The sequence below is a fragment of the Psychroflexus maritimus genome (assembly GCF_011089875.1).
Lineage (GTDB): Bacteria > Bacteroidota > Bacteroidia > Flavobacteriales > Flavobacteriaceae > Psychroflexus > Psychroflexus maritimus.
This window is the reverse complement of record NZ_JAANAS010000116.1, coordinates 1-57,671: the sequence shown is the minus strand read 5'-3', so window position 1 is coordinate 57,671 and position 57,671 is coordinate 1. Positions and strand designations below refer to the sequence as shown.

General features: G+C 34.1%; 50 protein-coding genes and 1 pseudogene (1 of these 51 running past the window's edge). 19 read left to right on the top strand and 32 right to left on the bottom strand.

Going from position 1 to position 57,671, the window contains the following annotated elements:
* The 4 genes and pseudogenes from G7034_RS11600 to G7034_RS11585 form a co-directional block, all read left to right on the top strand.
* Positions 1-31 carry the final stretch of a DUF3291 domain-containing protein gene (locus G7034_RS11600; RefSeq protein ID WP_166401120.1) on the top strand. It extends 647 nt beyond the left edge of the window, so only the last 31 of its 678 coding nucleotides appear in the window; its start codon lies beyond the left edge, outside the window; its stop codon occupies positions 29-31.
* Between the two features lie 72 nt (positions 32-103).
* Positions 104-1,030 (top strand): T9SS type A sorting domain-containing protein, encoded by a 927-nt coding sequence (locus G7034_RS11595; RefSeq protein ID WP_166401119.1) that lies wholly within the window; start codon positions 104-106, stop codon positions 1,028-1,030.
* A gap of 124 nt (positions 1,031-1,154) precedes the next feature.
* Positions 1,155-1,886, top strand: a pseudogene (locus G7034_RS11590) (ABC transporter ATP-binding protein); the annotation flags it as partial.
* Between the two features lie 90 nt (positions 1,887-1,976).
* Positions 1,977-2,726, top strand: coding sequence for an SDR family NAD(P)-dependent oxidoreductase (locus tag G7034_RS11585; protein ID WP_187349898.1), 750 nt, complete (start codon positions 1,977-1,979; stop codon positions 2,724-2,726).
* 68 nt (positions 2,727-2,794) lie between these two features.
* Here the strand turns inward: G7034_RS11585 and G7034_RS11580 are convergent, their stop codons facing one another.
* Both G7034_RS11580 and G7034_RS11575 read right to left on the bottom strand, forming a co-directional pair.
* Entirely contained in the window at positions 2,795-3,622 is an 828-nt protein-coding gene (locus G7034_RS11580) for a lysophospholipid acyltransferase family protein (RefSeq protein ID WP_166401118.1), read from the bottom strand.
* A 112-nt stretch (positions 3,623-3,734) separates the two neighbouring features.
* A complete protein-coding gene (locus G7034_RS11575) occupies positions 3,735-4,376 on the bottom strand; it encodes an NUDIX hydrolase (RefSeq protein ID WP_166401117.1) in 642 nt (213 codons plus the stop codon).
* Between G7034_RS11575 and G7034_RS11570 the strand changes: the two genes are divergently transcribed.
* The 3 genes from G7034_RS11570 (at position 4,364) to G7034_RS11560 (ending at position 7,435) form a co-directional block, all read left to right on the top strand.
* Positions 4,364-5,113 carry a peptidylprolyl isomerase gene (locus G7034_RS11570; RefSeq protein ID WP_166401116.1) on the top strand — a complete coding sequence of 250 codons (750 nt, stop codon included), beginning with the start codon at positions 4,364-4,366 and terminating at the stop codon, positions 5,111-5,113. The two genes, G7034_RS11575 and G7034_RS11570, sit on opposite strands and share 13 nt — an antisense overlap.
* Before the next feature lie 128 nt (positions 5,114-5,241).
* Complete coding sequence (gcvT, locus tag G7034_RS11565; RefSeq protein WP_166401115.1) at positions 5,242-6,324, top strand: glycine cleavage system aminomethyltransferase GcvT; 1,083 nt, start codon at positions 5,242-5,244, stop codon at positions 6,322-6,324.
* A 280-nt stretch (positions 6,325-6,604) separates the two neighbouring features.
* Positions 6,605-7,435 (top strand): sugar nucleotide-binding protein, encoded by an 831-nt coding sequence (locus tag G7034_RS11560; protein ID WP_166401114.1) that lies wholly within the window; start codon positions 6,605-6,607, stop codon positions 7,433-7,435.
* Here the strand turns inward: G7034_RS11560 and G7034_RS11555 are convergent.
* Positions 7,428-8,165 carry a class I SAM-dependent methyltransferase gene (locus G7034_RS11555; RefSeq protein WP_166401113.1) on the bottom strand — a complete coding sequence of 246 codons (738 nt, stop codon included), beginning with the start codon at positions 8,163-8,165 and terminating at the stop codon, positions 7,428-7,430. The two genes, G7034_RS11560 and G7034_RS11555, sit on opposite strands and share 8 nt — an antisense overlap.
* Between G7034_RS11555 and G7034_RS11550 the strand changes: the two genes are divergently transcribed.
* Positions 8,164-8,655, top strand: a complete 492-nt coding sequence (locus tag G7034_RS11550; protein WP_166401112.1) for a YkgJ family cysteine cluster protein — start codon at positions 8,164-8,166, stop codon at positions 8,653-8,655. The genes G7034_RS11555 and G7034_RS11550 overlap by 2 nt on opposite strands.
* A gap of 147 nt (positions 8,656-8,802) precedes the next feature.
* Here G7034_RS11550 and G7034_RS11545 read toward each other — a convergent pair whose 3' ends face one another.
* The 6 genes from G7034_RS11545 to pxpA all read right to left on the bottom strand — a co-directional run bounded on the left by G7034_RS11545 (position 8,803) and on the right by pxpA (position 12,733).
* Positions 8,803-9,252, bottom strand: coding sequence for a DUF5606 family protein (locus G7034_RS11545; RefSeq protein ID WP_166401111.1), 450 nt, complete (start codon positions 9,250-9,252; stop codon positions 8,803-8,805).
* An 81-nt stretch (positions 9,253-9,333) separates the two neighbouring features.
* Positions 9,334-9,924: a peptide deformylase gene (gene def, locus G7034_RS11540; RefSeq protein ID WP_166401110.1), complete on the bottom strand. Its 591-nt coding sequence runs from the start codon at positions 9,922-9,924 to the stop codon at positions 9,334-9,336.
* A 12-nt stretch (positions 9,925-9,936) separates the two neighbouring features.
* Complete coding sequence (gene ruvX / locus G7034_RS11535; protein WP_166401109.1) at positions 9,937-10,344, bottom strand: Holliday junction resolvase RuvX; 408 nt, start codon at positions 10,342-10,344, stop codon at positions 9,937-9,939.
* Positions 10,345-10,435: 91 nt separating this feature from the next.
* Entirely contained in the window at positions 10,436-11,302 is an 867-nt protein-coding gene (locus G7034_RS11530) for a 5-oxoprolinase subunit C family protein (RefSeq protein ID WP_166401108.1), read from the bottom strand.
* The gene (gene pxpB, locus G7034_RS11525) at positions 11,299-12,003 is read right to left on the bottom strand and encodes a 5-oxoprolinase subunit PxpB (protein ID WP_166401107.1); all 705 of its coding nucleotides are present in this window, start codon (positions 12,001-12,003) and stop codon (positions 11,299-11,301) included. The genes G7034_RS11530 and pxpB overlap by 4 nt, the downstream gene beginning before the upstream one ends.
* Positions 11,996-12,733: a 5-oxoprolinase subunit PxpA gene (pxpA, locus tag G7034_RS11520; protein WP_166401106.1), complete on the bottom strand. Its 738-nt coding sequence runs from the start codon at positions 12,731-12,733 to the stop codon at positions 11,996-11,998. The genes pxpB and pxpA overlap by 8 nt, the downstream gene beginning before the upstream one ends.
* A 402-nt stretch (positions 12,734-13,135) precedes the next feature.
* On the opposite strand from pxpA, the gene G7034_RS11515 reads away from it, so the two are divergent.
* The 3 genes from G7034_RS11515 to G7034_RS11505 are packed head-to-tail and all read left to right on the top strand — an operon-like array spanning position 13,136 to position 15,259.
* Positions 13,136-13,681, top strand: coding sequence for a hypothetical protein (locus G7034_RS11515; RefSeq protein ID WP_166401105.1), 546 nt, complete (start codon positions 13,136-13,138; stop codon positions 13,679-13,681).
* 14 nt (positions 13,682-13,695) lie between these two features.
* Positions 13,696-14,532: an alpha/beta fold hydrolase gene (locus tag G7034_RS11510; RefSeq protein WP_166401104.1), complete on the top strand. Its 837-nt coding sequence runs from the start codon at positions 13,696-13,698 to the stop codon at positions 14,530-14,532.
* 4 nt (positions 14,533-14,536) lie between these two features.
* Positions 14,537-15,259: a pseudouridine synthase gene (locus G7034_RS11505; protein ID WP_166401103.1), complete on the top strand. Its 723-nt coding sequence runs from the start codon at positions 14,537-14,539 to the stop codon at positions 15,257-15,259.
* 236 nt (positions 15,260-15,495) lie between these two features.
* Here G7034_RS11505 and dnaK read toward each other — a convergent pair whose 3' ends face one another.
* Positions 15,496-17,406 (bottom strand): molecular chaperone DnaK, encoded by a 1,911-nt coding sequence (gene dnaK, locus G7034_RS11500; protein ID WP_166401102.1) that lies wholly within the window; start codon positions 17,404-17,406, stop codon positions 15,496-15,498.
* A gap of 366 nt (positions 17,407-17,772) precedes the next feature.
* On the opposite strand from dnaK, the gene G7034_RS11495 reads away from it, so the two are divergent.
* From G7034_RS11495 to G7034_RS11480, 4 genes are all read left to right on the top strand, one after another.
* Complete coding sequence (locus G7034_RS11495) at positions 17,773-19,224, top strand: L-serine ammonia-lyase (RefSeq protein ID WP_246166841.1); 1,452 nt, start codon at positions 17,773-17,775, stop codon at positions 19,222-19,224.
* A 105-nt stretch (positions 19,225-19,329) separates the two neighbouring features.
* A complete protein-coding gene (locus tag G7034_RS11490; RefSeq protein WP_166401101.1) occupies positions 19,330-19,662 on the top strand; it encodes a DUF6150 family protein in 333 nt (110 codons plus the stop codon).
* Positions 19,663-20,301 (top strand): PAQR family membrane homeostasis protein TrhA, encoded by a 639-nt coding sequence (trhA, locus tag G7034_RS11485; protein WP_166401100.1) that lies wholly within the window; start codon positions 19,663-19,665, stop codon positions 20,299-20,301.
* 202 nt (positions 20,302-20,503) lie between these two features.
* On the top strand, positions 20,504-20,653 hold the full coding sequence (locus G7034_RS11480; protein ID WP_166401099.1) for a hypothetical protein: 150 nt from the start codon (positions 20,504-20,506) through the stop codon (positions 20,651-20,653).
* A gap of 133 nt (positions 20,654-20,786) precedes the next feature.
* On the opposite strand, the gene G7034_RS11475 is transcribed toward G7034_RS11480, so the two are convergent.
* Together G7034_RS11475 and G7034_RS11470 are read right to left on the bottom strand one after the other, a co-directional pair.
* Entirely contained in the window at positions 20,787-21,968 is a 1,182-nt protein-coding gene (locus G7034_RS11475) for a hypothetical protein (protein WP_166401098.1), read from the bottom strand.
* Positions 21,969-22,163: 195 nt separating this feature from the next.
* Positions 22,164-23,045, bottom strand: a complete 882-nt coding sequence (locus G7034_RS11470) for a sterol desaturase family protein (RefSeq protein ID WP_166401097.1) — start codon at positions 23,043-23,045, stop codon at positions 22,164-22,166.
* A 127-nt stretch (positions 23,046-23,172) separates the two neighbouring features.
* On the opposite strand from G7034_RS11470, the gene lpxK reads away from it, so the two are divergent.
* Together lpxK and G7034_RS11460 are read left to right on the top strand one after the other, a co-directional pair.
* Complete coding sequence (gene lpxK / locus G7034_RS11465) at positions 23,173-24,186, top strand: tetraacyldisaccharide 4'-kinase (RefSeq protein ID WP_166401096.1); 1,014 nt, start codon at positions 23,173-23,175, stop codon at positions 24,184-24,186.
* Complete coding sequence (locus G7034_RS11460; protein ID WP_166401095.1) at positions 24,176-24,547, top strand: MmcQ/YjbR family DNA-binding protein; 372 nt, start codon at positions 24,176-24,178, stop codon at positions 24,545-24,547. The genes lpxK and G7034_RS11460 overlap by 11 nt, the downstream gene beginning before the upstream one ends.
* Here G7034_RS11460 and G7034_RS11455 read toward each other — a convergent pair.
* The 8 genes from G7034_RS11455 to G7034_RS11420 form a co-directional block, all read right to left on the bottom strand.
* The gene (locus G7034_RS11455) at positions 24,533-25,390 is read right to left on the bottom strand and encodes a hypothetical protein (RefSeq protein ID WP_223177627.1); all 858 of its coding nucleotides are present in this window, start codon (positions 25,388-25,390) and stop codon (positions 24,533-24,535) included. The genes G7034_RS11460 and G7034_RS11455 overlap by 15 nt on opposite strands.
* Positions 25,391-25,555: 165 nt before the next feature.
* Positions 25,556-27,352, bottom strand: a complete 1,797-nt coding sequence (gene typA, locus G7034_RS11450) for a translational GTPase TypA (protein WP_166401093.1) — start codon at positions 27,350-27,352, stop codon at positions 25,556-25,558.
* Positions 27,353-27,844: 492 nt separating this feature from the next.
* Positions 27,845-30,157, bottom strand: a complete 2,313-nt coding sequence (locus tag G7034_RS11445; protein ID WP_166401092.1) for a TonB-dependent receptor domain-containing protein — start codon at positions 30,155-30,157, stop codon at positions 27,845-27,847.
* 287 nt (positions 30,158-30,444) lie between these two features.
* Complete coding sequence (locus tag G7034_RS11440) at positions 30,445-30,828, bottom strand: hypothetical protein (RefSeq protein WP_166401091.1); 384 nt, start codon at positions 30,826-30,828, stop codon at positions 30,445-30,447.
* A 77-nt stretch (positions 30,829-30,905) separates the two neighbouring features.
* Positions 30,906-33,389, bottom strand: coding sequence for a TonB-dependent receptor domain-containing protein (locus tag G7034_RS11435; protein WP_166401090.1), 2,484 nt, complete (start codon positions 33,387-33,389; stop codon positions 30,906-30,908).
* The gene (locus G7034_RS11430) at positions 33,379-34,740 is read right to left on the bottom strand and encodes an HTTM domain-containing protein (RefSeq protein ID WP_166401089.1); all 1,362 of its coding nucleotides are present in this window, start codon (positions 34,738-34,740) and stop codon (positions 33,379-33,381) included. Before G7034_RS11430 ends, G7034_RS11435 begins: the two co-directional genes overlap by 11 nt.
* Positions 34,741-34,778: 38 nt before the next feature.
* Positions 34,779-35,912 (bottom strand): imelysin family protein, encoded by a 1,134-nt coding sequence (locus G7034_RS11425; protein ID WP_166401088.1) that lies wholly within the window; start codon positions 35,910-35,912, stop codon positions 34,779-34,781.
* 65 nt (positions 35,913-35,977) lie between these two features.
* The gene (locus G7034_RS11420; protein ID WP_166401087.1) at positions 35,978-37,114 is read right to left on the bottom strand and encodes a hypothetical protein; all 1,137 of its coding nucleotides are present in this window, start codon (positions 37,112-37,114) and stop codon (positions 35,978-35,980) included.
* Positions 37,115-37,519: 405 nt separating this feature from the next.
* Here G7034_RS11420 and G7034_RS11415 point away from each other — a divergent pair, with 405 nt between their 5' ends.
* Both G7034_RS11415 and G7034_RS11410 read left to right on the top strand, forming a co-directional pair.
* Positions 37,520-37,984, top strand: coding sequence for a hemerythrin domain-containing protein (locus G7034_RS11415; RefSeq protein ID WP_166401086.1), 465 nt, complete (start codon positions 37,520-37,522; stop codon positions 37,982-37,984).
* A gap of 169 nt (positions 37,985-38,153) precedes the next feature.
* Entirely contained in the window at positions 38,154-38,828 is a 675-nt protein-coding gene (locus tag G7034_RS11410; RefSeq protein WP_166401085.1) for a superoxide dismutase, read from the top strand.
* An 11-nt stretch (positions 38,829-38,839) separates the two neighbouring features.
* Here the strand turns inward: G7034_RS11410 and G7034_RS11405 are convergent, their stop codons facing one another.
* The 12 genes from G7034_RS11405 to G7034_RS11350 form a co-directional block, all read right to left on the bottom strand.
* Positions 38,840-41,299, bottom strand: coding sequence for a TonB-dependent receptor (locus tag G7034_RS11405; protein WP_187349897.1), 2,460 nt, complete (start codon positions 41,297-41,299; stop codon positions 38,840-38,842).
* A 4-nt stretch (positions 41,300-41,303) separates the two neighbouring features.
* On the bottom strand, positions 41,304-43,064 hold the full coding sequence (locus tag G7034_RS11400; protein WP_246166840.1) for a M23 family metallopeptidase: 1,761 nt from the start codon (positions 43,062-43,064) through the stop codon (positions 41,304-41,306).
* Positions 43,065-43,085: 21 nt separating this feature from the next.
* Positions 43,086-43,883: a TrmH family RNA methyltransferase gene (locus tag G7034_RS11395; RefSeq protein ID WP_166401084.1), complete on the bottom strand. Its 798-nt coding sequence runs from the start codon at positions 43,881-43,883 to the stop codon at positions 43,086-43,088.
* Positions 43,884-44,024: 141 nt separating this feature from the next.
* Positions 44,025-45,416: a dihydrolipoyl dehydrogenase gene (lpdA, locus tag G7034_RS11390; protein WP_166401083.1), complete on the bottom strand. Its 1,392-nt coding sequence runs from the start codon at positions 45,414-45,416 to the stop codon at positions 44,025-44,027.
* A gap of 329 nt (positions 45,417-45,745) precedes the next feature.
* Positions 45,746-47,188: an alpha-amylase family glycosyl hydrolase gene (locus tag G7034_RS11385; protein WP_166401082.1), complete on the bottom strand. Its 1,443-nt coding sequence runs from the start codon at positions 47,186-47,188 to the stop codon at positions 45,746-45,748.
* 10 nt (positions 47,189-47,198) lie between these two features.
* Positions 47,199-49,574, bottom strand: a complete 2,376-nt coding sequence (locus tag G7034_RS11380; RefSeq protein ID WP_166401081.1) for a TIM-barrel domain-containing protein — start codon at positions 49,572-49,574, stop codon at positions 47,199-47,201.
* 2 nt (positions 49,575-49,576) lie between these two features.
* The gene (locus G7034_RS11375; RefSeq protein WP_166401080.1) at positions 49,577-50,581 is read right to left on the bottom strand and encodes an alpha/beta hydrolase; all 1,005 of its coding nucleotides are present in this window, start codon (positions 50,579-50,581) and stop codon (positions 49,577-49,579) included.
* A gap of 4 nt (positions 50,582-50,585) precedes the next feature.
* Complete coding sequence (locus tag G7034_RS11370; RefSeq protein WP_166401079.1) at positions 50,586-52,442, bottom strand: glycoside hydrolase family 13 protein; 1,857 nt, start codon at positions 52,440-52,442, stop codon at positions 50,586-50,588.
* Complete coding sequence (locus G7034_RS11365) at positions 52,442-54,751, bottom strand: glycoside hydrolase family 65 protein (RefSeq protein ID WP_166401078.1); 2,310 nt, start codon at positions 54,749-54,751, stop codon at positions 52,442-52,444. The genes G7034_RS11370 and G7034_RS11365 overlap by 1 nt, the downstream gene beginning before the upstream one ends.
* Before the next feature lie 18 nt (positions 54,752-54,769).
* The gene (gene pgmB / locus G7034_RS11360) at positions 54,770-55,423 is read right to left on the bottom strand and encodes a beta-phosphoglucomutase (protein ID WP_166401077.1); all 654 of its coding nucleotides are present in this window, start codon (positions 55,421-55,423) and stop codon (positions 54,770-54,772) included.
* Complete coding sequence (locus tag G7034_RS11355; protein ID WP_166401076.1) at positions 55,416-56,798, bottom strand: MFS transporter; 1,383 nt, start codon at positions 56,796-56,798, stop codon at positions 55,416-55,418. The genes pgmB and G7034_RS11355 overlap by 8 nt, the downstream gene beginning before the upstream one ends.
* A 591-nt stretch (positions 56,799-57,389) precedes the next feature.
* A partial coding sequence (locus G7034_RS11350) for a T9SS type B sorting domain-containing protein (RefSeq protein WP_166401075.1) occupies positions 57,390-57,671 on the bottom strand: 282 nt, incomplete at its 5' end.

The window sequence follows — 57,671 nt, the reverse complement described above, 5'->3', positions numbered from 1 at the left end:
CAAAATTAATGGCGATTTCTTAAATTTTTAACTTTAAAATTTTTTTAATTAATATATTTTATTAAATTTACACTTTATTAATATTAATTTAAAACTAAAACCAATGAAAAAAATCACCAATTTATTTTTTGTTTTTATTGCATTTAGCACATTTTGTGTCAATGCGCAAGATTTTTCTGTTTCTTTTGAATCTGATGAAGGATTCAACTTAGGAGAAATAAATGGTCAAAACAATTGGCTATCCAATCCAGATGTATCTAGCTTAATCAACATTACTGATGAACGTTCTAGTGATGGAGACTATGCTTTACATTTAGAAAGTGATGCTGAAGGTCCTTTGCCTGACGGAGGTATTACAGGAACCATAAGTCCTGAACTAGAATTTGATGGCGAGGTAAGTCTTACCGTTGACCTTTGGATAGCTTCAGGCGATGAAGAAACATCTTCCGAATTCAATTTAATTGCACAGAGTCCAAGTCAGGAATTTTTAACCTCTCGCGTGGCTTTTTTCAATGGTGATATATTTGTTTTAAACACCAGTGCTTCAGATCCAGAGCAATTAGAATTCAATAATGTTGGGTCCTACGACGAAAATCAATGGTTTGAATTAAAAATTGATTATGATTTTCCTAATGAAACTATTGAATATTATATAGGTGACAACTTAATTCTTTCTGGTGATGTATATGCCGCTACCAATATAGAACAGCTATTATTCCTATCTTCTTTTAATCAAACTGAAATTTTTATAGATAATATTAATCTAATGACTGAAAGCATGAGTGTTGAACAAATAGCAGATATAAGCTTTAGTGTTTTTCCAAATCCAACTGTAAATCAGTTAAATATTAGCGGACAAGGAGCATCAGAGATTAATCAAATTAATATTTATAATGTAGCTGGAAAAAAGGTAAAAGCTGAGCTAAACCAAAACAACAGTATTGATGTTAGTCATTTATCATCAGGTATTTATATGATGAATATTGAAACTGAAAAAGCTAGTAAAACTATTAAATTTATTAAAAACTAAATTAATTTCTGGATTCATATTTTAAAACCGTTCTTCTTTAGAACGGTTTTTTTATTTTTGACAAAAACAAAATTTGATTTTAAAGACTTCTAATTTAGTTGTAGGTTACAAAAACACAAAGGCTACTCAAATCATTCTTTCTGATGTAAATCTTTCTATAGAAAGCGGTAAAATGATAGCTATAATTGGTGTAAATGGCTCTGGTAAATCTACTCTTTTGCGAAGTATTACAGGAGTACAAACACCTATTTCTGGTGAGGTGCTCATTAACGAAACTAACATCAATCAACTAAATGACAAGGTTTTAGCCTCAAAAATAAGCCTCGTATTAACCAATCAACATATTTCTAAAAATTTAAGTGTTTTTGAATTAATTAGTTTAGGAAGGCATCCCTATACCAATTGGTTAGGTATAAATAACGCAAGCGATAAAAAAATCATTCTTAAAGCCATTGAAGAAGTTGACCTACAAAGTTTAAAACATAAAAAATGCAATGAACTAAGCGACGGGCAATTGCAAAAAGTTCTTCTTGCTAGAGCCATTGCGCAAAATACACCATTAATCGTTTTGGATGAACCCACTACACATTTAGACATGTATCACAAAGCGCAAGTATTGCATTTACTAAAAGAAGTATGTGTAAAAACAAATAAAACCGTCATTTTTGCTTCACATGAAATCAATTTAGCCATACAACTTTGTGATCAAATTATTTTGATTAATCAAACTAAGGCTGTACAAGGAAGTCCTTCCGCATTAATTAAAAACGGTTCGTTCAATGAATTATTTCCAAAGGATTTGATTGAATTTGATCCGCTAAGTAAAAGTTTTAGAGTAGCCAATAAAAGAAACTGATTTAGGTCAGTAAATACTTTGTTTTAATCTTTAATTAGCTAACAAGCATAGTTTAATGCTTAATTTTAAATCAATTAAATATTCAAACTTATGATTTTAAAAAATAAAGTAGCATTAATAACAGGTGCAAGCAGTGGAATTGGAAAAGCAACCGCTGAATTATTTGCTCAAGAAGGAGCGCTGCTTGTACTTTCGGATATTGATGTAGATAATGGTGAAAAATTAGTAAAGCAACTTAATGGCAATAAAAAAGTTGCTGTTTTTTTAAAAGCTGATGTAGCGAATGAGAACGACCATCAAAAGTTAGTGACCCTAGCGGTTGATGAATTTGGTAAGTTAGATATAGCTATTAACAACGCTGGAGTTGGTGGCGTACAAGCAAAAACAGGAGATTATCCTACCGAAGCTTGGCATGAAGTAATCAATATAAATTTAAATGGCGTATTCTACGGAATGAAACACCAAATTCAGGCCATGAGGAAAAATGGAAAAGGAAGCATCGTCAATATCTCTTCAATTTTAGGAAGCGTAGGGACTCAAATGTCGCCCGCTTATGTAACCTCTAAACACGCCATGAACGGATTAACCAAAGCGTCTGCACTAGAGCATGCAGAAGAAAACATAAGAGTTAATTCTGTGGGACCAGGTTACATGAAAACTCCACTCTTAGCTAAAAATTTAGACGATGATACTTTGACTATGCTTACTCAATTACATGCGTTGAAGAGATTAGGAAAATCTGAAGAAGTAGCCGAGTTAATTATGTGGTTAGCCAGCGACAAAGCTTCATTTGTTACCGGCTCTTATCATCCTGTAGATGGAGGTTACCTTGCTCAATAACTTAAAAAGACATAAACCTTATTATTTCAAATGATTTTGGCAAAGTGCAAATTACCGAAGACAGGTTGTTAGGTGTTTTCATCTTTTGATGAATCATAACTATACCTTCTTCGTTCGTTTAATTCTTCGGCTTCTTCAAGCTCTTTCTTAGAAATTACTTTTAAAAAGGAAGGATGTTGTTCAATGGCATATTGAAGTTTTTCAGTAATTGCTTCAATACTTTCATTTTCATAATCAATGGCTAAAGGCTCTTTAATCACCATAGATTGTAAAATACCTCGTTTTTTAATGCTCAATCCTTTTTTATCAAATGAACGTCTAAAACCATCAATAACAATAGGTATGACAATAGGTTTTTGGTTTTTAATGATGTAAGCTGTTCCTTTTCTTATGGGCTTCCAAGGTGTGGTTGTTCCTTGTGGAAAAGTGATTAACCAACCGTCGTCTAGTGCTTTTTTTATACTTGTAATATCACTCATTTTAACTTGTCGGTTCACTTCTTTGCCTCCAGCTCGCCATGTTCTATCAATACTCACGGATCCTGCATAAGCAAATATCTTAGGAACAAAACCTTTTTTCATAGTCTCTCTTGCCGCTACATAATACAAATTCAATTTGGGATTCCACAAGTAGCCCACGTTTTTTATATTATCAACCCGCCCACTTAAACTAGCATTAAAAACATGGTACATGGCCACCACATCAGCAAAATAAGTTTGATGATTTGAAACAAAAAGTACGTTGTTATCGGGCAAATTTCGCAAGATTTCTGAACCTTCAATTTGAAGTTGATTAAAGCCTCTATATCTTCGGTGAGTTAAAACTCCCATCACTCTAATAATCCACTTCTTTAAAAATAAATAATGTCCAAACGGATTCTTCTTAAACAATCCCATGTATCGTGTTTTGAAAAACGCAAAAGTAACTAAAATTTAATAGTATGCACACAAGCCCAATGATAAAAAGGAGATTAATGCTGCTGAGAAGCTAAAACGCACTGTTTGATTTTTAATTTTCGCTCTTTAAAATTGCTTTCAATTCACTTAAAACCATTGCCGTAGCTCCCCAGACAATTTCATCCAGCAGATAAAAACATTTCACCTTTGTTTTTTTTATATAAGCCGAAGAGACTTCTTTAAATTGTATGCATTCTTCAGCAAGCAAATCTGCTAGACTAATCTCTAAAATCTCTTCTACTTCAGTAACTTGGGGTATAAAATTAGGCAACTCGTTACAACAACCTAAAAAGGGACTCACTAAAAAATTTGAGGGAGGAATATATAAAGGAGTTAAAGCTTGTATAACCTCAATTTTTTCAGAAGGAACCCCTATTTCTTCTTCTGTTTCTCGTAATGCAGTAAACTCTTCATTTACATCAGTTTTTTCATAAGCTCCTCCTGGCAAACCAATCTGATTAGAATGAACACCAGGATACTTATTCCTCCTAATTAGTGCGATACAGGCTTTTCCTTGTTGATTAGGATATACCAAGACCATTACAGAAGCTAATTTTGCTTCCAAATCAGTAAAATTTAAGGCAAGTAGTTCTTTTCTTCTGCTTTCATGCGTCATAATAGCGTGTGCATCTCTTCCGGGTAGCGGATTTTTTCTTATTTTAGCCACCAAATTTTTAAACAATGAAAAATCCATTTAAGTATTTTAGTTTAATATTAATTTTAGTCTTTTCTCTAGCTTGTGAAAGCGAAGATAAATCGAAAAAATCAAACGCTAAAAGCCAAGCTACTAAAGAAAAGCCAAAAGGAGTTGAAGAGTCTGATTTACCGGAGGTAAAACTTCCACAAGATGGAACAGAAAAGATAGATGTCTCCCATATTGAAACTATTACTCAAGAAGAATTAATTCCTTATTTAACCAAATTTGAACGCACAAATAAAGAGAGTATGGCGCGTATTACAACCGAGTTTGGAGATATTGAAATACAATTATATGCAGGACCAAGGTTGCATCGATTAAATTTTGTTCGCCTAGCAAAATTGGGTTATTTTAATACTACTTGTTTTCATCGAGTAGCCGATAATTTTGTTGTTCAGGGAGGAAATTCGGACCGTACTTCTACCTCACAAATGAGAGAAAAAATAGGAAATTACTTAATCCCAAACGAATTTAAACGTATTCATAGGCATAAATATGGAGCTCTTGCTGCGGCTAAATTTTCTGAACAGAACGTAAGCAATGCCTCGTCGCCATTTGAATTTTACATTGTTACTAAAGAAGATGGAGCCCACCACTTAGACGAGGACCACACCGTTTTTGGACGGGTGGTAAGCGGAATGGAGGTTGTTGAAAAAATAGCAAGTGTAGAAGTTAATGGAAGTGAATGGCCTATTTCTGATATTTGTATGGAAGTAGAAGTATATCGTCCTTAATAACAAACAATGCTATAATTTTAAAGGTTTGAAAATTTAAAATTATACTTTTGCAAAAGCATTTTTTAATTTTCGTAATTCCTTTTAAATTATGAGGATGATTATGTGATTATAAATAAGAAATATACATGAAAAAAACAGCTTTAAATCAAGTACATCATCAACTAGGTGCTAAAATGGTACCCTTTGCCGGTTATGAGATGCCAGTATCCTATCAAGGTGTAAATAGCGAGCACGAAAACGTAAGAAAAAACTTGGGAGTTTTTGACGTTTCCCACATGGGTGAGTTTTTTGTTACCGGACCTGAGACCATCGATTTAATTCAGAAAATAACTTCTAATGATGCTTCTAAAATGGTTGATGGGCAAGCTCAATACACTTGTCTTCCCAATGAAAACGGAGGTATTATAGACGATTTGATTATCTATCGATTTTCTGCTGAAAAGTTTCTGCTTGTGGTGAATGCTTCTAATATTGAAAAAGATTGGAATTGGATTAATCAACACAATACTTTTGATGCACAATTGGACAATCAATCTGATGCTTACTCACTTTTAGCCATTCAGGGTCCAAAAGCAGTTGAAGCAATGCAAAGTTTGACTTCCGAAAATTTAAGCGAAATTAAATTCTATCACTTTAAAGAAACTGATTTTGCGGGATGTAACGATGTAATTATTTCGGCAACAGGTTATACTGGAAGCGGAGGTTTTGAAATTTACTTTAAAAATGAAGACGCTGAAAAAATATGGCATGCTGTCATGAATGCAGGAAAAGAATTTGGTATTCAGCCAACAGGGTTAGCGGCAAGAGACACACTTCGGTTAGAAATGGGTTTCTGCCTTTACGGAAATGATATTGATGAAACCACCTCTCCTATTGAAGCAAAATTAGGTTGGATTACAAAATTTACCAAAGATTTTATTAATGCTGATGCTTTAAAAAAGGAAAAAGAAGAAGGTGCTAAAAGAAAACTTGTTGGTTTTGAATTAGAAGATAAAGGAATTCCAAGAAAAGACTATCCAATTCTTAACGAAAATAATGAAGAAATTGGCATAGTTACTTCAGGTACCATGTCGCCTAGCTTAAAAAAAGCAATTGGAATGGGGTATGTAAAAACTGAATTTTCTAAGTTAGATACGCCTATTTATATTCAGGTAAGGAAAAAGAAAATACCAGCTAAAGTGGTTAAAACTCCATTTTACAAAGCTTAACCTAGTTTTAAAACTAAAAAAACAGGCGCAACTTGTTGTGCCTGTTTTTTTATTGAATTACTCCCATTTCATAGGTGTTTATTGAAAATTAAGCTAAATTGAAAAAGAGTTTTTTATGAATGAAGTTAAGTATAGCGATTAATTGAACTACAATTTCAAATTTTAAGAATAGTTATATTGTAATTAGAATAGAGTTGAAATACTTAAAACCACTTAGCTGAATGAAAAAAACTATCAGAAATAAGTTAGAGAACAAGAGTTAATATTAAATTGGTGCTTTATGGCAAAGAAAAGTAAGCGCATATTAATTTTAGGAGGAAGTGGTTTTTTGGGAGGACAACTCTACAAAGAACTGCAAGCCTATTTTGATGTTTATGCCACCTACGCTACAGGGCTACCAAAACTCCATAAGAACAAACGCTTTGAACAATGGGATGCGCAAGAAGAAAGTCCGTTTTACTTTATTAAGCAATTTAAACCAGATGTGGTTATTTCTGCCTTTAGGACAGAAGCTACCAACCAAGTTGAAGTCCATCAGGAATTAGCACACTTAGCGCTTAATTTTGGTTTTCAAATTCTGTATTTTTCATCTTCAAATGTATTTGATGCATTCACCAATTATCCTTCTTACGAATACGATAAAACACTTTCATTAAGTAAGTATGGTAAGTTTCAAATCAAAATTGAAAATTTATTGATGCGTCTGCCAGATGCCCATTATTGTATTGCAAGATTACCTATGATTTTCGGGCACGATTCGCCTAGAATTAAGAAAATAAAACACTTATTCGAACTTAACGAAGCTATAGAAGTTTTTCCTAATGTAGTGATTAATGCTACTGTATTCTCAAAATTAACGCAGCAAATTCACTATATCATAAATCAGAATTTAAATGGAATCTACCACCTAGGAAGCTCAGATTTAATTCATCATAACGAGTTAATTGAAGAAATTTGCTTTAAACTTCAACTCGAAGACCCTTTATTTAAACAAGTATATGATGCTAACGAAGACCGATTTTTAGCTCCTGTTCCAAAACACCACTTACTTCCATCTCATCTGCAAATTAGCATGGATGAAGTCATTTTAAAATCCATAGAAATCAAATAGGTTTCAATTCTGCCAGGTAATCATAATGCGCACCAGAGGCCAATAAATGACAAGAGAACCCGTTTAATTTAGCTTGCTTTTTAAGCTCTTCAAAACTAATATACAGCCAGTCAAATTCATCTGAAAAAATGGTTTCATAGCCAATTTGATAGCGCATTTCTCCGTAATAAGTAGGTTTTTCATTAAGCTCCTCTTTATCAAACAAATAAACTAAATCTGAAGAATCTAAGATTAGTTTTCCGTGAGGTAGAAGTAGCTTTTTTACCTGTTCAAAAAAATTAGGTAAAAAGGCTAAAGTTCCAACAATTCCAATGCCGTTCATAAGCATTAATAAAGTATCAAATTTTTCAGTAGCTGAAAAGTTAAAGAAGTTGGTTAGCTCAACTTGCTTTACGCCTCTCATTTTAGCGACTTCTATTGAGCCAGGAGATTGGTCTATGGCTTTTACATTTAGATGTAATTTATTTTGTAAATAAAGCGAGTGACTTCCTACCCCTGCTCCAACATCTAATACATTTCCAGAAGCATTGGCTAAGGCTTTTCGTTCTAAAATTGGCATTTCATCAAAAGCTCTAAACAGATAATCTACCGGAATATAATCTGGTTCAAAATTTTCTGCAAACACGTGAATGTCTTTAACTTGCTTGGTTTTAAAAAAATCTAATGCGGCTTGGCCAAAAACATCTTTTTGTTTTGGTACTATTAAATTTGATAAGTAGTTTTGCTCCATGAAAGAAGTTTTAAAGAATTTACCTCAACGCGCCAAAGATACACATAATGAAAGAGCAAAGTTTTTTAAAAAGCTGAAAAAAAAGCCGCCAAAAAACTTAGATCTAATCATGCAGGATTTACACGACGAAGAGTTTGAAAAAACTAATTGTTTAAATTGTGCTAATTGTTGTAAGACAACTGGTCCTCTATTTACTGAAAAAGATATTATTAGAATAAGTAAGTTTTTAAAAATGAAACCCCAAGTTTTTATTGATACGTACCTACAAATTGATGAAGACAAGGATTATGTTTTACAACAAGTGCCGTGTACTTTTTTGCTTCCAGACAATACTTGTTTAATTTACGAACAAAGACCCAAGGCTTGCGCTGAATTTCCGCATACTAATCGCAAAAAATTTCATCAAATTACCAATCTAACGCAAAAAAATGTAGCCATCTGTCCCGCTGCTTATAATATTGTAGAAAAGATGCAAGAAAAAATTAAGTAACTTCTTTTTTTATTCTGTGAGTAAAGCTAATGCTAAATTGGTATCTTTAGTATAAAATCAAAGCTTCAATTAAAAATAATACAACCAGTTATTTTTAAAAATAACTGGTTGTATTTATAAGCTCATTTCGTCTGAGGAAGCTATACTTTAATTTTCCTTTTTACTTTCTTCTTTTTTATTTTCTTCTTCTTGGTTGGCTTCTTCTTCCTCCTTAGAAAAATCGATTATTCCTTTTTCTACCAACAAGTTATACCACTGTATGATTTTTTTTATGTCGCTTGCATACACACGGTCTTCATCGTATTCAGGTAAAATTTCTTGAAATAAATCTTCCAATTCTGTTTTAGATGATTTATGAGAAATGGTTTTTTTAAAGTTGTTTTTCTCTCCTATAGCCTGAAAAACTTCTCTAAGTGGAACTTCTTCAGTATAGGTATAAATAGCAATTTCTGCCAAAATACTAATATTGTTTTGAATATTAACGGGAAGTTTTTTTCCGTCAACTAAAGATTGAGCAACAACGCCATTTCTTGTTTGTGCTTTAATTTCCCATAGACCAGGGCGACCAGCAATAGATAGTATTTTATCGAAGTTCATTTATCTGTTTTATTGTTTTTGGTGCGCAAATATGCAACCTCTTAATTTGTTGGCAAAATCAAATGAGTAAAAAAATGATTTTTACCTTCTTTTATTGGCTAGTGGAAACTTCATTTTGTAGTCAATATCTACTTTTCCTTTTTCTATAGCTTTAAGTTTTCCTTTAATTAATCGTTTTTTTAAACTTGAAAGATGGTCTGTAAAAAGAATTCCTTCTATGTGGTCATATTCATGTTGAACAACTCTTGCGGCTAATCCTGATAATTCCTCTTTTTGCTGATTAAAATTTTGGTCCAAATACTCAATTACTATATCAGGTTTTCTAAACACATCCTCCCTAACATTAGGGATACTCAAACAACCTTCGTTAAAATCCCACTCGTCTCCTTCTTCTACTAGAATTTTTGGATTAATAAAAGTCTTTTTGAACGATTTTAACTGCTGTTTTTCTGCTTCGTTTAAGTCTTCATCTTCAGCAAACGGACTTGCATCAACAATAAACAACCGAATAGGTAAGCCAATTTGTGGGGCAGCTAAACCTACTCCATGCGCATTGTACATGGTTTCCCACATATTATCTATCAGTGTGTTAAGCTCGGGATAGTCTTGGTCTATTTCTTTAGCTTTCTTTTTTAACACTGGGTTTCCGTAGGCAACTATAGGAAGAATCATAATTTTCGAATTTTAATTGTACATATAAGATTGTAAAATAATGGTGGCGCTCATTTGGTCTATAGCTCCTTTTTCTCTTCGTTTTTTCTTTTTCATACCGCCATCAATTAGGCTTTGAACCGCCATTTTAGAAGTAAATCTTTCGTCTATACGTTCTATTTTAATCTGCGGAAATAAAACCGAAAAATCCTCAATAAAATAAGTGATATTGGTTTCTAGAGCGGTAGGCGTTCCATCGGTATGAAATGGTGCTCCCACTACCAAAGTATCTACTTCTTCTTCTGGAATAAAGCTTTCTAAAAAACGCATCAAATCTTTCGTTTCTACTGTTTTTAAACCTGAAGCTACCATCTTTAAATCGTCAGAAATGGCAATTCCAGTTCGCTTCATTCCAAAATCTAAGGCCATTATTTTTGCCATCTTTTCTTTTTCTACGGCACAAATTTAATTAATACTTAAAGAAAAGGAAAGTAAAAGAAGATTTAAATACCTAGACTGAATAAATCCTTAGTTAAGTCTCTTGTTTGAAGCACAAATAAAGCTTCTCTCCTACTCTTTTTTGGCTCAAGACATCCATAGAACGCTGTGGAAAAACCAGTACTCTTGGGTAACCTCCGCTAACTTGTGCATCTTTCATTAAAACAATCAATTTTCCTGAAGGTGTTAATTGAACACAACCCGGTTGGATTACATTGGTTAAAATAGAATGTGAAGTTAACTTCAATGCAGGAAGTAATTCAATTCCCATTCGGTTAGATTTTTTACTTACTTGAAATTCGCCCGTCTTTAATTGAGGTAAAAGTTGCTTGGCATACTGCTTAAATTCTGGCCCTTTTTCAACTTCAATCTCAGATAAAAAATAATGTTGATTTTCTACTGAAACATGAGCATTCAAATGAAGTTTATTGAACTCTAAACTTACTTTGTTTAACTGTATTTCTTGATTCTTTTGAAGCTTTAGGTGCTTTGTTAAAGGATGAAAATGCGAAGCACTTCCTAAAGTATGCACTACATTAAAACCACCATGAACTGCAAAATAAACTCGATTTCCTTGAGTAATTCTTGAAATCTCTAAAACATCGCCGCCTTTCACAACAAAAGCAAAATTAATTTTCTTCTGCTGCCCATTTACAAAAACCTCAGCTCCTAATCCAGTTACACAAATTAAGGCTGAATGTAAAAACTTTAATTCTGGCCCTTTCAGGCTTATTTCTAAAACCGCCTCTTTTACCGAATTTTGCACAAGCGTATTGGCTAACTTGGCATGATATTCGTCCATAATTCCAGCTACAGGACAACCTAAATGAGCATAATCTGCTCTACCTAAATCCTGAAAACTAGTGTGCATTCCAGGCGAAATAACTTCTATACTTTTCATGAGTTCTTAGTAGTAAGAGATTTGTATTCGTCTAGGCTAATCGATTTAAACTTGAGCTTATTACCCGCTTGAAAATCAACTGGTTTTGTTGCACTAGCATCAAATAATTGCTGTGGAGTTTTGCCTATAATGTGCCATCCGCCAGGACTATCTTGAGGGTAAATACCCGTTTGTTCATAACCTATCCCCACACTTCCAGCTTCAATAGTTGGTGAAGGGGTGTTTTTTCTAGGGAAAAATAATTTTTTATTCAAGCCTCCTAAGTACAAAAAGCCTGGTAAAAAACCAATGAAATAAACAAGGTATTGAGGAGAAGTATGTAATTCAATTAACTCCTCTAAAGACAGTTTTTTATGTTTTAAAAAATAGCCTAAATCAGGAGCTATTTCAGGAGAATAACAAACGGGAACTTCAATGGTTTTTGAGGTTAAAGATAGATTTAAGGCTTCTTCTTCAGTTGATAAAAAAACTTCTTTTAACTGTTCAAGCTTTTCATTTATGTCTTCAAAATAAGGAAATCGTACACCAATTTCTGCATAAGTAAAATACACATAAGCAGCAGGAAAAAGCTTTTCAATTTTACTTTTTATGTGTAAAATGGCTTGTAAGTTTGATGGGCTTATTTCCTGTTTTAGCTGAATTAATAAAAATTGATTATTCAGTTTAAAGAAATCCTGTATATGGTAATTGTAATTAACCAATTTGAATATTGTTTTTTTGTAAGGTTTTATGAATACACGATGCAATTTGAATTGCGTTTGGAGTATCACTATGCAAACAAACTGTTTGGAAATCAAAGTCTATAATTTCCCCCTCTAAACTAATTACTTGTTTGGTAAGTATCATTTTTAAAAGTCGCTCTGCAATAACTTCTGGTGATGTAATAACAGCTTTGGGCAAACTTCTAGGTACTAATTGTAAATTGCTTTGATAGTTTCTATCGGCAAAAGCTTCAGTGCTTATTTTAAATCCTTCTTGTAAAGCAAGTTCTTTCATTTTTGAACCAGGAGCAACGTATAATTCACCTTCAAATCCAAAATCATAAAACAGCTCTAAAATCACTTCAGCTTTAGCTTCATCAAAAAACAAATCGTTATATAATGCGCCATGAGGTTTCCAATGATTAACTGTCAACTTATTTTTGCTGGCTATTTCGTGAAAATTTTCTAACTGAAAAGCCAAATCGGTATATAACTTTAAAGAGGAGATTTTAATAGACTTACGACCAAAATTTTCAAAATCTTTATACGAAGGATGGGCACCAATTTTAAGGTTATTTTTCTTGGCTAAATCAAGACTAGCCTGCATTGACTTAATGTTCCCTGCATGACCTCCGCAAGCAATATTGCAAGAACTTATAAACGGCATAATAGAAGCATCAAGAGCGCCGCCTTCACCTAAATCGCTGTTAATATCAATTTTTGGTTGCATTTTTTGAATGGATTAAAATTTAGTTTAATAACTAGTAAGAATTTAAGCTAATTTTTAGACACAAAAGCAAAAAATCATAGATTGGTAAAAATAAAGAAAACTAAGCGTATGGCAGTGCATTATTCAGCTTTTATTGAATAATAACTACTTATAAATCTTAGCCTACTAAGACTGTAATTAAACACCACTTAAGTAAAAAGTTTATAAAAAAGTAGGTCAATTTAAGTAAAAATAGAATTATGAAAAAAACCTAACTAAAAAGCTTGAAAAATTTAGCCTATTTTTTCTAAACTACTTCAACTAAAAATAGCACAGCTAATTCATGTTTACTTAAAGTTTAATAAGAAATGTAGGCTAATATTCGCTTACAATTCTTATTTTTGGCGTTCAAAAAATATTTTTATGCGTCAGTTAATAGTTCTTATTTTACTTAGTTTATTCGCCAGTTGTTCTTCCGATAATGCTTTCTTAATTGATAAAAATAAAGTTGGGGTATTAACCGATAAAACATTAATTACTGAAGTGGAAAGTTTATTTGAAAATTATACACTAGAAGGCTTAAATCCAGACCCATCTTCAAAATATATTTCTGCCGATGTAGAGGTTTTTAATGAAGCAGGCGAATTGGTAATGGTAATCGAACCTACAACAAGAGATGATGACGCTAAGATAAAATCGATTAAAATATTTGATGATCAATACAAAACTAAAAACGGCTTAAATGCTAACTCTTTATTTGAAGCGATTGAAAAAAACTACACCATTAGCAGTATTCAAACTACTATTTCTGAAGTCATTGTTTCTATAGAAGAAATTGATGCCTTTGTTACCATAAAAAAAACAGAACTTCCTTCTGAACTTCAATTTGATATGGAAAAAAACATAAAAGCTACACAAATTCCATCTGATGCTAAAATTAAAGGGTTTTGGGTCAATTTTGAGCAATAAACTTTGCCTGACTTATGAAAAAATTAATCAATAAATACCTCCCTAAAATCATTGGGCTTCAGCTTAATTCAATTTACCGAATTAATAAAAAAAAAGCGGTAATTAAAGTCTATCGAATTTTTTGTACACCAAGAAAAGGCAAAGTTAGGCCTGAACACGAAGCATTTTTAAATCGTGCGAAAGCCAACAGCCTAAAAATTGGAAGTGTGGATATTCAAATTTATCACTGGAAAAAAGACAATGCGCCAACTATACTTCTTGTTCATGGATGGGATAGCAATTCTGGAAGATGGAAAATGTTTGTAGAGCATTTTAAAAACCAGTATAATATTGTAGCTTTTGATTCACCTGCACAAGGAAATTCAACAGGAAAAGTGCTGCACGTACCCATTTACGCCAAGACCTTAAAGAAAATGATAAAGCTTTATCAACCAGATTACTTAGTGGGGCATAGTATGGGAGGTATGACCATTTTCTTTAATGAATTTAAAAACACCTCTTCTAAAGTAAAGAAAATAGTAAGCCTCGGGGCACCTTCTGAATTGAGTAAAATTATGGCCGACTTAAAACGGGTTATGCGTCTTAAAAGATCTTTGATGAATGATGTAGAAATGTATTTTAAAGATAAATTTGGTTATAAATTTGCTGAATTTTCCTCACAAAGTTTTGTAAAATCCATTTCCATTCCTGTTTTATTAATTCACGATAAATACGATAAAGTCGTCCCGGTGAAAGAAGCTAAAATGATTGATGAAGCACTTGCCAATTCAAGGCTTTTAATTACTGAAGGAGCAGGACATTCATTGGCTAAAGATGAAGTGAATGAAGCTATAGCAAACTTTTTAACTTAGTTAGATGGAAAAACCAGTACGTATAAATAAATACTTATCTCAAATTGGATTTTGCTCCAGACGAAAAGCCGATGCTTTATTAGAAGAAAAACGAATTAAAGTTAATGGCAAAAATCCTGAATTAGGAACTAAGGTCTTACCAAGCGACTCTATTGAAGTTGACGGACAGTTAATTGGCGAAAAAGATAAAGAAAATGAATTTGTCTATCTTCTTTTGAACAAACCAAGAGGAATAGTTTGCACCACCGATCAAAAAAGAGAAAAAGATAATATTATTGATTTTGTGAATTACCACAAACGCGTTTTTCCGGTAGGCCGTTTAGACAAAATGAGTGAAGGTTTAATCATGTTAACCAACGACGGCGAAATTGTGAATAAGATTTTAAGAGCCAAGAATAAAAACGAAAAAGAATATTTAGTTCAAGTTAACCAACCTATTACTTCAGATTTTATTGAACGCATGAAAAATGGAGTGCCTATTTTAGGTACAATTACCAAAAAAAGTAAGGTAGATAAAATAAGTGAAACAGAATTTAAAATAGTACTTACACAAGGTCTAAACAGGCAGATTAGAAGAATGTGCGAAGCTTTAGGTTACCAAGTAAGAAGACTAACGCGCATTAGAATTATGCACTTAAAATTAGATTTCCCTCAAGGTACCTACCGTGAAATGAGTCCCGAAGAAGTTAGTTTTTTAAAGAAAGAATTACAAGAAGCAGAAAAATAAAAGAATAAATTCTATTTTATCTCTAATCACTTATGTCTATTAAGGGTAGAAAAAAGGACTCACATAAATATTTTCTAAGGATTAAGCAAAAGAAATGCTAAAATCTAAAAAATGTTCATATTCAATTTTTTTAGTTAGGGATAATATACTGATAAACAACAAAAAGTCGCTTCCAACTTGGAAGCGACTTTTTAAGCTATAATTAATTTTGTGCAAAACTTGCACGTATCTATAATTTACTTCACTTCTTCAAAGTCAACGTCTTCTACATCATCTCCTCCACCTTCATTTTGGTTTTGATCAGCGCCTGCTTGTCCTTGAGCAGCTCCGCCCTGTTGAGCTTCTGCTTGTGCTTTATACATTTCTTCAGAAACTTTTTTCCACTCTTCGTTTAATTTTTCTAAAGCTGGTGTTACTTGCTCAACTTCGCCAGTAGCATGAGCTTTTTTCAATTCTTCAAGCGCATCCTCAATAGGCTTTTTCTTATCCTCAGTAAGTTTGTCTCCAAATTCTTTCAACTGACTTTCAGTTTGGAAAATCATAGCATCAGCTTCGTTTAGCTTATCTACTTTTTCTTTGGCTTTTTTATCTGCTTCAGCATTCGCTTTAGCTTCATTTTTCATTTTTTCAATTTCCTCTTCAGTCAGCCCAGAAGATGCTTCTATACGAATATCCTGAGTTTTATTAGTAGCTTTATCTGTAGCGCTAACTTTAATAATTCCGTTAGCATCAATATCAAAAGTTACTTCAATTTGAGGAACTCCTCTTTTTGCTGGTGGAATGCCATCTAAATGAAAACGACCAATTGTTTTGTTATCGGTTGCCATAGAACGCTCACCTTGCAATACGTGGATTTCCACACTTGGCTGATTGTCTTGTGCCGTAGAAAAAACTTGCGATTTCTTAGTTGGAATAGTTGTATTAGACTCAATGAGCTTTGTCATTACTCCTCCCATAGTTTCAATACCTAAAGAAAGTGGGGTAACATCTAATAAAAGTACATCTTTAACATCACCTGTTAAGACACCTCCTTGAATTGCTGCACCAATAGCTACTACTTCATCTGGGTTAACTCCTTTTGAAGGCGACTTCCCGAAGAAATCCTCTACTGCTTTTTGCACAGCTGGAATTCTAGTTGATCCACCTACTAAAATTACTTCGTCAATATCACTCTTGGATAAATCAGCTGCTTTTAAGGCTTTTTCACAAGGAACGATAGTTCTTCTCACTAAATCGGCAATTAATTGTTCAAATTTAGATCTTGAAAGCGATCTTACCAAGTGCTTTGGTCCTGAAGAAGTAGCGGTAACGTAAGGTAAGTTAATTTCTGTTGAGCTTGAAGAAGACAATTCTATCTTAGCTTTTTCAGCGGCTTCTTTTAAACGTTGAAGCGCCATAGCATCTTTTCTTAAGTCAATATCTTCATCTTTAATAAACTCTTCAGCTAACCAATCAATGATTGTTTCATCTACATCGTCACCTCCTAAATGAGTATCACCATCGGTAGCTAGTACTTCAAATACGCCATCACCTAATTCTAAAATAGATACATCATGCGTTCCTCCACCAAAGTCAAAGACAACAATTTTTTGATCTTTATCTTTTTTATCAAGTCCGTAAGCCAACGATGCGGCTGTAGGTTCGTTGATAATACGTCTCACTTTTAAACCTGCAATTTCGCCCGCTTCTTTAGTAGCTTGACGTTGAGAATCATTAAAGTAAGCAGGTACAGTAATTACCGCTTCAGAAACATCTTGGCCTAAATAATCTTCAGCAGTTTTCTTCATCTTTTGAAGAATCATAGCAGAAAGTTCTTGTGGTGTATATAAACGATCGTCAATTTTTACTCTTGCCGTATCATTATCACCTTTTTCAATTTTATAAGCTGAACGATCAATTTCTCTTGAAGATTCAGAATATTTATTTCCCATAAAACGCTTGATAGAAGCAACCGTTTTTTCTGGGTTTGTAACCGCTTGACGCTTCGCTGGATCACCCACTTTAATTTCTCCTCCTTCAACAAATGCAATTACTGATGGAGTTGTTCTTTTTCCTTCTGAATTAGGGATTACGGTTGGCTCATTACCTTCCATTACAGAAACACATGAGTTGGTTGTCCCTAAGTCAATTCCTATAATCTTACTCATAATTTTTATTTTCTTAAGTTATATTTCTATTCAAATTCACTTACTAATTGTCAATCATTATGCCATTCATTTGGTAATGACAGGATGTCAGTTTGTTTTTAAAATGCTTCAACAAAAGCCTTAAGCTAAGCATGTACTCATGAATTAAAGTCATTAAAGTTTTGAAGCCTTCTACTAAAATCTTCGCTAAACATTTTTTGAAGTTGGACGAATTTTTAGTTTTCAAATAAATAATTATAGCTCCATTTTTTTATCGATTTTTAATTTGTAACATCGTTTTTTTCTGTAATATTTGCAATTGTTTAATCTGGTTGAATTAGATGTTTACTGCCAGATAAATAGATTTACTAAAACATTGAATTAACTATGAGTATTACGGAAAAGAAAATTGAATGCATAAGTGTTTTTGATATGCTTAAAATTGGCGTTGGCCCTTCTAGTTCTCACACGCTAGGGCCTTGGCGAGCTTCGCAACGATGGATTGAAGAACTTGAAGAAGACCAGCTAATTCAAGCAATCAAGTCAATACAAATTCATTTATACGGTTCTCTATCCTTAACAGGTATTGGTCACGCTACCGATATTGCTTCCGTTTTAGGTTTATGTGGTCATGATCCTGTAACTATGGACACAGCCATCATCAATGATGAGATTGACTATATCAAAGCTACTTCTCAGCTTCATTTGAACAAGGAAACTTATATTGATTTTGATTACGAAAACGATATCGTTTTTCATAAAGACTTTTTAGACTTCCATCCTAATGGAATGAAATATACCGCCACACTTAAAAATGGGAAAAAAATTGAATCTTATTTTTATTCAATTGGGGGTGGCTTTGTAGTTAAAGAGGAGCGTGAAAACGCAAAACAAAATTTGAAAGAATTAAAATCCTTTCCTTACCCCATACAGTCTGGGGTTGAGCTGCTTAAGCACTGCAAAGAACAAAATATGAGTATTTCTGAATTGGTTTTAGAAAACGAAAAATCATTGAGAAATCTAGAAACTATTGAAAGTGGATTGGAAGCAATTTGGAAAGTTATGCTTGAATCTATGTACGAAGCCTGTCATACCGAAGGAATACTTCCAGGTGGTTTAAATGTGAAACGAAGAGCTGCTTCAAGCAACAAAAAATTATTAGCCGATCAATTTGAAACCTACACTACCCCAGAAGAGTGGTTGGCTACCATCCGAACTACGGAAGTTAAATTTAGACAAATATTACAGTGGGTTAGCTGTTTTGCTATTGCCGTAAACGAAACAAATGCCGCCTTAGGTCGTGTAGTAACTTCTCCTACCAACGGAAGCTCTGGAACACTACCAGCAGTGATGATGTATTATATGACTATTGAAAACCACCAAGCCACCACTAAAGATTTAATTCAATTTATGTTAGTAGCTGGCGAAATTGGTTCTCTATTTAAAAAGGGAGCCACCATTTCAGCGGCCATGGGTGGTTGTCAAGCTGAAATAGGCGTTTCTTCAGCAATGGCTTCAGGGGCTTTATGCGAATTAATGGGGGGCACACCTGAACAAGTTTTAATGGCCAGTGAAATTGCTATGGAACATCACTTAGGATTAACCTGCGATCCGATTGCTGGTTTAGTTCAAATTCCTTGTATTGAAAGAAATGCCATGGGTGCAATAAAAGCAATTAATGCCGCAGAAATTGCTATTGAAAGTGATGCAAGTCAAGCTAAAGTTCCCTTAGACAAAGTAATTAAAACCATGTGGGAAACTGCTCAAGACATGAGCTCTCGTTATAAAGAAACTTCTGAAGGTGGTTTAGCTGTTCAAGTAAACATGAGTGATTGTTAACGAATAACGCACCCGCCTGAACAATGCAGTCAGAGAGGTAAAGAATTTAAAAAATTGGCACAACAATTGATTTATTTGTATGAATAAATTTACATAATTAAAATTATGAACAGAGCATTAATCATATCGTTATTGTTGTTTTCTTCAACTGTATTTAGCCAGAAAATTTTTAGTGTTGATTACGAATCCAGAGCTGATGTTAAGGTGTTTGTTGTCGATTACGAATCTAGGGCCGATTTATTAGTGTATAAAGAAGATTATGAAAGCAGAGCTACCGGTAACGAAGGAAGGTGGTTTTTTGTAGATTACGAATCTAGAGCTGATAAAAAAATATTTTTTGTTGATTATGAGTCTAGAGCAGATTTAAAAGTTTACTTTGTAGAATATCAGTCGCGTGCTGGTTGGAAAAATAAAGAGAAAAAACATTTGCTCTATTAAATGAAACAACAAGAATATAGTTTACAAAGTCCAAAAGAAGAGGTTTACAATACTTTAAGTCATGCTGTAGGTGCCATTTTAGCCCTAGTAGGTACCTTGATTTTGATGTTTAAACTAGAAAACCAATCGCTTTTTGAAGTAATTAGTATTGGGGTTTACTGCCTTAGTTTAGTGATTTTATTTGCTGCATCTACCATTTACCACTGGGAAAAAGACCCGAAAACAAAAAAACTTTTTCGAATTTTTGACCACATTAGTATCTACTTGCTCATTGCTGGTACTTATAGTCCTGTAGTTGTATTCAAGTTATTAAACAGCAATGGGATGTTAATTTTTTGGAGTGTTTGGGGCATTGCCTTACTAGGCACTCTGCTAAAACTCTTCTTTACTGGAAAATTTGAGAAGATTTCATTAATTCTTTACCTAATTATGGGGTGGCTTATTGTTTTTGATTTTCAAAATTTAATAGAACAACTAACTAATGTTCAGCTTATATTTTTAGGCTTAGGTGGTTTTTTCTATACTTTTGGCATTGTTTTTTACGTCTGGCACAAACTAAAATTCAATCATGTAATCTGGCATTTTTTTGTGCTTATAGCTGCCTTTTTTCACTTTCTTCTAGTTGATAGCTTAATTTAAATTTTGTCGTCAACAACTAATAAATTTAGCTTCTTTTATGTTTCAGATGGTAAAACCTTTAAAATTTGCTCATCAGTTCTAACTGAATGATAATTGTCTAACTAATACCATTTATCATTGGTTATTAGATTTATGACTATCGTCATTTTTTAAAAGAACTACCTCAGCTAATTTTGCTTTATCAACCTAAATAAAACTGATTATGTTGTTTATAAATAGCTTACTTGTTAACTGGACTAATGGTGCCATCATTATGACAGTAGTTTTTGGATTAGTAATTGTAGGCTTAATTGGTGCGGTTTATGCCATGGCCAACAGCAAAAAAGAAAAAAAACAAGACCATAGCAATTAGTTTTTTTATTTTACCCTCACTTTATACAAGTTTTTACAACTTTACGAGTGAGGGTTTTTATTTTGTTTTTTCGAGCTAATGAATTTCATCTTCAAAAACACTTACTAAATATAGAGGTCAAACAAAGCTTGTTTTAGCTAAATTTATTTCTTACCAAAATTTGCTTCAACTTTTGTTTTATATCTTCGCCGGCATCAATTAACATCTGCTCATTAGAAGGAAAAGCCACGGGGCGATTATTCAAAATCTCTTTATCTTCATCACTCAAAACTCTAGCATCTCCTTGAAAAACAGCGGAAAGGTTTTCAAATATAAATTCTGTTGCTAGTGGAAAACTATTTATATTTTGCCCAGCCTTAATATCTCTATAAATAACTTGCGCTTGAACTGCAACCGATTTCTGTTGTAAACTTTCCAGTAACAAACCGCTTACCGTAACATAATTATTTACTTTTATTCGATTTCCATCTTCATCACGCACATAAGCGCCTCTAGAATCTTTTTTGTATTCCCAGCCATCAACAACTTCTTCTTCTAAATTAATTTCACGCTCACGTAATCTATCTGGCGAAAAAACAAAATCTGTAAATTGAATTCTAATGCCGTAATCGTAATCCAAATTTTGTTGTCTTTCTGTGTGATAATCGGTCCATTGATCTGCTAAACCATAGGTGTTAAAGTCGAGTAACATATTTTGCACTCGGTTTGGAATCACAAAATCTGTTGTATTAATTAAGGTAGCTAATACAAAGTCGGTCCCCATAAGTTTAGCCTCGTTAAGCATTTGTCGAGTATCCTTAAAGTTAGGGCGCAGCTGCTCAATGCGCTGAAGATCTTCAAAAGCTTCTCTAGCACTAAATTTATCTCCTGAATTAAGCAGTAAATTAGCTTCATCATATAAATAAGTTAGCATTTGATCTCGTGCTTCAATTATTTTTTGATCTAAGTCTAAAAATTCAAACTGCATTTGCCTAGACTGAGATTCGTTTTGCAATGGTAAAAGAGGACGTATTTGGTTTTGAATTTCATTTAATCGTACATATAAATCATGTATTTCAACAGAATTGCTAGCCACGTTTTCTCGTTGAAGAAATTTGATGCGTTTTTTATCGCGTTGTTTTAATTTTTGAAAACCTTCCTCTAAAATCAGCATTTGTTGTTGTGCTCTCCTATTGGTTTTATTCCGCTGTAATTGACTTACGGCAATAGTAATTGATTTCACATAATTGCCCGTAGAAAGTTCACGTTGTGCGCGTTTGGCAGAATTGCAGGAAGCCAGTAAGATAATTCCAATTAAAAGTAATATTTTCTTCATTTGTTTATTGTATTTGATTTATCTAGTAAAATGCTACTCCAGGTTTTCTACTTAAATGTAAAAAGTTCTACCTACTCATACCTATTTTAACTAATCATCAAAAGTAATAAACATTCAACCAAAAATATATTTTTGATTTAAAAATAATTGGTGTGAAGTAAATAATTACTTTTCAACCAGAAGAGTCTTTAATTTCTAGGCTTGATTTTTCCTTTTAAAAGGGGCTTTCAGTTGGCCAAAAAAGTCTTGTGGATATTCTTCATCGTGGTCAAAGCCTAATTCAATATTCTTTCCTTCAGCAGGTATATAAGCCGTATTGAAAACATAGTCCCATATACTAAGGCTAATTCCAAAGTTCACCCCGTAAGGTTTATGACTTGGTAATGCTTTGGCGTGATGCCAAATGTGCATTTTAGGACTGTTAAAAATGTAACCAAAGACTCCGTAACCCCAACCTAAATTAGCATGATTTAAATGCCCAATAAACAAACTGAAAAGATGAACTAGTATAAATTCCTGAATACCAAATCCAATCATAGCTAGAGGAATATACTGGGCGGTTTTATAAAAAACCGTCTCCATAAAATGAAATCTAAAATGAGCCGCATAGCCCATTTCTTTAACAGAATGATGCACTTTATGAAACTCCCATAACCAGGGTGTTTTATGTAAAGCCACATGAACTAACCATTGAATAAAATCGGCTATAACAAACATAATAAGTAATTGAGTCCATGTAGGTAAATCTTGTACTTCAATGGCTGCCAAATTAGTGATTCCAAATACCGCTAAGAAATCATTAAACAACTCTACTGCTACATTTGAAATGGCATTGTAGCCTACTAATGAAAAAATAAAGAAATTAAAAAACAGATAAAAGGTGTCCATCCATAAGCCCTTACGAATTAGTTTTTGCGATTTTCGCCAAGGGATGAATATTTCTAAAGCCCAGACAAAAATAGAAATACCGATTAACCAATAAAAATAGTTATTCCATGAAGGCTGAGCAATTTCAGCAACCAAATAATTAAAATATCCGGTAAAGGAGTTGATAAAAATATCAAGGTATTTTTCCATAGCCTTGCAAAAGTAAACATTGAACACAAAAATCTTGGTAACTTATGTTACTCTTTGATTTATTATTTAAAACAATCTAACTGCCAAGATGAAGCTACTAAAAAACAAAAGTTGTAATTTCGCATTTATGCTTAAACAAATTAGATTAGTATTACTTCCTTTTAGTTGGTTGTATGCTTGTATTTTAACTTTGAGAAACAAATTATATGATTGGGGTTGGAAGAAGTCTTACCAATCTGAAGTTTACACTTTGTGTGTAGGCAATCTAAGTATGGGTGGCACTGGAAAGAGCCCCGCCATTGAATACCTTATAAAAAAACTTCACAAAAACTATAAAATAGCAAGTTTAAGCCGAGGTTACAAAAGAAAATCTAAAGGTTATAAGGAAGTTTTGTTGAATTCAAATGTAGAAGAGGTAGGTGATGAACCTTTCCAATTCAAAAGAAAATTCCCAGAAATAAAAGTAGCCGTTGATGAAAACAGAGCTCACGGAATTAAGCAGTTGACACAACAACACGATTTGAAATGTATTTTATTGGATGATGCCTTTCAACACCGAAGGGTACAACCGCATTTCTCCATATTACTTACGGTTTACAACAATCTCTACGCAAACGACTTTGTGCTTCCTGCAGGAAACTTAAGAGAGCCTAGTTGGGGCGCTCATCGTGCTGATGTGATTCTTGTTACTAAGTGTCCGCTCAATTTATCTATTGAAAAACAACGCCAAATAAAGAAACAGCTTCAATTAAAAAAGTATCAAAAGTTATTTTTTGCAGGAATTGATTATTCAGAAAATGTAGTTTCAGGTTCTCAAAAGCTGGATTTTTCAGCATTCAATCGTTTTACGCTTGTTACAGGAATTGCCAATCCCAAGCCCTTAACTGAATATTTAGATGCTTCAGCAAAAACTTATCAACATTTAAAATTTCCAGACCATCATCATTTTAACACTAATGAAATTGAAAAACTAAAAAAAGAAAAGTTGATTTTAACTACTGAAAAAGACTATGTAAGGCTCAAAGACTTTCTTTCAGAAGACCAATTATTCTATTTACCTATAGAAATGAAATTACTGAAGCATGAAGATAAATTTGAAAACCTCATTTTAAATTCAATTCAAAGACATTATGAACATTGAGGAGTTTAGAGAGTTTTGTCTTTCTAAAAATGGAGTTACTGAAGAGTTTCCATTTAATGAAGACACCCTAGTATTTAAAGTAAAAAATAAAATCTTTGCATTAACATCATTACAAAAATGGGAAAAGGGCGACTATTCTGTCAACTTAAAATGCAATCCAGATTTAGCTGTTGAGTTAAGAGAAAAATATCCTGACGATGTTCTTCCTGGTTACCACATGAATAAAAAACATTGGAATACGGTTCATATTCAGTTTACACAACTAAGTGAAAAATATATTCAACATTTGATTAATCATAGTTATGAACTGGTAGTTAGCCAATTAGCTAAAAAAGTAAGAGAAGAATTAAAGAGACTCTAGGTGAATATGGTCATCATGTCTAACTGTACCACAACCGTGATAAATAATTTTATCCGATTCAATTTCTAGTCGTTCTTGCAAGTGAGGTTCAACAAAAATAGTTTCAACAGCTTTATTACTTGCCATTAATTCAATCAAGTATTTGTTAGCTTGTTGTGCAAAAGTTAAATCTGGATTAACTATCCCAAGCGTTACGTGCTTAGTAAATTCGTATTGTAAATAACCTGTTTCTAAGCAGAAATTAATCTGATTTCTCTCCCCATCTAAAGGGGCTTCAAAAAAACCATAACCACTAAAGGTTGGTTTTAAATTTGAAAGTTGAGCACCCTCTTGATAAACAAAGTCAAAATCAATTTTCTTTCCGTCTAAGTGATAACGGTGTGGAAGTAACGGAAAACCATCTATAAAAGGGAAATTAGCATCGGTGTAAACCATTTTTATTCCTGGGTACTGCTTTTGAAAATCTTTTGCAATAGATTGAATAGTTTGATGAAAATCGGAATTAACATAATTTCTATTAGCTATGCGATAAAAGAAAGAATGAGCTTGCACAGCTTCATTATCTTTTATCTGCTCTCTTCCAAAAGCTGAAGCAAGTTTTGGTACTATAAAAATTGAGGCAATGGTATAATAAACACAAAAAATCAAAGGGAAAGTCCAGCGTTTATAGGTGCTAAAAAAAAATTTGTAGCTCAAGTAAGCCAATAACATAACTAGACCACCAATTTGTGTGATTATTGTCAATGCTACAAAAGAAAGCGTAAAAAAACCCCACTTAATTATTCGGTTAGGTTTTGGCTTTCTTTTAGTTTCTTGATCTAGATTAACAAATTTTCTTAGCAAAAAAAACATTCAATAATTTCAGTGGGTCAAAAGTAAGAAAAAAAAGTGTAGTGCTTTAACAATTAAGATTAAAATACCAACAACTAATTATAATCAAAAAAACCAAAGAGCTGTTTACTGCTTTGGTTTTTTTGAAATCCTATTTTTTTTGTCATCTACTCTAAACTAAACAATCTTAAAACGTTTTCTATCGGTTTCTTTTAGATAAATCTTTCTAATTCTAAGACTATTTGGTGTAACCTCAACGTATTCATCTTTTTGAATGTATTCTAAAGCTTCTTCTAAACTAAACTTTTTAGCTGGAACAATTTTAGCTTTATCGTCTGCTCCTGAAGAACGAACGTTAGAAAGTTTTTTTGTTTTAGTAACATTGACCACCAAGTCGTCTTGACGTGAATTTTCTCCAATTACTTGTCCTTCGTAAATTTCTTCGCCTGGATTAACAAAAAACTTACCTCGGTCTTGGAGTTTATCAATAGAATAAGGAATTGCTTTACCGTTTTCCATAGAAACCAAAGAGCCATTACTTCGTTGTGGAATATCTCCTTTAAGTGGCTGGAATTCTTTAAATCGGTGGGCCATAATAGCTTCACCAGCAGTTGCGGTTAAAAGCTGATTTCTCAAACCAATAATTCCACGAGATGGAATCATGAATTCAATAATCATACGTTCTCCTCTAGTTTCCATAGTTAGCATTTCACCTTTTCTCATGGTAACCATTTCAACAGCTTTACCTGAAAGATTTTCAGGTAAATCGATAGTTAATTCTTCAACAGGCTCACATTTTACTCCATCAATTTCTTTAATAATTACTTGCGGCTGACCTATTTGAAGCTCGTAACCTTCTCTTCGCATGGTTTCAATTAAAACGGAAAGGTGCATTACACCACGTCCAAAAACTTCAAATTTATCGGCAGATTCAGTTTCATGTACCCGTAGTGCTAAGTTTTTTTCTAGCTCCTTAGTTAATCTTTCTTTGACGTGTCTTGAAGTCACAAACTTCCCTTCTTTTCCAAAAAATGGGGAGTCGTTAATGGTAAATAACATACTCATTGTAGGCTCGTCAATGGCAATACTTTTTAAAGCTTCAGGAGTTTCTATATCGGCTACAGTATCTCCAATTTCAAAACCTTCTAAACCAACAATAGCACAAATATCTCCCGGCTGAATTTCTTCAACTTTTCGTTTGCCTAAACCTTCAAAAACATATAATTCTTTAATTTTAGTTTTAGAAACCGTACCCTCACGTTTTACTAAAGAAACGCGCATTCCTTCTTTCAAAAGACCTCTGTGCAAACGCCCAATAGCAATTCTTCCAGTATAAGAAGAGAAGTCTAAAGAAGTGATTAGCATTTGCGTATTTCCTTCAGCTACTTTAGGCTCAGGAATATGTTCAATAACCATATCTAATAACGGCTCAATGTTTTCGGTTTGGTCGTCAGGGCTATCGCTCATCCAGTTATTTAAGGCCGAACCATAAACCGCTGGAAAATCCATTTGCCACTCTTCTGCGCCCAATTCAAACATTAAATCAAAAACCTTTTCATGCACCTCATCTGGAGTACAATTAGGTTTATCTACTTTATTAATTACCACACAGGGCTTTAATCCTAAATCAATAGCTTTTTGCAACACAAAACGAGTTTGTGGCATTGGTCCTTCAAAAGCATCTACTAAAAGTAAAACGCCATCGGCCATATTAAGTACACGCTCTACCTCTCCACCAAAATCGGCGTGACCAGGGGTGTCTATAATATTAATCTTTGTTCCTTTGTAATTTACAGAAACGTTCTTAGAAACAATAGTAATCCCGCGCTCGCGCTCTAAATCATTGTTATCTAAAATAAGCTCACCCGTAGATTCATTGTCTCTAAACAATTGACAATGGTGCATAATCTTATCAACCAAGGTAGTTTTACCATGGTCAACGTGAGCAATAATAGCAATATTTCTAATATCCATTCAAGAGTATTTTAAGGGCGCAAAAGTAAATCAATTTTAACTGATAAATCACTTTTTTACTTTTTTTTTCCTATTTAGCCTATATTCTAATTTTAACCGAAGTAGAATTGGTTGAGATTACCCAAATGTATTAAGCTATAATTTCACAAAAGTCTAGTTAAGCTTCAATTGATGAAGGTATTAAGAAATATTTAAAATAGCATATTTCTGAAATTTAAGTAGGTCTAAAAGCTGCCTTAATATATTATAGAGTATTGATTTTTAATTGGTGATTATAATTAAGCTCAGGTTAGTTATATATGAGGTGTAATCAAATCTTTATTTTGACTACTGATTGCGTTAGGGATGGTAGCGGTTAGCCCGTAAAAAACCATGGCCTGATTTTCTTAACTTAGCAGAGCGACCAAAGAAGCTCCTTCTAGGTTTTAGAAAATCAAGCCATGGGGTTGCGGACTAAAAGCGGACAGCCCGTTATACGCTCAACTATTTTTTCTAGAAATTGTAATTTACAAAAAATGTAAAATTCCTACCTGGATCTGTTAATCGTTCCATTCCACTTAAGCCAGTGTTGGCCTGGTTGCGAAAGGCAAAATTTAAATGATCAAAATAAAAAGTATCAAAAAGATTTAATACGGCTGCCCCTAAATTTAATTGGGGTAGAATCTCGTAACCTAAACGAAGGTCGAGCAATTGGTAAGCAGGTGTAGTTTGATTTTCGCCAAATGAAGTAGCTAAATCTGACTGGCTGCTCACTAATCTATAATCTATTGCTGCCCAAAACTTATGGTGGTTGTAACGCAATGAAAAATTAGAACGAAGCGGAGGGGTTAACGGAAGTGCTTCATTTAAATCTTGATTTTTAGTATAAACATAAGCTATTTGGGTTGAAAATGTAAAGTTGGTAAAAAATTGAATAGCTAAATTTGCTTCAAATCCAGTTTTGTATGCCTTGTCTAAATTTTGAAAAACTTTAGGATTTAAAGGCTCTTGATTGGGCATAAATTTTCGGGTTTTGGTTTCATCTATTAAAGCTACAATGTAGTTTTGAAAGTACGAATAATATACTGAAGCTCCCCAATTTAATTGATTGATACTTGTTTGGTATTTTTTTTTGCCTGAATAAGCAATTTCAAATTGGTTATTAATTTCTGCCTTTAAATTAGGGTTACCGATGTATTCAAAATTATCCTGACCAACCTGAAAATGGTTGATAAATCGTTCGGCCATATTAGCTGAGCGTACACCTCGACCAAAGGCAAATTCAAGCTGATGATTAGGGTGAATGATTTTTTGTAAGGATATGGTTGTACTTAAATTATGTTCAAGACGCTGGTCTAAATTTGGGTAATAAGCTTGAAAATCTTCTTCCGGGTCCTGAGTTTCTGCACTTACTAAATCGTACCTTAAGCCTGCATTTAGGCTAGTAGTCTCATTGAACTGGTATCGCGTTTCTGCAAATAAGCCGTAGGTATCTACATAAGCATCTTGCCAAATTTTATCGGTAAATGCTAAGGGAGGATCAAGCGGTGCTCCAGCCATCGTTGTTTTTACAAGTCTGTTTCTCACTCCATCTCTACGAATAAGTAGAGCGTCTGTTCCTGTGTATAATTGCCAATAATCTGTAAGCCTCCAGGTAAGTTCTAATCTTCCACCAGCAGTTATGGCTTCTACTGGAGAAAAAGCTTCTGCAGCTTGAAAATTACTCCTACGTTGATTGCTCATAAGATGATCTACATAAGAAAAATAAGCTTTAGCTTGAATGCTTTTTAGGCTTCCTTTCATTCGTTTCTTAGAATAATCTAAGGAAAGCATAGAGGAATCGTCAAAATCTGAATCCATAGGCAGACTAGCATGAAGAACATCTCTTCCAAAGGATTGTCTCCAATGTAGCTGTAAGCGTTCATTCATGCTGAAATTATACCCTATCCGCAAACTATAATCTATACTTCTAAACGAAGAAGGTATTGTTCTTCCACTGCCATCTTCGTAATTTCCAAAATCGCGGTAAGCATACATACCTACCAGATCAAATTTTTCTTGTGCATATTGTAAACGAAGCATATTCACTAAATTACCGCCATTGGTTTCATAACCCGAAGAAAGGTTTCCAGAGAACCCATAATTACTCATTTCAGGACGTTTTGAAACCAGGTTTATAATTCCTCCAAAAGTAGCTCCATAGCGCATTGAATATGGACCTCTAATTACTTCAACTTTAGCTATGTCTTCTGGAATGACATGCGTTGTGATTGGATCCATGCGATTGGGACACGCGTGCATGACTTTTGTTCCGTTGTCGTATTGAATATTTAGTTGTTCGTACTGAGTTGCTCTAAATGAGGGATCGATGGCGTAATTTCCACGTTTTATTAGAGCAAATCCGTTGATGTCTCTAAATAAATCAGCTACATTTTTGGGTTGAGTAACTTTTTTTGTTAAATCTGGTGTAGTAAGATGCATGACTGGGTCTTTAAATAAATTTCCAGAAATCAATACTTCTGGTAATTCTTCTACAGCTTCATTTAAGAAGATTTGCCCCGATTGATCTGACTGATTAAGCCTAAGTGTTTTTGTGGTAAATCCTAATGATGTAATCTTTACCAAAAATGTTTTTTGATTTGCAAAATCAACATTAAACTCACCTTTTGCATTTGCTGTTTGATATTTATCATTTGCTAAAAAATGAATAAAGGCTTGCTGAATAGGTTCTTGGTTTTGCTGGTTGACAACTTGGTAAGTTTTGATTTGTGCATTAAGCATAAAAGAACTAGCCATAATAAAAATGGCGTTTATTATAAATTTCATATCTAATAATTTGTTGTTTAACTAATTGTATGCTGTTTTGTCCGATAATAAAAATAAACGCTTGCTTCAATTAATCTATTTACAATTTACTTGTTGAACTAAAGCTTTTATTTCACTTACACATAAGAGATTTTTTTTGTGTGCTTATTTAGTAAAATTTGGCTGCAAGACAAATCATCTAACAAATAAAAACCTTCTAAAAATTAACCTTGTTAGGTTCCTATACAATAGAGTAATTGAAAGGTTTCAGGTTTTTAATCGGACTTTATTATTTAAAAAAAAGAGAGTTAAACAACAGATGCAGGAGGTTTAAAACTACTTCCTATATATTGAAAATTATAGTGTGTAGCATAAAAAAATGAAGTTTGCTTTTTTGTGATACTATTTCCTAAAGCAGGCATCGTTTCAGGAAAGTTTGTTGTAAAAACAAGTTCTGTTTCTAAAAAGACAGCGGTGTTTTTAGGAGTGTTTGTGTCTTTTTTATCTAGCATTTCACTAAGAAAGCATTTTCCATCACATTCTAGCTGAGGCTGGTCTGTATTTTCGCAGTAGTTTTCAATAAAGTTATCTGTGAAAACAATATAATACGATAACCAAAACACCGACTTAACAGTGAATAGTAGAATTGTAAGACACAATACAAGGGCTATTTGAGGTTTGAATGATTTCACCTGGCAAATATAAATAGAAGACTTATATTAGTTGGTGACTAAAGTCATATTTATAGGAGGTTGGCTAAAATTCTTCATCAAAACTTAAACTCTAACGTAGCGTAAAAGCTTCTTGGCAAAGCAGGAATAATACCAGGCCCTGGGTAGCCTGTTGCCCGCTGGGTAAAATAGGATTCATCTAACAAGTTGTTTACCCCTGTTTCTAATGTCCATTTTCGATGACGATAGGAAAAAGAAAGGTCAAAAACTCCATACGCCGGTATAGTTCCAATTATTCCACTTTGGTTGTCATTTAAGTCCTGAGGTGCATTAGTAGCATCTGTAAATTGTTCTGAAAGGTAAGAGTATTGAAAATCTAACAGGAAGTTTTTGTAGCCAGCTTTTAATCCAGTTCGAAGATTAAGATTAGGCACAAAAGGAAGTTCGTTGCCTTCTACTCCAGTTTCTTCAGAATTCACAAAAACCGACTGAGTCAAGGCGAGATTGACATAATAGTTCAATTGAATTTCATTATATTTTTTGAAAAAACTTTCTTTAATGTTCCATTCTACTAGGCTTTCTAATCCGTAAATCAAAGCATTTCCTATATTTCCTCTAAAACGAACAACTCGACCAGCTGGTACTTCCTCACCAAAAGCATTAATTCGAGTACCTACTTTCTGCACTTCAGATATAATATCGTTGTACCATAGACCAAAAACATTAGCATCAAAGGAAAGCTTCTTTTTATAGCGTCCTCGAAAACCAACATCTGCGGTGAAACCATCTTCATCTTTAATGTTAGGATCTACTTGAAAAGAAGGATTGACAATGCGTATATCATTAAAGGTAACCGAGCGGTAATTCCTGGATAGATTAGCATACACTTCTGCAAATTTCTTGGGTTTGTAGCTTACCCCTACTCCACCTAAAAGAATCATTCGTTCACGTGATCGTTGATCTACAAAAGTAGAATCTTGCAGCGCATTTCCTGCTAGATCTCGATTTACAGAACGGTAAGTGCCTTCTGCTTCGGTCTTGATATACTCCAGCCTTAGGCCAGGCGTTACAGAAAATTTATCATTGAGATAAAAAATATTTTCACCAAAAAAGGCTACATTAAGGTTAGGGAAATCAAAATCAGATTGACGCAATTCTGTAGGTAATTCGGCTACAGGATAATTGATAAAATCAAAATTAGCTTCTGCATCTCGTGAACCTGGGCCTTGTCTCTGAGCATTTTTAGCATGGTAATATTTACTCCCCAAAAGCAAGGTAGAATTAATATCAGTTCCAATTTTATATTCGGTTAAATACCTGAACTCTGCTCCCCAATTCACAAAATTACCACGTTCCAAATCTCTAGGTTCATCTAAGTTATCTATTTGCGAAACTCGATCGGTTCTAAAACCTATGGCATCTCTTGAAGAATTCATTCCCCAGGCAATGAAACTTAATTTACTTTTTTCTGAAAGTTGATGATTGAATTTTGCTGTTAACAAATTCCAATTAACGCGAAACCAATTTCGAGTTCGATTGCTAAATGTTGGATCTTCGTTAAACTGAACATCTGTAAGCCCACCTGCTTGTTGAGCTAAATAGCTTAAATGCGTGTATTCTATAGCTAGCTTAGTGCTTTCAGTAAACTGGTAATTTAGGTTAGTATAGGCATTAATGGCTTCAAGACTCATGTTATCTCTAGGTGCCATACCTAAGTTATTCTTATAATTAACATAGGTGTAATGGCTAAATTTTCCATTTGTTCCGCTAATACTATTAAAGCTTGAAAACCCACAGTTGGTGTCGAAGGATTGTCTAGTTATTACTTCAAGAGGTTGAGCGGAAGGCGTCCTTAATTTGAAATTTATTAATCCTCCAAATTGAGTACCGTATTGAAGAGAAGCCGCTCCCCTTATAATTTGTATTTCTTCTAAAGCTTCCGTTGGAGGAGTATAGTAGCTTTCGGGATAACCGAGCACATCGGCGCTAATATCATAACCGTTCTGCCGAGTATTAAAATTAGAAGTTCTATTGGGGTCTAAACCCCGACCTCCAATAGAGAGCTGCAGGCCACAATTTGTACTTTCGTATATGTTGAGGCCAGCAACTTGGGCATAGACTTGCCTAGCATTAGAATTGGATTTGTTTCCTATCATTTGACCTACAAGTACAACTTCGTTTTTTTTACCTGCATTTACTTGCAAATCTTCTACGTCATTTAAACGTCTTAACTGAAAAAGTTCCCTTTTTTTTGCTTGAATTACAACTTCAGACAAACTAATAGATTGCTTCAATCTAAATAAAATATCAGCATCAGCTTCTAAGTTGATTATTTTTTCGTCGTAGGCATAATCATCAATTAAAAAAACTAAACTTCGTTGACCAGCAGCTAAGCTTTCAAACTTAAAATTACCTTCTTCATCACTGAGGGCTGTTTTTCCAGAAGAAGTATCCCAAATTTGTACATTTTTAATGGGTTTTTGATTTTCTTCACTAAGGACTTTACCTTGAAGTGAAATTTGTGCTTGTAAGCCTAATGAAGCAAACAAACATATAAAAACAACCAATTGTTTAAAAACCATAAATTTTTTCGTTAAAAGGTAAAATCCAATCTTTGTGAAGCCAAGTATCTTTAACTTTTGTAAGATCTGTTTTTGGGTTGATGTAAGGTTTGCTTAATCGACCATTCAAAGCAATAAAACTGTTGACATATATTTCAGGGTTAGCAATCCCTTTTTCTTGATAATATGCTTCCAAAAAGTGAGCAAATTGCAAAATAAAATCGGCTTGAATACGCATTTGTTTCTGTTGGTATTCAGTAAGGAATTCTTGGTTTTCTACATAAAACCATTGACCAGTAGAGGGGTCAACTACCTTAAATTGAACATAACCGCCTTTTTCCATTAGCATTACACGCCATGAAAACCGATAGCCTTCTTCAGTCCAAAATAATTCATCTGGATACAACATATACCTAAAAGGGAAAAGTAATTGAAAGCTAAAAAAAAGAATAAAAAATGTAGCAAGTGCTTTATTCTTTAAGTTAGGTGTCCATTCAAGAACAGCTGGTTGTTGTTTCCATTGAAATCTGAAAAGCTTTTTGAAGAAAGCAATAACTTTTTCATGAAAGGAAGCATCGAAGAAGATTAGGGTCGAACAAATCATCACATAAGGAAATATTCCTATAGGAAAAAGCACCCTCGTCATGATGTGAAAAACTACCACTAGTATAAAAGCCAGAACGCGTGTTCGTTTATAAAACAATAAAAAAGGAATGCTAATGTCGTATAGCATGCCACTCCAACTCATTACATAATGCATCCATTCCAATTGAAACAAATCACCTAAAAGCGGTAAATCATAGCGAGATGGCAACCAAATTTTCAATGGCATAGCATTAAGTAGCCATTCTGAGTTTATTTTAGCTAGACCTGCATAAAAATATACAATACTAAGCATCAACTGAACAATAAGAATGTTATACCTTGGTAGTTTAGTAAAGGCAATATTTTTATCATACTTAGCATCGATTGAAAAATAGGCATTAGCTGGCAAAAAAATCAATAAAAAACTTATGATACTAACAAAATAGTAATGGTTGAGGTAGTAAGTTTTGTCGATGAGTTCGCAATAAGTAAAACTCAAGAAGAATAACAAAGCCGACCACCTGTATTTAAAGCCAAGCATTATTCCTAAGGCTGCTAGCAGTGCTATAGCATATAAAATATACGTGTAAACGCCCAAAGACTCTACAAATTCAAATCCCCAATACTTAAAGTGAAATTGTGGTTCAATATAATATTTATCTACCCAGCCCTGCATTACAAAACGTAAAGTAGTGTAAAGCATTAAAAGGCCAAATAAAACTCTAAAAACCGCAAGAGGTGCGGCTTTTACAGGTGTTGCTAAATATGTTAAAAAATTGTTTTTCAAAGTCTTAGCCTAAAAATTAAGCATTATAAATAAGGCAATTAGTCTCCATCACCACTGTCAAATTCTAAGGCTATGCTCAAAGCAGAAAACATATCAGATTTTAAAAACACTACATTATCTTGTAGGTCTTCAAAGGCTTCTAGCATGCTATTATTATTAGTATTAATTTGATTATAAAAGCTATCATTTAACTCATTGATGTTACTAATTGATACTTCGTATTGATCATTTATTAAACTTGATAAATTTTCGCCATTTTTGATGGTATCTAAAAAGTCCAGGTAATCTGCAAAACTTTCAGCAGTAGTGTCTGCATTAATAGCATTACCATTAAAGAAAGCACGATGTGCTTGCAATGCCTCAATAGCAAGAACTTTTGATAAATCTTTTTTGTAAAAAGCCTCCACTCTAGTAGGTTGTGGCTCTCCGCCAGAATACACCCCTGCTGGAAATCCAATTTTTCCATTTCTTAATCTTACTTCGTAAAACTCCATAAACACGTTAGCCATTCTGTTGGTAGAACTGTTGGCAGAAGTCCCTGAATTTTGTACAAAAACATCTCGGTATCCATTTTGCCATTCAGCTAAAACCTGATTGCTCAAAAAATCTATCCTATCTACCACATCAGTTAAGTACTGTCTGTATTTTTCTCCATTAAAATCATTATCAAACCGATTTAAAATTTCAGCATCGCTTTCAGCTAAGCCAAAAAGCAAATAATCTAATGCGGGGAAACCCTGTTCATCATTAAGGTTTGGGTCGGCGAGGTTGTAATTCTGTTCTTCGATAAGCGAATTAATGTTAGCTGCATTGGTTGGATAAGTATTCACAAAAGATCTTAAAACTAAATCTCTCGCTGGACCAATATCATACATTTCAACAGTTTGCCAAACTACATAAGCCGTTTCCCATGCAGTTCTTAAATTAGCTAAATTTTCAGCGTTAGTTTCTGTTAAAAAGGCATCGGAAGCAGACTTTAAAGCATTTGTTTCGGCAACAAAGTTTTGGTAGGAAGGTATAATCAGATTATCCGCCCAATTGTTAAGCATTTGACTTCTATCAAAATTGTTTGATGGGTTATTCTCTCCATCGGAGTCATCATCTGAGCAGGCCACAAGTGAACATACAGCCACCAAAAAGACAAATAAAAAATATTTTTTTGTAAACTTCATAGCAAATATATTTAGTAAAAATTAGTGGACTTCCCTTGAGGGAAGTCCACTAATTATATTAATTTTTAAGGAGTGTTATTTACATAAAAACTTTCAACTTCTGCGTCGGTAAAGTTATAGATATTTTGAATATAACCAATTAAGCCATCAAGATTTTGTAGCAAGTTGGTATCATTTAAAAACTGATAACTTTCAGGGTTCTCACCTTCAACTGCTTTGAGTTCGCTAAGAATAAAGTCAATTTCACTATCAGTAATTTGTTTACCCGGAATACGTTTTAATCCGTGAGCAAAAGCTACTCCTTCTCCGTAGGCGTGCATAGCATTTCCTAAAGCAATATCTCGTTGTTCACCATCTGCCAATTGAAAGGCTGCATTAAGTTGGTCTATAGTAGATTTACAGTAAAAAATTACGGTTGCAAAGTTAGATTTTTCCCAGTTTAATAAAAACTCATCTAAAGCGTCATCTCTTTCCGATGTAAAATCACTTCCAGCCTCCATCGCCGCTTTTGCAGTAATTAAATTAGTTTGTATGTCAAAGAAAAATCCAGTTTGGGAAGTTAAGTCTGAACGTCTTCTAGAATATTTAGCGGCGGCTGTTACCTCAGCTACATCAAAATCAGGTTGAGTACCATGAATTTCTACAAGTCGGTCAATAGCTTCACTGTCTGTAAATCCTTCTTCACCCATTTTAATATTATTAACAACTGAAAGAGCATGGTTGTAAAGTGCCGCACCAAAGGAACCTTTTTCTATCATTTGTTCAAGCTCAAGACCATATTCGTCAAGAAGTCGGGTGCCTAAAAGTCCACCTTGGCTACTAGCATCTGGAGTATTTCCTAAACCTGGATTAACAAATCCTTCGCTAGAGTTTGCCGCATTGACCAATTCTGTTAGCCAAGCATCTATCAGGTTTTTGTAATTTGGCTCTGTAATTGAAGCAAGAGTAGCAGGATATTCAATGGAAGAAATTCCAGCATTTGGTGCTGCGGCTTCAGCAGCATTTACAGCGGAAGTTAAACTCCCAAGCTCAGTTATTACCTGATCTTCTGTGGCTACATTAAGGTCGTAGTTTTCAGAAACGTAAGTAGAAGGTATTGTTAAGTTTTGAAGGTCGTTGTTGTCATCATCAGAACAAGACCATAAGCTAAAAGCTAAAATGCCAGAAAGAACGGCTAATTGAGAATGTTTTACAATTTTCATTTGATAAATATTTTAATTTTGGTGCAAATATATGGAATCATTCTAAATAACAAAGTTTATCTAGATTAAATATAAATAAAACTTTAAGAATTAATGAAGGTTTACCAATTGGCATTTCAGTTCACCTTTATAAACAGCATAAATAAGCATCGTCTTTCTCAACTAAAATTTGGTTAATTGTAGTGATTTCAACTAAATGTTAGATTGGCGGTGTGTTGTAGGGCTAAAAACCTATAAATGATATTAATGCCTTATTATAAAATAAGATTAAAAAATTCGAAAATTGAACCTGAAGAAATAAAGTTAGGTTCAACACTTGATCTCAGTTCTTTTGTTTTAATCAAGTAAACTTATTTAAATACATTTGGCAAGTTTTTTTACCTTTGAACAGAACAAATCGTAGAAATGGATAGGAATAACAAACCCATAAAAAGGCATACTGCTCTCAAAAACTTAAGTAGAGAACATCATGACATTTTAATTTTTGGTTTGCGACTTAAGAAGGGAATTAATAAAAAAGCTGATTTATATAGCATTAATAAATACATCAATTGGTTTTGGGAAACCTACTTAAATAAACATTTTAACTTTGAAGAAAATGAATTATTTGCAAGATTTAATTTTTTAGATCATACGGAAAAAGCACGCGATTTTCATTTAACAATCAAAAAACTTATTTTTAAAAAATCTCGCTCTACAGATCAAATAGTTGAATTATATAATTTGATTGAAAAACATATTCGCTTTGAAGAACGAATTCTGTTTAATGAAATTCAAGAAATTTCAACTGAAGAACAACTAGAAGCATTCTCAAAGATTCATCAAGAACAGCTTAAATGCGCCTTCTGGCCAGAACAATTTTGGAAATAAGTAACTTTCTATAATCCTAGTTATTTATTTTAAGTAGAGCTATTTAGCTCATTGTCCCTTTTGAGAAAAATTTAAAGCGATACAGAAACATACTAACGTGAAGAATTGATAGTGTTAATAAGCTAGCATTTAAGACTGAAAATTAATACATTTGAAAAAAATATAAACTATGAAAACTTACTATACATTTATTTTAATCACTATTTTTAGCTTGTCTTCACATGCGCAATTTGATTTGCCCGATTTACCTTATCCTACTGATGCTTTTACAGAGGTAATTGACCAACAAACTATGGAAATTCATTATGGCAAACATCACCAAGGTTACACCAACAAACTCAACAAGGCAATTAAAAAAGAGGAGGTTAACTCAAAAAAAACAATTGAAGAAATTTTAATGAATATTTCTTCTTATTCCTCTAACCTGAGGAATAATGCAGGAGGTTACTACAATCATGGACTTTTCTGGAATAGCTTAAGTCCTGAAAAATCTGAAATGAGTTTAGAACTAAAAAAAGCTATTCAAAAAGAATTTGGCAGCCCTAAACAACTGATTGAAAAAATGAACCAGCAAACTGCCGCTCAATTTGGTTCTGGTTGGGGTTGGTTAATAGTAACTAAAGATGGAAAGTTAAAGATTGTAACCACTGCAAATCAAGATAATCCACTAATGGATGTAGTTCCTGAAGAAGACCAAGGAACTCCAATTTTAGGTATTGATGTTTGGGAACACGCCTACTACCTAACTTATCAAAACCAAAGAGGTAAATATCTATCTAATATATGGTCTATCATCAATTGGGAGTCGGTTAGCCACAACTATGCGAGAGCGCTACAAGATTAATAATTTAAATTTTAAAATCTACAATTCAGCCTAAGGTTAAATACCCTTGGACTTAAAAAGTTTGGAATAGCAAACTGATTTTGAGAAGAAGCATCTCTTACAAAAGTGTTGGTGATCGAATTTAAACGATCAAATACATTGAAAATTTCAAAACCAATGCTCAAGTACTTGATGTGTTTTAGGAAATTTTTGTGCTTACCTTCATCATTCTCGTCTATAATGTCGTACATAAAACCGGCATCTACCCGTTGGTAATCTGGTAGTCGAGTTTGAAAATTGTAAGGATCCTCAAAGCGTGGCGAACCACCGGGAAATCCCGTATTGTAAACCATATTCAAATAGGCTTTCATCTTTGGAAACTTTTCTATATAATCTTGAAATAAAATGGCAAACTTGAGCCGTTGATCGGTTGGACGAGCAATAAACTCTCTTCCTTCTTGTTGCTCCTCGGTCTTCATGTAACTGAATGTCATCCAAGAATCTGTTCCAGGTACAAATTCGCCATTAAGTCTTAAATCTAAACCATACGCATAAGCTTCTACGTCATTTCTAGCACGATATCGAATCCTAACATTCTCAATAGTGAATGGGTTAACATTGGTCATCTGTTTATAATAGGCTTCAGAAACTAGTTTAAAAGGCCTATCCCAAAGCTGAAAACTAAAGTCATTACCAACAACTAAATGAATAGATTCTTGTGCTTTTACAGCTGGTTGAACAACCCCTGTTGTATCTCTCAACTCACGGTAAAATGGGGGCTGATGGTAATACCCTCCAGAGACTCGAAATACCATATCTTTCTTCCAGTTTGGTTTGATGGAAATTTGCCCACGTGGACTTACAACCGACTGCGTATTAGATTCGATTTCTCTACCTTGAACGTTCCAAATTTGATTTCTTATTCCAGCATTCAGCCAAATTTTATGTTGATTAATTTCAGTTTGATGGCTCCATTGTAGAAAGCTTGAAAATCGATTGACTTGAGTTTCGTTGAAAGCCCTAATTCGTTCATAAGGCTCTATAGGATTGGTGTTTGGATTATAAGGTTGATCATTAATAAATTCTTCTCTTGGTGGGCGAATAAAAAAACCTGCAGAATCTACCATTTCGTATTCTTGTAATCGATCTCTAAAATCTTCACGGGTATATTTTATTCCATAATCAATCTGGTGTTCTTCAATTTTATAACGCCCTAAATGTTGCAGGTTAAAAATTAAGGCATCCAAATCATTTCTTCCGTGATTAAACTGCCCTCCTGCTCCTTCAGTAAATTCAACTTCTCCAAAATTCTCATCGCCAAAATTAGAATTTACCGCTCCAATTCGGTAGCGTGCTAATAGGTCAAAATGTTCTTGTTCTTGGGTATGGTAAACAGAAGTAATTAATTTTGCGGTATAATTTTCATTGACTTTATAATTCCCCTTTAAAGCGCCAAAATAAGTCTCATATTGGGTTTGTTCTTGACCTTCATAAAAAACCAATAAAGCTTTTGGTTCTTGAACTGTTCCAAAATTGGTTTGTCGAGTAAAAGGGGTATAATCATAAGTATTGATAGCAATATTTCCTAAGAAACTCAATTCAAATTTGGGGCTAAAATTATAAGTAAGATAAGTTTGTGCATCTGCAAAACGTGGTCTAAAACTAGCTTCTACTTGTTTAGCGTTTACAAATAAGCTGTTATCTCTGTATCTAATTCCACCAATAGCTGTAAATTTTTTATCTTTAGAAATTCCTCCTAAGGAAGCACTTCCTCCTAAAAAACTAGCCTCAAAAGTACCTTCAAAATCAACAGGACGTTGGTAGGTTATATCCAATACTGAAGACATTCGGTCACCGTATTTTGCCTGAAATCCTCCAGCTGAAAAATCTACATTTCTAACCAAATCTGTATTTACAAAACTTAAACCTTCTTGCTGTCCACTTCGTATTAAAAAAGGACGATACACTTCAATTTCATTAACATAGACCAAGTTTTCGTCAAAACTTCCACCACGAACGGAATACTGACTAGAAAGTTCGTTATTAGAATTTACCCCGGGAAGGGTATTTAAAATATTTTCTACCCCAGGATTGGCTCCTGGAATTTTTCTTACCGTTGAAGGCGATAAGGTTGTTACACCTTCTATTCTGGAACGAGCATCCGCACTAATAATAATTTCACCAATCTGCTCCTGATCTATTTTTAAAACAAAATTTAGCTCTTCTTCTGAATCTTTAGGAAGCTTAATGCTAGTTTTAATAGGTTCAAAACCTAAAAAAAAGACCTTTAATTGAAGTTTTTGATTGGCTGGAATTTTAAGGATATAAAATCCGTTTTCGTTTGTAATTGTTCCTGTATTGCCATAACTTACATCAGCGCCTGGAATAGGAGTATTGTTTTCGTCAAATATAATTCCTTTAATTGTAGCCTCTTGTGCTTGAACAAAAGAACCAATTAAAATAAAAAAAATATATAACCAATAGGTTTTCAATGAATTAATTTTTCCTGTAAATTTCAGCTTCAAATATAGTTGTATTTCCCACTTTATCGGTAACAATCAGCTTAAAATCGTTTTTTCCGTCTTTAAAAACACCTTCTTCAAAATAATGGGTTAATTGTTTGGTCTTATAATCGTATTCCATTAATAAGAAATTACCATTTACTGTTGCTCTGTAATCCTGAATCCCTGTTTCTTTGTCATCAATTTCAACTTCTAAGGTGTTGTAATTAGACATCCACTTCTTATTACGAAAATTTAATGGATTTATTGTTGGAGGTGTCCGGTCAAAGGCTAATTCAAACTTTCCAAAAGTTTTGGTTGTAGCAGTTAGGCGATTACTTTTTTGCTTGGTGTTTACATAAAATTTAGTTCCCCAAGGCATAACATTGGCAATATAAGCTTGGCTCAAATCACTATAACTGGGTAAATCAAAGCCTAATTGTATGTTTTTATGAAGTGGTGTTCTATAGTCATGTAAGTTAACAGCGTTCTTACTAAATTCAATTTTCAAGTAAGTATCTTCATACAATGCGCCTTTTGGTATATAAACATCAATATTTTTATCTTCAAAGACAGTGGCTTGCTGAGCATAAGCAAAATAAGGTGTTTCTTCTTTGGGAAGCACCTGAGTGATAGGTAATTCAGAATATTCAATAGGTATTTGAATGCGTCTTGTATTACCCGCAAAATCATAGATTTTAATTTCGTAATTGAAGGAAAAATCATTAGTTAAAATTTCTAAAACACCTCTTTTATTATTAAAAGTATAGACGCTTAACGGATTATTCTCAGGTATAAAAAGCTTCTGAATTTTCTTTTTATGCTCCTTGAAATATCCGTAATCTATCGCCGAATTTAAGTATCTTGTTTCTGCAAAAGAAAAAAGGTTATAGGCAAGCTCAAAGTGTTTTGCGCCATTAAGAAAGGATTCAATTTTATATACTCCGTTTCTATTTATCGCTAAATTAAGTTGATCATCTGTACTTAAACCAAAGCCAATTTTTCCTTTTGCTTTTATAGGATTTGTCTTGTAATCTCCTCCTTGGGTTTGAAACAATTGTATGCGTTGTCTGCCTTGAATTCCTCCAACTTGAGATTCATTTCCAAAAGTATAAGCCCAAAGACTTCCTATTCTAGGTTTTCTTGTATCTTCAATTTCTTCAAAACCAAACAGAAATGGATTCATAGGACGAGAAGACGAATCGCGAATTTCAAAATGCAGATGCGGACCGCCACTAGAACCCGAATTACCCGATAAAGCAATGATTTCTCCTTGCTTTACTTGAAATTGATTTTCTTCAGGAAAAAGTTCAATCTCATAGGATTCTTCTTCGTATTGTTTTTGCTTAACAAAAGCTTCAATTTCTTCGTTAAACTTACTTAAATGGGCATAAACACTTTGGTATCCGTTAGGATGCTGAATGTATAAAGCTCTTCCATAACCAAACCGCTGAATTTTAATCCGGCTAATATAACCTTCGGCTGATGCCTTTACAGGCAAGCCTATTTCTTGATTGGTTTTTATATCAATTCCAGCATGAAAATGATTAGACCTAAGCTCTCCAAAAGTTCCTGATAAAACTAAAGGAATGTCCATTGGTTTTTTAAAATACTCTTGAGGCACATTAATTTGTGAGAAAATCAATAGTGGAAAAAAGAAAAACGAACTTAAAATAAATCGAAACATGTTTTTAGAATTGGTTGTTAGTGTTTCAAAATAAATAAATTCTACTGAATTTAAAAAGCATAAACTCATTTTTTTGAAAATTTACAAAGCTTAGGTACTTGTTTTTCTTTGCCTTACAGCTTCAAAAAGAAGTACACCAGTTGCTACTGAAACATTCATAGAATCAACTTTTCCTTGCATAGGAATAATTATATTTTGTCGCGATGCTTCTCGCCATTGTTCTGTCAATCCTGAAGATTCTGTACCTACTACTAATGCCGACGCAGAAGTAAAATCAATTGCTGTGTAGTCTTTTGCTTCTTGTAAAATAGCCGCGTAAATGGCTATTGAATTAGACTGAAGAAAATTAATTATTTCAGTAGAAGTACCCACTCCTATTTGATTGGTAAATACTGTTCCTACACTAGAACGTATAGTGTTTGGATGATAAAGATCGGTTTTTAAATCGGCTATCAATACAGCATCTACTCCAGAGGCATCGGCCGTTCTTAACAATGCGCCAATATTTCCTGGCTTTTCTGGAGCTTCAACAACAAGAATTAAAGGGGTTTGGTTAGCGAATTTCACTTCAGCTATTGTGCTTTTTTTGGCTTTCACAATAGCTATTATGCCCTCAGTCCCTCCTCGATAGGCTATTTTTTGATAGATTTTTTCTGAAACTGAATTTACCTCAGCATTGTTTAATGCAACAGACTTCAACTTGGCTTCATCATACAACTCTGGACAAAAGTAAACCTCCACAAACTCAAATCCACTTGATTGGCATAAATCTACTTCCTGTTGCCCTTCCACCACAAATACATTTTGCTTTCGTCTTTGCTTCGACTTTGATTGCAACTGAAGCAAGTTTTTTATACTTGGGTTTTGAAAGCTAGTTATGTGTTTCATTTGTTTTTATGATTTATGCTTTCAGTAAATAACTCATTAAAAAAACTCTGCTTTTTTCATACCTATTCGATTTTACTGATTTCGTAAAGGCAAAAAACAAGCAGAGATTTTATTTATCTTCAATATTATTATTTGGAAAATTTACAAGTGAATCACTTCGTCATAGGCATCTGCAACTGCTTCCATCACAGCCTCACTCATAGTTGGGTGTGGATGAACAGTTTTTAATACTTCATGCCCAGTAGTTTCTAATTTTCTACCTAAAACGGCTTCAGCAATCATATCGGTTACACCTGCACCTAACATGTGGCAACCTAACCACTCGCCATACTTAGCGTCAAAAATCACTTTTACAAATCCATCTTTACTTCCTTCAGCGCTTGCTTTACCAGAAGCAGAGAAAGGGAATTTACCTACTTTAAGTTCATAACCTGCTTCTTTGGCTTGTTTTTCAGTCATTCCAACCGAAGCAATTTCTGGATTTGAATAGGTACATCCAGGAATATTTCCGTAATCTAAAGCTTCTACTTTCATTCCTGAAATTTTCTCTACGCAAAGAATTCCTTCAGCTGAAGCTACGTGAGCCAAGGCAGGACCATGAGTAACATCACCAATAGCGTAATAACCGGGCACATTAGTTTGGTAGTAATCATTCACTACAATCTTGTCTTGATCGGTTTTAATTCCAACTTCTTCAAGACCTATGTTTTCGATGTTTGTTTTAATTCCAACTGCAGAAAGAACAACATCTGCTTCAAGAATTTCTTCTCCTTTTTTGGTTTTAACTGTAGCTTTTACTTTTTTCCCTGAAGTATCTACTTTTTCTACAGAAGAATTAGTCATGATTTTGATTCCTTTTTTCTTGTAGATTTTTTCGAATCCTTTTGAAATATCTTCATCTTCAACAGGTACAATTCGTGGCTGAAACTCAACAATAGTAACTTTTGTGCCCATAGAATTGTAAAAGCTTGCAAACTCTACACCAATGGCTCCAGAGCCAACCACAATCATGGATTCAGGTTGTTTTTCTAAAGTCATAGCTTTACGGTAACCAATTACTTTCTTACCGTCTTGAGGCAATGAAGGCAATTCTCTAGAACGTGCACCCGTAGCAATAATTATATGTTTGGCTTCGTAGTCTTTAGATTTACCGTCTTTATCTTCAACGCTTACTTTTTTGCCAGGTTTTACTTTACCATGACCTTCAATAACGTCAATTTTATTTTTTTTCATCAAGAATTGAACACCTTTGCTCATTCCGTTAGCTACATTTCTACTTCTTTTTACAACGGCAGTAAAATCTTTATCTGCCTTCTCTACTTTTAATCCGTAGTCATCAGCATGCTTCAAAAAGTCAAATACTTTAGCACTTTTAAGCAAAGCTTTTGTAGGAATACAACCCCAGTTTAAGCAAACCCCACCAAGGCTTTCTTTTTCAATTACAGCAGTTTTCATTCCTAACTGCGAAGCCCTAATGGCCGTAACATATCCACCTGGACCGCTTCCTAAAACAATAACATCGTATTTACTCATATCCTTCGATTTTTCTTCAAAATTTTAAAAATGCTAAATTAATAATATTCCGCCGAATAGCGATTACTTAATTGAAATTTGTGAAACCCAGGCAAGATAAATTAAGAAAAATGGAGTGCTGTCCCTTTTACAACATAATAGTTCTATGAAATGGTAAATAGTTCATTTCTATAATTAGAAATCCTAAGGCTCACTATTTCATTATTTCAATCAATATTTTTAATTACTTTTGAAATTTTCAAATCAGGAAATTAAAACCAATGGTTAAACATATAAAAAACCACCTCCAAAAAATGAAAGTGGTTTTTAAGCTATTCAAACCGAGTTAATTATTTTACTAAAATCTGATATCCCCAAGCTGGGTAAGTCATTTCTTCTTTTAGATGTATAAAATCTTGTTCACCCGTTTCAAAATCTGTGAATTCTCCTTCAAAATCAAGGCTAAAGCTTCTTTCCTCATCGGTAAAATTAGCAATAAACACCACTACATCACCGTCTTTTTCACGTTTAAAGGCCAGCACGTATTCGTCATCAGAAGTTGTTAATCGTTCATAATCGGCACTTTCTTTTGCCCCGTGAAGAGCTTTATTAGTCTTCTTTAATTTACCTAACTTTTCTAACATCGGCCACATTTTGCCTTTTTCTTTCGGAATTTCATCTTTTTCAAAAAACTTTAATCGGTGGCCCATATCGTATTCCTGGCCACTATAAATTAAAGGCATTCCTGGTAAGGTATAAACTAATCCAAGCATAGCCCATTTAGCATCTCCCATTCTTTCGTCAATGGTTCCATTCCATGAATTTTCATCATGGTTGGTTAAGAAATTCATTAAATAATCATCTTTTTGGTAAGTGGTATCAATCTTCGCCATATAATCATCCCAATCAGAGACCTTCATTTTTCCTTGGGCTAGTTCATTTTTAATGTGGTGACCTTCCCAATTATACCCCATATCAAAAGCCTCATGAAATAAATCCTTTTTCTCGCTTTCCGCCAACATGAACAAGGGCTTAATGCTTTGTAACTCGGCTACAGTAGGCTCCCAAAAATCGGTAGGCACTTCTCCAGCTACATCACATCGAAAACCATCCACATTCATTTCCTCCACCCAAAATTTCATTTCGTTTTTCATGGCTTCTCTAAGCTCCTGATTGTCATAGTCCAAATGAGCAACATCGGTCCATCCCCAAGTTTCACCAGTTTCTGTATTGATTGGATCGGTGATTTCTCCATCTTTGTTCTTTACGTAATATTGAGGATGTTCTTCTAGCCAAGCATGGTCCCAGCCAGTGTGATTAGCTACCCAATCTAAAATCACATACATTCCATTTTCATGCGCAGTTTCAACCAAATTCTCAAAATCTTCCATGTTTCCAAATTCTGGATTAACAGCGGTATAATCTGAAATCGCATAATAGCTTCCAAGGTATTTCTCACGTTCTTTTTCGTCTTCAATATCTTCAATAGACAAATCATCAGTGGCCTTTCTGTTTTTCATCGAAATCGGGTAAATAGGCATCAACCAAATTACTTTCACACCTAACTCCTTTAATTGCGGAATATCTTTGGTAAATTCTTCAAAAGTTCCTTCTGGCGAATATTGACGAATGTTGGCTTCGTAAATCACAGCCGATTCTAAAGCTTCATTGCTAACTTTCAATTCTTGAGATTGCTCTTCTTTTTCTAAAGGTTTTTTAGCTTCTTCTTTCTTTACTTCTGCGCATGATGCGAAAAGTAAAACGCAAAATCCTAAACTAATTAATTTGTTCATGTTTTTAATTTTAGTGTCTAATTAATAATTGTGTTTTTCCTTTCTGAATAGGAATGTTTTTGATAATTAATCGTTGATTTTCATAGGCATAAGGAATTGAGTTTCCATTATAAAGCACTGAAGTAGGTCTTTTTTTCCAGTTGATAAGTTCCAAATGAATTTCATCTAAATCTGAATTGAAATTTTGCTTTTCTTCATGCTCAATTTGAAGCTCACTTACCGCTTCAAAATGTTCAAAGCCTAAATGAAGTATTTCGTAAGCTTTGTTTTCAAAAGACTTTGCCGTTTTTCCATCGTCATTATAAAAGCTTCGTTGGGAAGCTTCAACCGCTTCATCAAAATAATACTTGAAAGTGATGTTATTAAATCGATAATCTTCTGTTGTTTGATGTATTTCAGCCAAAGGAATAAACGCCCCGGCACGAACAAAAGTAGGAATATTTTCTTCTTGGGTAGCTACAGAAACATACTTTCCACCTGCAAATTTTTCATTGGTATAAAAATCAAACCAACTGTTAGTGGATGGAAAATATACTTTTTTCTTTGTTTGTTCAGCTTCTAAAACAGGCGAAACCAAGAAATCATTTCCCCATAAATAGGTTTGGCTGATGTTATACAGTTCAAAATGATTGGGTTCTTCTATAAATAAAGGGCGCATCAAAGGCAAACCTAAAGTTGAATTTTCATAAGCCAACTGGTAATTATACGGTAATAATTGATAGCGTAATTCGATGGCTTTTTTAGCTAAATTTTTGGCATAATCGCTTCTAAAAACAGGTTCTGCTGCTACATCTTCTTGTGCATGTGGTCTGTAAATGGGTTGAAAAACACCGTATTGCAACCAGCGAACATACAACTCATCATCTAACAAATCGCCTGCAAACCCTCCTAAATCTGAATGCATATAACCCAAGCCTTGCATTCCCATTTGTAAAGAAATTTCAGGTTGCGACTGAAATCCGCCCCAGGTTCGGTTTACATCGCCAGACCATGGCATCATGGCATATTTTTGTGCACCAGAGTAACCGGCACGCATCAAAATAAATGGACGCTCTTTGGGAAATTCGTTTTGGTAATTGTTAAAAATAATCTTCGCCCATTCTGTTCCATAGATATTATGGACTTCATTGGCTTTTTTATTGCCATAATGTATTAAATGTTCAGGATGCACTTCGGGTTCGCCTAAATCACCCCACCAACCTGTTGCGCCTTGCGCTTTTAGTTTTTTATAAATATTCCAAAACCAATTTTTAGCTTTAGGGTCAAATACGTCAATTAGTGCCGTATTTCCAAAGAAAAAATCATAGGTTGCCGCTTGTCCTGTAGAATCTTTAACTAAAACATCATTTTGCAGCGCTTCTTCCCAACGATTTGAAGTCTTCAACATAAAAGGTTCGGTAATTAAAACGGTTTTTATGCCTTTGTTTTTCAACCCTCTCATCATTCGTTCAGGATTGGGGAAGGAATCTTTTTCAAATTCCAAATTTCCCATCGTGCCCATTACTTCTTTTCCAAACCAATACAAATCTAAAATCACCGCATCTAATGGAATTTGCTCTTTCTTAAATTTAGCAACCGTCATTTCGGTTTCTTCTTGCGAATGATAACCAAATCGACTGGCAAAATTCCCTAAAGTCCAACGTGCAGGTAAAGGTTGTTTTCCTGTTAAAGTGGTATAATTTTGAAGAATATTTTCCCAATTTTCTGCTGCTATTAGTTGAAAACGCTTGGCTCCAGATGAGGCCTGATAGGTAATGGTATTATTGAATTGCGAATCTAAATCCAAATTTCCTGTAGTTGGGTTATCAAAATGAAGCAAATACTTTTTGGATGAAAAAACAATTGGTAAAGTAAAATTCATTTGTTCTGAACGGGTTTCATAACCGTAATGCGCCCGATTGTATAAAGGAAGTTGATGTCCTCTCCTATTCATTCCTAAAGCACGAGCACCGCCACCCATTATAATTTCGTTTTCATCTATTTTGAAATCTACTTTTACTGCTTCTGCTGAAAATCCATTTTTATGTTGAAGCAATTCTTCGCCTTTATAGGTGTAGCGAATTTCAAAAGGCTGTTTTTGTATCTCAACGCCTATTCCGTAAGTTGAAAACTGAATGGTTTTTTTACTGATTTTTGGTTCAATCGATACTTTTGATTCAGCAATTTCAACAGCATGAGACATCGGCAATTTTTCTGTAGCTTCTGCTAAAAAACTAACTTGTAAACTTTCACGATTGATAAATTCAAATTGATAAAAACCCGTATTAGTTTCTAGTAAAAATGAATATTCATTTTGTTGTTCAAAGCTTTTAAACTCGGTTTGTTGTGCTTCAACTTGAAAACAATAAAGAAAAACTAGAAATAATGAAGTAACTATTCTATTCATAACTAATCAATTGATGGTTCTGGATGTAAAGCAAATTCTAACGGAATATGTAAACGTTGATTCCAAGCATTTTCGCTATGGCCTGTTCCTTCAAATTTTAGGTTTCTAAAAGACGCCTCCTTATAATTTTTGGAAGCAAAAACTTCATTCACTTTTTCTTCAAAAGGCGGATACAACGCATCCAAAGTTTCCGTTCCAAAGTCAAAATAAAATTTATGATTGCTCGGTGCCTTTGGTAAATTTTCTTTGATGTAGCTAAAAAATTCGTCTGGAATAGGGTTATTTTCAATTGGCATGGCACCAGGCCAATGCGTTGATAAGCAAATGGCTGTACTGAACAAGTTTGGTTTTTCTAAGACCGTGTACCAAGAAATCAATCCGCCCATACTTGAACCTGCAACAGCTCGATCTTTCAAGTTTCGACTTACATTGAAGTTGGTTTCTACCAAAGGCAAAACTTCTTCGGTAATAAACTTAATATAGTTATCAGAATTAATTTCCTTGCTAAAAAGTGTTTCGCTTTGCGCATGATTTTTATCTAAAACAGCTTGACGAGTTGAGTCGGAAAGATTTTCCCAAGCTTGCTGTGGAAAGTAATCCGTATGCCGGTCTTCATTAACATTCCACATACCAACAACAATAGTGGGTTTAATTTTTTCTTCCTTCATTAAACGACTTAGTGTTTCGTCAACTTTCCATTCTTGTTTGTTCCAAGTAGAAGTAGAATCGAACAACATCTGTGCGTCGTGCATATACAAAGTGGCATAAGCTGTAGTAGCTGAATAATTATCAGGAACCCAAACATCAATATTTCTGCTACTCACAAAATTAGATTCAAAATTTTCAATACGGTATAATTTTCCTGCTGAAAGAAAAACGCTATCTACTTCTGCAAAATCTTTTTGAACTGCAACAACTTCTTTTGTTTTATTTTCAGTTGAAACTTTTTCTTGTTTACACGAGGCTAGGAAAAATAATGAAAAAAGAGATAAACATACGATTTTCATAGGTTTATTTTTTAGAGGTAAATAGATGAACTCCGTGATTTAACTCTAGATCTTCTTTCCAAATGAAAGAATGGCCTGAGCCTAAGTCTATAAATTTTTTCCCATTCAATTTTAATTCTGCAAAACGCTTCAAATCTACTTGTTGAGCCACTTCATTTTTATTAATCACGGTGAGTACCACTTCTTCTTCATGTATTCTAAATAAAAAATACATTCCGTCAAAAGGCTCAAAATGCTTAGCTTTTCCAATTTGTAGGGCTTTAGAAGATTTTCTAAACTTCAATAAATCCCTCAAATAGTGTTTAAAATCTAATTGCTCTGGGCTAAGTCCAGTTTCGGTAAATACATTTACTTCATCACCTTCCCAACCTCCAGGAAAATCGGTTCTAATCAAACCGTGATCGCCTGGATTATCAAAATCCTCCATTAAAATTTCAGTTCCATAGTAAATTTGAGGAGTTCTAGGAAGACTAAGCAAAAGAGCCATCGCCATTTTATTTAATTCAATATCGCCATCCAATTGCGTAAAAATTCGACTTTTATCATGGTTATCGGCAAAAACCATCACATCTAAGGGATTGGGATAATAAAAATCGTTAGCCAAGGCTTCGTAAATTTTTGTCAATCCATTACCCCAACTTTCTTCGTCTTCTTTTAATCCATTAATGATTGCTCCTTGCATAGGAAAATCCATCACCGATTTCAAATTGGATTGGTATCCATCAAAATTTTGCTGACCATCTTGCCAATACCCTACAATTAAAGGATTGTAAGACCATTCTTCGCCTACAATATTAAAGTTAGGATATTCCTCCATAATGGTACCTGCCCAATCTGACAAAAATTGCTTGTCTGGATACGGATAAGTATCTTGTCTAATTCCTTGTAAACCTAATTCTTCCACCCACCACAAGGAATTTTGAATTAAATACCTTGCCATGAATTTATTTTTTTGATTCAAATCGGGCATAGTTTGTACAAACCATCCTTTTTTCATCATATCGGTATCGTAATCAGAGGCGTAAGGATCCTGATTTACGGTACGTTTATGACTGGAATTCGGAGCTTCTTTACCTCCTTCATAAAGTTCTTGGTAATTTAACCAATTTGAAAACGGCAAATCTTCCATCCACCAATGCCCTGATCCACAATGATTAGCCACCATATCCATGATGATTTTTACCTCTTTTTCGTTGGCTTTTTCAACTAATTCTTTGTATTCTTCAAGGGTTCCAAAACGCGGGTCAACACGGTAAAAATCGGTAATGGCATAGCCGTGATAAGAAGCTTCGTCCATATCATTTTCCAATAACGGACTTGGCCAAAGCGCTGTAAAGCCCATATCTTCTACATAATCTAAATGCTGAATTATTCCTTGAATATCACCACCGTGACGTGCATAATCATCAGCGCGGTCAAGCTTTTTCTCACGCATTTCCTCAACAATGTCGTTATCAGGATTGGCGTTGGCAAAACGATCGGGGGTGATTAAATAAATAGCGTCTTCACTTGTAAAACCCTGTCTTTCTGCTGAATTATCAGTTCGCTTTTTCAATTCAAATTGGTGTGTAAAAAGAGTTTTTCGCTTTTTTTTGAAATCGAATTCTACTGTTTTAGTCGAAATTCCTTTTGTATTCCAAGTCACAAAAAGGTAATTTGGGCTATCGGCTGAAGCTACCGAAGTGATTTCACCATCCGAAACATCCACTTTATAGTCGCCTAAATTTTCACCATAAAACATCAACTCAATTTCATGATACTTCATATCTGCCCACCAATGTGGTGGTTCAACTCGTTCAATTTGAGCAAAAGCTTGAATAGAGGCAAATACAAAGAGACTGAATACAATTAATTTCTTCATTATGAATTTACTTTTTGAGTGGTGATTACTGGCGAAATTTCTTTACCAAACACCTTAATGCTTTCTTTCACTTCTTTGTCGGCTGAAATTTCAAAGCCATCTTGAGTAATTTGAATACTTAAAACAGTGTTTCTAAAATTCACTTTAAAGGTATAAGATTTCCAGTTTTCAGGAATTTGTGGTTCAAAATGCAAGGCATTATCTTTTACACGCATTCCTCCAAAACCTTCTACAATACTCATCCAAGTTCCCGCCATACTTGTAATGTGGCAACCTTCATCAACCTCCCTGTTGTAGTCGTCTAAATCTAAACGCGAGGTTCTCAAGTAGAATTCATAAGCTTGTTCCATTCTTCCTAATTTGGCAGCTTGCACGGAATGTACACAAGGCGATAAGGAAGATTCATGAACCGTTAATGGCTCATAGAAATCGAAGTGTTTTTCTAATTCTTCTTTACTGAATTGGTCTTCAAAAAAGTAAAATCCTTGTAAGGTATCTGCCTGTTTGATATAAGGCGAACGCAAAATTCTATCCCACGACCAAAATTGATTAATTGGCCGTTCTTCTTGATTCAACTGATCTACGGTAGCAATATCTTTATCTAAAAATCCATCTTGCTGTAAATACACATCGTATTTTTCAGAATAAGGGAAATACATATTGGCTGAAATTTCTTTCATCGCCTCAATTTCTTCATCTTTAAGCTTGGTTTTTTTCAGAATACGTTTGTAATCTGAAGCAAAATCTTTCGCCAGAATGGCTAAATTTTCAAGCATGTACTCCATACACCATTTGGCAATATAATTGGTGTACCAATTGTTGTTTACGTTATTTTCGTATTCATTAGGCCCTGTAACGCCAAGCATTACATATTTTTTCTTGTCTTCTGAATAATTCACCCGTTGTTGCCAAAAACGAGCAATCCCGATGAGTACTTCCATTCCCATTTCAGGAATGTACGAATAATCTCCTGTAAAGCGGTGGTAGTTAAAAATAGCAAAAGCAATGGCTCCGTTACGGTGAATTTCTTCAAAGGTAATTTCCCATTCATTATGCGATTCTTCCCCATTCATTGTAACCATAGGATACAAAGCCGCACCGTTTTTGAATCCGAGCTTTTCAGCATTTTCAATGGCTTTATCCAAATGATTGTAGCGATAAATCAATAGGTTTTTAGCCACCTCCTGATTTTTTGTCGCCATATAAAACGGCAAGCAATAAGCTTCTGTATCCCAATAGGTACTTCCGCCGTATTTTTCTCCTGTAAATCCTTTAGGACCTATATTTAAGCGTTCGTCTTTACCCGAATAGGTTTGATTCAACTGAAAAATATTAAATCGAATGCCTTGTTGTGCTTTCACATCGCCTTCAATAACAATATCACTCATTTCCCAAATGTTGGCCCAAGCCTCAATTTGTTCTTGTAAAAGGCCTTCAAAACCAATGGAAGTGACTTCATTCAGTACATTTTTTGAAGCATCAATTAATTGAGAAGCATCGTGATTTAAGGAAGTAACATAACCTGCAAACTTTTGAATACTGGCCGTTTGACCAGCTTCAACAGCTACCGAATAATGAAAAGCTACATGCGATTTTGATTTTTCAACTTGCGGTTGTATGGCTTGAATTTCGTTGTTCAAAAACAACTTCGATTCCATAAAAGTTCCTACATGGTAAAGCGTTTTTAAGGTATGCGATTCAATAAAAGCTTGATTGGTAGTGTTTTCAACATTGGTGATTTCCCAGAATTGATCATCCCAATTGGAGTCTTGGTTTTTAATGCCAGCGTCCAAATAAGGAATAAAAGTAATTTCAGCCGATTGATGAATTGGAGTTACTTGATAATTGATGGCTCCAGCTTCATCATGTGATAAACTCAGAAATCGAAGCGCTTCTACTTTCACTTCAATGCCATTTTCTAAAATAGCTTGGAAGCTTCTTTTGTGCCAACCTTCTTTCATATTTAACTCACGCTTGAAATTAGAAATTTTCTGGCAAGTATTCAAATCCAGTTCGCAATTGTTCACTAAAACACGAATTCCAATCCAGTTGGGCGCATTAAGAACCTTGGCAAAATACTCAGGATATCCATTTTTCCACCAACCCACACGGGTTTTGTCAGGATAATAAACCCCGCCTATATAACTTCCTTGAAAAGTTTCACCAGAGTAATTTTCTTCAAAATTAGCACGTTGTCCCATGGCGCCATTTCCTAAACTGAATAAGCTTTCTGAAGACATAACGCGTTCCGCATTAAAACCTTCTTCAATAACAGACCATTCATTGGGAGTGATATATACTTGATTCATTTGAATAATTTTATTTTGTTAATTTGTTATTTGCTGAAAAACCTTATCTGATATTTCAGTAAAATCCTTAAATACATAATCAGCTTCACCTAAAACCGATTTTTCTCCAATACCCACACTTAGCATCTGCGCTTGATTAGCCGCTTGAACACCAGCTACAGAATCTTCAAAAACAACTGCATCTTCTGGAGAAGCCTTTAATAGTTCGGCTGCTTTCAAAAACACTTCTGGATCGGGTTTCGCTTTGGTGACTTCATTGCCATCAACAATCGCATCAAAATAATGAGTAAGTTGCATTTGCTTTAAAATTCGTCTTGCGTTTTTACTTGCCGAACCTAATGCAATAGGGTGTTGTTTTTGTTTTAATTCTTCCAAACGTTTGTGAACATCAGGAAGAATATCAGCTTGCGTAAGTTGGTCCACATACTTCAAATAGTTTTCATTTTTTTCTTGCATGTACTGCTCAAAATCTTCCGAAGAAAGTTCTTTATTTCCCCAGGCCAAAATTTTTTCTAAAGAACGTACTCTACTCACGCCTTTCAACTGTTCATTTTCTTTTTCAGTGAAGTCTATTCCGAGTTTATTAGCTAAATCTCTCCACGCCAAAAAGTGAAATTTTGCAGTATCCACAATAACTCCATCCAAATCAAAAATAATTGCTTTTTTACTCATCTAATTCTAATTCTAATTCGTTTTCATCATCTACATCATTGACTTTTAATGCTAGAATAGCAGCAATGATTAAACTAACTCCTGCGGTGACTAAGGCAAAAATAGCCTGATCTCCGTAAGCGTATTTCACTAAGGGTCCGCCAATTAGAGCGTTAACAATCTGAGGAATCACAATAAAAAAATTGAAAATCCCCATATAAACCCCCATTTTTTTAGGATTAATACTTCCCGCTAAAATGGCATACGGCATAGCTAAAATACTTGCCCAAGCAATACCAATAGCAATCATAGGCGCAATAAGCCATAATTCGTTCGGCATAAAATAAATTGAAATTAGGCCTAGTCCACCGATTAATAAGGCAATAGAATGGGTGATTTTTCTTCCTAACTTGTTAGCAATACTTGGTAAAGCAAAAGCAAAACCAGCTGAAATTAAATTATACACACCAAACAAAACGCCTACCCAATCGCCAGCTTCATTATAAGTTTCGCTAGAAGAATCAGAAACAGGTAAACCGTAAATGTGTTGGGCTATGGCGGGTGTTGTAAATACCCACATTCCAAAAAGTCCAAACCAAGAGAAAAATTGCACCCAACTTAATTGGCGCATAGTTGATGGCATTTTCATAAAATCTGAAAACACATCAGTTAATTTCGACTCCGGTAAATCTACTTCCTCAATTTCATCAAATTTCTTCGCTTTGGCTTTTTCTATCGCTTTCATTTCTTCCGGCGAATATTCTTTGGTAAAAATAACCGTCACCAAAATTGAAGCTACTAAAATCAAGGCTCCAATTACAAACGACCAAATTAAATTAGGAGGAATAGCTCCATCTGAAGCTTTTGAAGAAATATTAAAAAAGTTTGCTAAGGCATAAGGCAACCAGGATCCAACCACAGCTCCGATTCCAATAAGTGCGGTTTGTACACTAAAACCAAGTGTTCGTTGGTCGTTTCTAAGATTATCGGCAACTAAAGCACGAAAGGGCTCCATTGCCACATTGAATGAAGCATCCATAATCATTAAGAAACCAGCTCCCACCCACAAAGCAGGAAGGAATGCGACAAAAATATCGGCTTGAGGCATAAAAATTAGACCCAACGAAGCAAATAAAGCTCCCGCTAAAAAATAAGGACGCCTACGTCCTAATTTCTTAGACCAAGTTTTATCGCTATAATAACCAACAATAGGTTGAACAATTAGTCCCATTAAAGGAGCAATGATCCAAAACCATGAAAGCTGATGCACATCGGCACCAAAAGTTTGTAAAATACGACTTGCATTTGCATTTTGCAAAGCAAACCCCATTTGAATTCCTAAGAAACCGAAACTCATGTTCCAGATTTCCAAAAAACTCAGTTTACGCTTTTGCATATCGTCTCGTTTTAATTAACGATAAGCTTTTCGAATTTCAAAAAAAACCTATCTCAAATTGGAAGTAAAAGTATAAGTTCTCAAAATTCAATAACAAATATAGATGAAATCTTTATTTTTTAAAATTTTTTGCAGGTCATATTCTTGGTTATGAGTTACTATAACGTTAGATGTTGATATTTATTTTTGAATTGATAGTTTTGTTCTCATTGCGGGGAGATACCGCACTTCCCCTTCCTTTTGTCATTCCGCACGAGCGATAACGAGATGCGGAATCTTATGGATTGGAATTCTGAACATGTCTTTGGTTAGGTAGTTTATTTGTGTTTTCATTACGGAGAGATTCCGGATAAATTTCTTAGGAAATTTTCCGGAATGACAGTTCAATGAGGATGGGGAAATTTTCCGGAATGACAGTTCAATGAGGATGGGGAATTTTCCGGAATGACAAGTTAATGAGGGTTTTGTCACACCGAGAAACGAGGTGCCGCATCATGCTAATCACGTTCTGCTTTTTAAGTCTCCCCTTCGGGGGTTAGGGGGCTTAGTTCCCTCCCCTTTGGGGAGGGCTAGGGAGGGGCTTTTAGGGCTTTACCTCTTCAACGTAAAATTCGACTTAAAGGTCTTTCTGTTTCCTGTTCTGGGGTCGGTGTATTCTACTTTGAACCAGTAATCATTACTGGGCATGGGCTTACCGTTATAAGTTCCATCCCATCCTTCACTACTTGGACTTAATTGCTTGAGCAGTTTCCCATAACGATCGAAGATGTAAATCTTAGCATTACTTTGATTAGCTAATCCAATTATATTCCAAGAATCATTAAATCCATCTTCATTTGGAGTGAAGAATTTTGGGTAATCGATTAAAGAAAC

Bases quoted from the DNA above. Each gene is read 5' to 3' on its own strand.
- G7034_RS11595 (WP_166401119.1), top strand. From the start codon at position 104: ATGAAAAAAATCACCAATTTATTTTTTGTTTTTATTGCATTTAGCACA.
- G7034_RS11585 (WP_187349898.1), top strand. From the start codon at position 1,977: ATGATTTTAAAAAATAAAGTAGCATTAATAACAGGTGCAAGCAGTGGA.
- G7034_RS11580 (WP_166401118.1), bottom strand. From the start codon at position 3,622: ATGGGATTGTTTAAGAAGAATCCGTTTGGACATTATTTATTTTTAAAG.
- G7034_RS11570 (WP_166401116.1), top strand. From the start codon at position 4,364: ATGAAAAATCCATTTAAGTATTTTAGTTTAATATTAATTTTAGTCTTT.
- G7034_RS11575 (WP_166401117.1), bottom strand. From the start codon at position 4,376: ATGGATTTTTCATTGTTTAAAAATTTGGTGGCTAAAATAAGAAAAAAT.
- gcvT (WP_166401115.1), top strand. From the start codon at position 5,242: ATGAAAAAAACAGCTTTAAATCAAGTACATCATCAACTAGGTGCTAAA.
- G7034_RS11560 (WP_166401114.1), top strand. From the start codon at position 6,605: ATGGCAAAGAAAAGTAAGCGCATATTAATTTTAGGAGGAAGTGGTTTT.
- G7034_RS11550 (WP_166401112.1), top strand. From the start codon at position 8,164: ATGAAAGAAGTTTTAAAGAATTTACCTCAACGCGCCAAAGATACACAT.
- G7034_RS11555 (WP_166401113.1), bottom strand. From the start codon at position 8,165: ATGGAGCAAAACTACTTATCAAATTTAATAGTACCAAAACAAAAAGAT.
- G7034_RS11545 (WP_166401111.1), bottom strand. From the start codon at position 9,252: ATGAACTTCGATAAAATACTATCTATTGCTGGTCGCCCTGGTCTATGG.
- def (WP_166401110.1), bottom strand. From the start codon at position 9,924: ATGATTCTTCCTATAGTTGCCTACGGAAACCCAGTGTTAAAAAAGAAA.
- ruvX (WP_166401109.1), bottom strand. From the start codon at position 10,344: ATGGCAAAAATAATGGCCTTAGATTTTGGAATGAAGCGAACTGGAATT.
- G7034_RS11530 (WP_166401108.1), bottom strand. From the start codon at position 11,302: ATGAAAAGTATAGAAGTTATTTCGCCTGGAATGCACACTAGTTTTCAG.
- pxpA (WP_166401106.1), bottom strand. From the start codon at position 12,733: ATGCAACCAAAAATTGATATTAACAGCGATTTAGGTGAAGGCGGCGCT.
- G7034_RS11515 (WP_166401105.1), top strand. From the start codon at position 13,136: ATGCGTCAGTTAATAGTTCTTATTTTACTTAGTTTATTCGCCAGTTGT.
- G7034_RS11510 (WP_166401104.1), top strand. From the start codon at position 13,696: ATGAAAAAATTAATCAATAAATACCTCCCTAAAATCATTGGGCTTCAG.
- G7034_RS11505 (WP_166401103.1), top strand. From the start codon at position 14,537: ATGGAAAAACCAGTACGTATAAATAAATACTTATCTCAAATTGGATTT.
- dnaK (WP_166401102.1), bottom strand. From the start codon at position 17,406: ATGAGTAAGATTATAGGAATTGACTTAGGGACAACCAACTCATGTGTT.
- G7034_RS11495 (WP_246166841.1), top strand. From the start codon at position 17,773: ATGAGTATTACGGAAAAGAAAATTGAATGCATAAGTGTTTTTGATATG.
- G7034_RS11490 (WP_166401101.1), top strand. From the start codon at position 19,330: ATGAACAGAGCATTAATCATATCGTTATTGTTGTTTTCTTCAACTGTA.
- trhA (WP_166401100.1), top strand. From the start codon at position 19,663: ATGAAACAACAAGAATATAGTTTACAAAGTCCAAAAGAAGAGGTTTAC.
- G7034_RS11480 (WP_166401099.1), top strand. From the start codon at position 20,504: ATGTTGTTTATAAATAGCTTACTTGTTAACTGGACTAATGGTGCCATC.
- G7034_RS11475 (WP_166401098.1), bottom strand. From the start codon at position 21,968: ATGAAGAAAATATTACTTTTAATTGGAATTATCTTACTGGCTTCCTGC.
- G7034_RS11470 (WP_166401097.1), bottom strand. From the start codon at position 23,045: ATGGAAAAATACCTTGATATTTTTATCAACTCCTTTACCGGATATTTT.
- lpxK (WP_166401096.1), top strand. From the start codon at position 23,173: ATGCTTAAACAAATTAGATTAGTATTACTTCCTTTTAGTTGGTTGTAT.
- G7034_RS11460 (WP_166401095.1), top strand. From the start codon at position 24,176: ATGAACATTGAGGAGTTTAGAGAGTTTTGTCTTTCTAAAAATGGAGTT.
- typA (WP_166401093.1), bottom strand. From the start codon at position 27,352: ATGGATATTAGAAATATTGCTATTATTGCTCACGTTGACCATGGTAAA.
- G7034_RS11445 (WP_166401092.1), bottom strand. From the start codon at position 30,157: ATGAAATTTATAATAAACGCCATTTTTATTATGGCTAGTTCTTTTATG.
- G7034_RS11435 (WP_166401090.1), bottom strand. From the start codon at position 33,389: ATGGTTTTTAAACAATTGGTTGTTTTTATATGTTTGTTTGCTTCATTA.
- G7034_RS11425 (WP_166401088.1), bottom strand. From the start codon at position 35,912: ATGAAGTTTACAAAAAAATATTTTTTATTTGTCTTTTTGGTGGCTGTA.
- G7034_RS11420 (WP_166401087.1), bottom strand. From the start codon at position 37,114: ATGAAAATTGTAAAACATTCTCAATTAGCCGTTCTTTCTGGCATTTTA.
- G7034_RS11415 (WP_166401086.1), top strand. From the start codon at position 37,520: ATGGATAGGAATAACAAACCCATAAAAAGGCATACTGCTCTCAAAAAC.
- G7034_RS11410 (WP_166401085.1), top strand. From the start codon at position 38,154: ATGAAAACTTACTATACATTTATTTTAATCACTATTTTTAGCTTGTCT.
- G7034_RS11400 (WP_246166840.1), bottom strand. From the start codon at position 43,064: ATGAGTTTATGCTTTTTAAATTCAGTAGAATTTATTTATTTTGAAACA.
- G7034_RS11395 (WP_166401084.1), bottom strand. From the start codon at position 43,883: ATGAAACACATAACTAGCTTTCAAAACCCAAGTATAAAAAACTTGCTT.
- lpdA (WP_166401083.1), bottom strand. From the start codon at position 45,416: ATGAGTAAATACGATGTTATTGTTTTAGGAAGCGGTCCAGGTGGATAT.
- G7034_RS11385 (WP_166401082.1), bottom strand. From the start codon at position 47,188: ATGAACAAATTAATTAGTTTAGGATTTTGCGTTTTACTTTTCGCATCA.
- G7034_RS11380 (WP_166401081.1), bottom strand. From the start codon at position 49,574: ATGAATAGAATAGTTACTTCATTATTTCTAGTTTTTCTTTATTGTTTT.
- G7034_RS11375 (WP_166401080.1), bottom strand. From the start codon at position 50,581: ATGAAAATCGTATGTTTATCTCTTTTTTCATTATTTTTCCTAGCCTCG.
- G7034_RS11370 (WP_166401079.1), bottom strand. From the start codon at position 52,442: ATGAAGAAATTAATTGTATTCAGTCTCTTTGTATTTGCCTCTATTCAA.
- G7034_RS11365 (WP_166401078.1), bottom strand. From the start codon at position 54,751: ATGAATCAAGTATATATCACTCCCAATGAATGGTCTGTTATTGAAGAA.
- pgmB (WP_166401077.1), bottom strand. From the start codon at position 55,423: ATGAGTAAAAAAGCAATTATTTTTGATTTGGATGGAGTTATTGTGGAT.
- G7034_RS11355 (WP_166401076.1), bottom strand. From the start codon at position 56,798: ATGCAAAAGCGTAAACTGAGTTTTTTGGAAATCTGGAACATGAGTTTC.